General features: G+C 69.0%; 56 protein-coding genes, 1 tRNA gene and 1 riboswitch (2 of these 58 cut by a window edge). Of the genes, 25 read left to right on the top strand and 32 right to left on the bottom strand.

The window, feature by feature from the left end; translation table 11 throughout:
* Window positions 1–85: the end of a M48 family metallopeptidase gene (locus AC07U4_RS08930; RefSeq protein ID WP_495195182.1), read on the top strand. It extends 590 nt beyond the left edge of the window; 85 of the gene's 675 nt are visible here — the last part of the coding sequence; its start codon lies off the left edge, out of view; the stop codon is at window positions 83–85.
* Here AC07U4_RS08930 and AC07U4_RS08925 read toward each other — a convergent pair.
* The 5 genes from AC07U4_RS08925 to AC07U4_RS08905 all read right to left on the bottom strand — a co-directional run bounded on the left by AC07U4_RS08925 (window position 61) and on the right by AC07U4_RS08905 (window position 5,793).
* Complete coding sequence (locus AC07U4_RS08925; protein ID WP_081974462.1) at window positions 61–2,211, bottom strand: transglycosylase domain-containing protein; 2,151 nt, start codon at window positions 2,209–2,211, stop codon at window positions 61–63. The two genes, AC07U4_RS08930 and AC07U4_RS08925, sit on opposite strands and share 25 nt — an antisense overlap.
* Window positions 2,212–2,541: 330 nt before the next feature.
* Window positions 2,542–2,943: a peptide-methionine (R)-S-oxide reductase MsrB gene (gene msrB / locus AC07U4_RS08920; protein ID WP_038664705.1), complete on the bottom strand. Its 402-nt coding sequence runs from the start codon at window positions 2,941–2,943 to the stop codon at window positions 2,542–2,544.
* A 38-nt stretch (window positions 2,944–2,981) separates the two neighbouring features.
* Complete coding sequence (locus AC07U4_RS08915) at window positions 2,982–4,064, bottom strand: NAD(P)/FAD-dependent oxidoreductase (RefSeq protein WP_495195181.1); 1,083 nt, start codon at window positions 4,062–4,064, stop codon at window positions 2,982–2,984.
* Window positions 4,043–4,732, bottom strand: a complete 690-nt coding sequence (locus AC07U4_RS08910; RefSeq protein WP_495195180.1) for a methyltransferase domain-containing protein — start codon at window positions 4,730–4,732, stop codon at window positions 4,043–4,045. Before AC07U4_RS08910 ends, AC07U4_RS08915 begins: the two co-directional genes overlap by 22 nt.
* Window positions 4,729–5,793 carry a type III polyketide synthase gene (locus AC07U4_RS08905; RefSeq protein WP_495195179.1) on the bottom strand — a complete coding sequence of 355 codons (1,065 nt, stop codon included), beginning with the start codon at window positions 5,791–5,793 and terminating at the stop codon, window positions 4,729–4,731. The genes AC07U4_RS08910 and AC07U4_RS08905 overlap by 4 nt, the downstream gene beginning before the upstream one ends.
* A 208-nt stretch (window positions 5,794–6,001) precedes the next feature.
* On the opposite strand from AC07U4_RS08905, the gene AC07U4_RS08900 reads away from it, so the two are divergent.
* Entirely contained in the window at window positions 6,002–6,475 is a 474-nt protein-coding gene (locus tag AC07U4_RS08900) for a helix-turn-helix domain-containing protein (RefSeq protein ID WP_038664716.1), read from the top strand.
* Window positions 6,476–6,533: 58 nt separating this feature from the next.
* Here AC07U4_RS08900 and AC07U4_RS08895 read toward each other — a convergent pair whose 3' ends face one another.
* The 3 genes from AC07U4_RS08895 to AC07U4_RS08885 form a co-directional block, all read right to left on the bottom strand.
* Window positions 6,534–6,815: a hypothetical protein gene (locus tag AC07U4_RS08895; protein ID WP_495195178.1), complete on the bottom strand. Its 282-nt coding sequence runs from the start codon at window positions 6,813–6,815 to the stop codon at window positions 6,534–6,536.
* A gap of 320 nt (window positions 6,816–7,135) precedes the next feature.
* Entirely contained in the window at window positions 7,136–7,972 is an 837-nt protein-coding gene (locus tag AC07U4_RS08890) for a DUF3800 domain-containing protein (RefSeq protein ID WP_495195177.1), read from the bottom strand.
* Window positions 7,973–8,226: 254 nt separating this feature from the next.
* A tRNA-Leu gene (locus tag AC07U4_RS08885) sits at window positions 8,227–8,313 on the bottom strand.
* Window positions 8,314–8,443: 130 nt separating this feature from the next.
* On the opposite strand from AC07U4_RS08885, the gene AC07U4_RS08880 reads away from it, so the two are divergent.
* Entirely contained in the window at window positions 8,444–9,808 is a 1,365-nt protein-coding gene (locus AC07U4_RS08880; RefSeq protein WP_495195176.1) for an MATE family efflux transporter, read from the top strand.
* Here the strand turns inward: AC07U4_RS08880 and AC07U4_RS08875 are convergent.
* Window positions 9,780–10,535, bottom strand: coding sequence for an MJ0042-type zinc finger domain-containing protein (locus AC07U4_RS08875; RefSeq protein ID WP_495195175.1), 756 nt, complete (start codon window positions 10,533–10,535; stop codon window positions 9,780–9,782). The two genes, AC07U4_RS08880 and AC07U4_RS08875, sit on opposite strands and share 29 nt — an antisense overlap.
* 171 nt (window positions 10,536–10,706) lie before the next feature.
* On the opposite strand from AC07U4_RS08875, the gene ftsE reads away from it, so the two are divergent.
* The 6 genes from ftsE to AC07U4_RS08845 all read left to right on the top strand — a co-directional run bounded on the left by ftsE (window position 10,707) and on the right by AC07U4_RS08845 (window position 15,424).
* A complete protein-coding gene (gene ftsE, locus AC07U4_RS08870; protein WP_495195174.1) occupies window positions 10,707–11,417 on the top strand; it encodes a cell division ATP-binding protein FtsE in 711 nt (236 codons plus the stop codon).
* A 199-nt stretch (window positions 11,418–11,616) separates the two neighbouring features.
* Window positions 11,617–12,486 (top strand): cell division protein FtsX, encoded by an 870-nt coding sequence (locus AC07U4_RS08865; RefSeq protein ID WP_495195173.1) that lies wholly within the window; start codon window positions 11,617–11,619, stop codon window positions 12,484–12,486.
* Window positions 12,483–13,019, top strand: coding sequence for a YdcF family protein (locus tag AC07U4_RS08860; RefSeq protein WP_038664730.1), 537 nt, complete (start codon window positions 12,483–12,485; stop codon window positions 13,017–13,019). The genes AC07U4_RS08865 and AC07U4_RS08860 overlap by 4 nt, the downstream gene beginning before the upstream one ends.
* The gene (locus AC07U4_RS08855) at window positions 13,016–13,729 is read left to right on the top strand and encodes a lysophospholipid acyltransferase family protein (RefSeq protein WP_495195172.1); all 714 of its coding nucleotides are present in this window, start codon (window positions 13,016–13,018) and stop codon (window positions 13,727–13,729) included. The genes AC07U4_RS08860 and AC07U4_RS08855 overlap by 4 nt, the downstream gene beginning before the upstream one ends.
* Before the next feature lie 28 nt (window positions 13,730–13,757).
* Window positions 13,758–14,966, top strand: coding sequence for an LL-diaminopimelate aminotransferase (locus AC07U4_RS08850; RefSeq protein WP_495195171.1), 1,209 nt, complete (start codon window positions 13,758–13,760; stop codon window positions 14,964–14,966).
* Window positions 14,966–15,424, top strand: a complete 459-nt coding sequence (locus AC07U4_RS08845) for an acyl-CoA thioesterase (protein WP_495195170.1) — start codon at window positions 14,966–14,968, stop codon at window positions 15,422–15,424. Before AC07U4_RS08850 ends, AC07U4_RS08845 begins: the two co-directional genes overlap by 1 nt.
* Before the next feature lie 149 nt (window positions 15,425–15,573).
* Here the strand turns inward: AC07U4_RS08845 and AC07U4_RS08840 are convergent, their stop codons facing one another.
* Both AC07U4_RS08840 and crtY read right to left on the bottom strand, forming a co-directional pair.
* A complete protein-coding gene (locus tag AC07U4_RS08840) occupies window positions 15,574–17,049 on the bottom strand; it encodes a phytoene desaturase (RefSeq protein ID WP_137898205.1) in 1,476 nt (491 codons plus the stop codon).
* A 25-nt stretch (window positions 17,050–17,074) separates the two neighbouring features.
* Complete coding sequence (gene crtY / locus AC07U4_RS08835; RefSeq protein ID WP_495195169.1) at window positions 17,075–18,241, bottom strand: lycopene beta-cyclase CrtY; 1,167 nt, start codon at window positions 18,239–18,241, stop codon at window positions 17,075–17,077.
* Between the two features lie 74 nt (window positions 18,242–18,315).
* Between crtY and AC07U4_RS08830 the strand changes: the two genes are divergently transcribed.
* The 4 genes from AC07U4_RS08830 (at window position 18,316) to AC07U4_RS08815 (ending at window position 21,231) form a co-directional block, all read left to right on the top strand.
* Window positions 18,316–18,822: a GNAT family N-acetyltransferase gene (locus tag AC07U4_RS08830; RefSeq protein ID WP_495195168.1), complete on the top strand. Its 507-nt coding sequence runs from the start codon at window positions 18,316–18,318 to the stop codon at window positions 18,820–18,822.
* A 293-nt stretch (window positions 18,823–19,115) separates the two neighbouring features.
* Window positions 19,116–19,940 (top strand): sterol desaturase family protein, encoded by an 825-nt coding sequence (locus AC07U4_RS08825; protein ID WP_038664743.1) that lies wholly within the window; start codon window positions 19,116–19,118, stop codon window positions 19,938–19,940.
* On the top strand, window positions 19,909–20,295 hold the full coding sequence (locus AC07U4_RS08820) for a DUF2141 domain-containing protein (protein ID WP_495195840.1): 387 nt from the start codon (window positions 19,909–19,911) through the stop codon (window positions 20,293–20,295). The genes AC07U4_RS08825 and AC07U4_RS08820 overlap by 32 nt, the downstream gene beginning before the upstream one ends.
* Window positions 20,296–20,382: 87 nt before the next feature.
* Entirely contained in the window at window positions 20,383–21,231 is an 849-nt protein-coding gene (locus AC07U4_RS08815; RefSeq protein ID WP_137898222.1) for a MipA/OmpV family protein, read from the top strand.
* 45 nt (window positions 21,232–21,276) lie between these two features.
* Here AC07U4_RS08815 and AC07U4_RS08810 read toward each other — a convergent pair whose 3' ends face one another.
* Window positions 21,277–22,002, bottom strand: a complete 726-nt coding sequence (locus AC07U4_RS08810) for an anti-sigma factor (RefSeq protein WP_495195167.1) — start codon at window positions 22,000–22,002, stop codon at window positions 21,277–21,279.
* The gene (locus tag AC07U4_RS08805) at window positions 21,992–22,567 is read right to left on the bottom strand and encodes a sigma-70 family RNA polymerase sigma factor (RefSeq protein WP_495195839.1); all 576 of its coding nucleotides are present in this window, start codon (window positions 22,565–22,567) and stop codon (window positions 21,992–21,994) included. The genes AC07U4_RS08810 and AC07U4_RS08805 overlap by 11 nt, the downstream gene beginning before the upstream one ends.
* A 213-nt stretch (window positions 22,568–22,780) precedes the next feature.
* On the opposite strand from AC07U4_RS08805, the gene AC07U4_RS08800 reads away from it, so the two are divergent.
* The 6 genes from AC07U4_RS08800 (at window position 22,781) to AC07U4_RS08775 (ending at window position 29,991) form a co-directional block, all read left to right on the top strand.
* Window positions 22,781–23,809, top strand: a complete 1,029-nt coding sequence (locus tag AC07U4_RS08800) for a ferritin-like domain-containing protein (protein WP_137898200.1) — start codon at window positions 22,781–22,783, stop codon at window positions 23,807–23,809.
* Between the two features lie 14 nt (window positions 23,810–23,823).
* Window positions 23,824–24,873 (top strand): ferritin-like domain-containing protein, encoded by a 1,050-nt coding sequence (locus AC07U4_RS08795; protein ID WP_038664750.1) that lies wholly within the window; start codon window positions 23,824–23,826, stop codon window positions 24,871–24,873.
* A 225-nt stretch (window positions 24,874–25,098) separates the two neighbouring features.
* Window positions 25,099–26,190 (top strand): ferritin-like domain-containing protein, encoded by a 1,092-nt coding sequence (locus tag AC07U4_RS08790; RefSeq protein WP_495195166.1) that lies wholly within the window; start codon window positions 25,099–25,101, stop codon window positions 26,188–26,190.
* Window positions 26,191–26,230: 40 nt separating this feature from the next.
* Window positions 26,231–27,235, top strand: a complete 1,005-nt coding sequence (locus tag AC07U4_RS08785; RefSeq protein WP_137898198.1) for a ferritin-like domain-containing protein — start codon at window positions 26,231–26,233, stop codon at window positions 27,233–27,235.
* Between the two features lie 304 nt (window positions 27,236–27,539).
* A riboswitch (TPP riboswitch) is annotated at window positions 27,540–27,649 on the top strand.
* A gap of 38 nt (window positions 27,650–27,687) precedes the next feature.
* Window positions 27,688–29,535 (top strand): phosphomethylpyrimidine synthase ThiC, encoded by a 1,848-nt coding sequence (gene thiC, locus AC07U4_RS08780; protein ID WP_495195165.1) that lies wholly within the window; start codon window positions 27,688–27,690, stop codon window positions 29,533–29,535.
* Between the two features lie 105 nt (window positions 29,536–29,640).
* Complete coding sequence (locus tag AC07U4_RS08775; protein ID WP_495195164.1) at window positions 29,641–29,991, top strand: hypothetical protein; 351 nt, start codon at window positions 29,641–29,643, stop codon at window positions 29,989–29,991.
* A gap of 3 nt (window positions 29,992–29,994) precedes the next feature.
* Here the strand turns inward: AC07U4_RS08775 and AC07U4_RS08770 are convergent, their stop codons facing one another.
* The 6 genes from AC07U4_RS08770 to AC07U4_RS08745 form a co-directional block, all read right to left on the bottom strand.
* Complete coding sequence (locus AC07U4_RS08770; RefSeq protein WP_137898196.1) at window positions 29,995–30,276, bottom strand: DUF427 domain-containing protein; 282 nt, start codon at window positions 30,274–30,276, stop codon at window positions 29,995–29,997.
* 88 nt (window positions 30,277–30,364) lie between these two features.
* Window positions 30,365–30,625: a Txe/YoeB family addiction module toxin gene (locus AC07U4_RS08765; RefSeq protein ID WP_495195163.1), complete on the bottom strand. Its 261-nt coding sequence runs from the start codon at window positions 30,623–30,625 to the stop codon at window positions 30,365–30,367.
* Window positions 30,626–30,627: 2 nt separating this feature from the next.
* A complete protein-coding gene (locus AC07U4_RS08760; protein ID WP_137898194.1) occupies window positions 30,628–30,882 on the bottom strand; it encodes a type II toxin-antitoxin system Phd/YefM family antitoxin in 255 nt (84 codons plus the stop codon).
* Between the two features lie 58 nt (window positions 30,883–30,940).
* Window positions 30,941–31,621, bottom strand: a complete 681-nt coding sequence (gene ung / locus AC07U4_RS08755; protein WP_495195162.1) for a uracil-DNA glycosylase — start codon at window positions 31,619–31,621, stop codon at window positions 30,941–30,943.
* 1 nt (window position 31,622) lies between these two features.
* Entirely contained in the window at window positions 31,623–31,937 is a 315-nt protein-coding gene (locus AC07U4_RS08750; protein WP_495195161.1) for an alkylphosphonate utilization protein, read from the bottom strand.
* Window positions 31,938–31,985: 48 nt separating this feature from the next.
* Window positions 31,986–33,422, bottom strand: coding sequence for a S41 family peptidase (locus AC07U4_RS08745; protein WP_495195838.1), 1,437 nt, complete (start codon window positions 33,420–33,422; stop codon window positions 31,986–31,988).
* Window positions 33,423–33,621: 199 nt separating this feature from the next.
* Here AC07U4_RS08745 and AC07U4_RS08740 point away from each other — a divergent pair, with 199 nt between their 5' ends.
* The gene (locus tag AC07U4_RS08740; RefSeq protein ID WP_038664778.1) at window positions 33,622–34,137 is read left to right on the top strand and encodes a YciE/YciF ferroxidase family protein; all 516 of its coding nucleotides are present in this window, start codon (window positions 33,622–33,624) and stop codon (window positions 34,135–34,137) included.
* A gap of 270 nt (window positions 34,138–34,407) precedes the next feature.
* On the opposite strand, the gene pepN is transcribed toward AC07U4_RS08740, so the two are convergent.
* Complete coding sequence (gene pepN, locus AC07U4_RS08735) at window positions 34,408–37,017, bottom strand: aminopeptidase N (RefSeq protein WP_495195160.1); 2,610 nt, start codon at window positions 37,015–37,017, stop codon at window positions 34,408–34,410.
* Window positions 37,018–37,132: 115 nt separating this feature from the next.
* On the opposite strand from pepN, the gene AC07U4_RS08730 reads away from it, so the two are divergent.
* Both AC07U4_RS08730 and AC07U4_RS08725 read left to right on the top strand, forming a co-directional pair.
* Window positions 37,133–38,803 (top strand): M28 family peptidase, encoded by a 1,671-nt coding sequence (locus AC07U4_RS08730; RefSeq protein WP_495195159.1) that lies wholly within the window; start codon window positions 37,133–37,135, stop codon window positions 38,801–38,803.
* 74 nt (window positions 38,804–38,877) lie between these two features.
* A complete protein-coding gene (locus AC07U4_RS08725) occupies window positions 38,878–39,696 on the top strand; it encodes a Rossmann-fold NAD(P)-binding domain-containing protein (protein WP_495195158.1) in 819 nt (272 codons plus the stop codon).
* Here AC07U4_RS08725 and AC07U4_RS08720 read toward each other — a convergent pair.
* The 5 genes from AC07U4_RS08720 to AC07U4_RS08700 form a co-directional block, all read right to left on the bottom strand.
* The gene (locus AC07U4_RS08720; protein WP_137898188.1) at window positions 39,606–40,523 is read right to left on the bottom strand and encodes a DMT family transporter; all 918 of its coding nucleotides are present in this window, start codon (window positions 40,521–40,523) and stop codon (window positions 39,606–39,608) included. The genes AC07U4_RS08725 and AC07U4_RS08720 overlap by 91 nt on opposite strands.
* On the bottom strand, window positions 40,520–41,521 hold the full coding sequence (locus tag AC07U4_RS08715) for a threonine aldolase family protein (RefSeq protein WP_495195157.1): 1,002 nt from the start codon (window positions 41,519–41,521) through the stop codon (window positions 40,520–40,522). The genes AC07U4_RS08720 and AC07U4_RS08715 overlap by 4 nt, the downstream gene beginning before the upstream one ends.
* 243 nt (window positions 41,522–41,764) lie before the next feature.
* Entirely contained in the window at window positions 41,765–42,055 is a 291-nt protein-coding gene (locus AC07U4_RS08710; protein ID WP_495195156.1) for a hypothetical protein, read from the bottom strand.
* A gap of 59 nt (window positions 42,056–42,114) precedes the next feature.
* Window positions 42,115–42,777: a cell wall hydrolase gene (locus AC07U4_RS08705; protein WP_156143849.1), complete on the bottom strand. Its 663-nt coding sequence runs from the start codon at window positions 42,775–42,777 to the stop codon at window positions 42,115–42,117.
* Between the two features lie 1,329 nt (window positions 42,778–44,106).
* Window positions 44,107–46,260 carry a transglycosylase domain-containing protein gene (locus tag AC07U4_RS08700; protein WP_495195155.1) on the bottom strand — a complete coding sequence of 718 codons (2,154 nt, stop codon included), beginning with the start codon at window positions 46,258–46,260 and terminating at the stop codon, window positions 44,107–44,109.
* Between the two features lie 112 nt (window positions 46,261–46,372).
* Between AC07U4_RS08700 and AC07U4_RS08695 the strand changes: the two genes are divergently transcribed.
* Window positions 46,373–46,954: an NADPH-dependent FMN reductase gene (locus AC07U4_RS08695; RefSeq protein WP_495195154.1), complete on the top strand. Its 582-nt coding sequence runs from the start codon at window positions 46,373–46,375 to the stop codon at window positions 46,952–46,954.
* A 200-nt stretch (window positions 46,955–47,154) separates the two neighbouring features.
* Here AC07U4_RS08695 and AC07U4_RS08690 read toward each other — a convergent pair whose 3' ends face one another.
* Window positions 47,155–48,423: a dicarboxylate/amino acid:cation symporter gene (locus AC07U4_RS08690; RefSeq protein WP_495195153.1), complete on the bottom strand. Its 1,269-nt coding sequence runs from the start codon at window positions 48,421–48,423 to the stop codon at window positions 47,155–47,157.
* A 319-nt stretch (window positions 48,424–48,742) separates the two neighbouring features.
* Here AC07U4_RS08690 and AC07U4_RS08685 point away from each other — a divergent pair, with 319 nt between their 5' ends.
* Entirely contained in the window at window positions 48,743–49,816 is a 1,074-nt protein-coding gene (locus AC07U4_RS08685; RefSeq protein ID WP_495195152.1) for a PLP-dependent cysteine synthase family protein, read from the top strand.
* Here the strand turns inward: AC07U4_RS08685 and AC07U4_RS08680 are convergent.
* The 6 genes from AC07U4_RS08680 to AC07U4_RS08655 all read right to left on the bottom strand — a co-directional run bounded on the left by AC07U4_RS08680 (window position 49,732) and on the right by AC07U4_RS08655 (window position 53,820).
* Complete coding sequence (locus AC07U4_RS08680; protein WP_038664805.1) at window positions 49,732–50,376, bottom strand: hypothetical protein; 645 nt, start codon at window positions 50,374–50,376, stop codon at window positions 49,732–49,734. The genes AC07U4_RS08685 and AC07U4_RS08680 overlap by 85 nt on opposite strands.
* A complete protein-coding gene (locus AC07U4_RS08675; RefSeq protein ID WP_038664807.1) occupies window positions 50,373–50,615 on the bottom strand; it encodes a hypothetical protein in 243 nt (80 codons plus the stop codon). Before AC07U4_RS08675 ends, AC07U4_RS08680 begins: the two co-directional genes overlap by 4 nt.
* Window positions 50,616–50,838: 223 nt before the next feature.
* A complete protein-coding gene (locus AC07U4_RS08670) occupies window positions 50,839–51,720 on the bottom strand; it encodes a hypothetical protein (protein WP_495195151.1) in 882 nt (293 codons plus the stop codon).
* A gap of 24 nt (window positions 51,721–51,744) precedes the next feature.
* The gene (locus AC07U4_RS08665) at window positions 51,745–51,909 is read right to left on the bottom strand and encodes a hypothetical protein (protein ID WP_495195150.1); all 165 of its coding nucleotides are present in this window, start codon (window positions 51,907–51,909) and stop codon (window positions 51,745–51,747) included.
* Window positions 51,906–53,435 carry a helix-turn-helix transcriptional regulator gene (locus AC07U4_RS08660; protein ID WP_495195149.1) on the bottom strand — a complete coding sequence of 510 codons (1,530 nt, stop codon included), beginning with the start codon at window positions 53,433–53,435 and terminating at the stop codon, window positions 51,906–51,908. Before AC07U4_RS08660 ends, AC07U4_RS08665 begins: the two co-directional genes overlap by 4 nt.
* A 16-nt stretch (window positions 53,436–53,451) precedes the next feature.
* Window positions 53,452–53,820, bottom strand: coding sequence for a CsbD family protein (locus AC07U4_RS08655; RefSeq protein WP_038667564.1), 369 nt, complete (start codon window positions 53,818–53,820; stop codon window positions 53,452–53,454).
* Between the two features lie 377 nt (window positions 53,821–54,197).
* Between AC07U4_RS08655 and AC07U4_RS08650 the strand changes: the two genes are divergently transcribed.
* Window positions 54,198–54,570, top strand: the beginning of a protein-coding gene (locus tag AC07U4_RS08650) for a TonB-dependent receptor (protein ID WP_495195148.1). It continues 2,081 nt past the right edge of the window; the window shows 373 of its 2,454 coding nt (coding positions 1–373); it begins with the start codon at window positions 54,198–54,200; its stop codon lies beyond the right edge, outside the window.

Below are 54,570 nucleotides of genomic sequence, written 5' to 3'. Positions count from 1 at the left end.
CCTGTACGGCGAGGACCCGACCCCGGCACGCGCCTGGCTGCGCGACCATGGCGCGGCGCTTCACTGGGTCGGGCGGTCGTCCTGAAGCGGGCGGGGCGGCTGGCGGTTCGCTGGGGCCCCGTCACGGCGATCGTCGCGTAGCGGCTGGCGCACCGGTGCGGCGGGGTCGCGGCGGTCGTCGCGCGGCTGCGGCGCATCGCGGCCGGTGACGCGGTCGATGAGATCGTCGAGCTGCTGCGGCGCGCTGTCCTGCGGGCGGATGGCCTGCTCGTCCTGCTGCTGCTCGTCGCGCGGCGCCTGCGCGACCGGGTTGCCGTCCTCGTCGACCATCGCCCCGCCATTGTCGGGCTGGCCGAAATAGGTCTCCTCGTCGGGTTCGAGCTGCCATTCGGGCAACGTCACCTGCGTCTCGAACTGCTCGATCGGCCGATTGGCGGTGGCCGGCTTCATGAAGGCGGCGAAGGCGCGCGCCGGCGCGGTGCCGCCGTGCAGGCCGGCGATCGGCCGCGCATCGTCGCGGCCCATCCAGACGCCGGTGGTGAGCCCACTGGAGAAGCCGAGGAACCAGCCGTCCTTGAGCGAGGTGGTCGTGCCGGTCTTGCCCGCGACCGGGCGACCGATCTGCGCGGCGCGGCCGGTGCCGGTGTTGACCGCGGTCTGCAACAGGTCGGTCATCTCCGCCGCGACATAGGGCGCGACCAGCACGTGGCTGCGGTCGACCTCGTGCGTGTAGATCGTCTGGCCGTTGGCGGTGACGCGGGTGATGCCATAAGGCGTCACCGCGACGCCCTTGGCGGCGACGCTGGCGAAGGCGCGGGTCATGTCGATCAGCCGCACGTCGGAGGTGCCGAGCACCATCGCCGGATGCGTGTTGATCGGCGTGGTGATGCCGAAGCGGCGCGCCATGTCGGCGATCGTGGTGAAGCCGACCTCCTGACCCAGTTTCGCCGCGACGGTGTTGAGCGAGAAGGCGAAGGCGGTGCGCAACGTCACCGGCCCGGAGTTGCGGCGCGAATCGTTGCGCGGGCTCCAGCCGTTGATCGTGACGGGTTCGTCGACGATCGAGTCCTCGGGCTTGTGACCCGCTTCCAGCGCGGCGAGATAGACGAACAATTTGAACGCCGATCCCGGCTGGCGCTGCGCCTGCGTCGCGCGATTGTAGATCGACGAGACGTAATCCTTGCCGCCGACCATCGCCTTCACCGCGCCGTCGCGGTCGAGGCTGACCAAGGCACCCTGCGCACCGTCGGGCGCGTTGGCGCGGACCGCGGCATCGGCATCGCGCTGCATGCCGAGATCCAGCGTCGTCCACACGTCGAGCGGCGCCTGCGTCTCGTCGATCAGCGTGTCGAGCTGCGGCAGCGCCCAGTCGGTGAAATAGCGCGCGCTGTTCTGCCGGGGTTCGGGGGCGAGGCGCAGCGCCTGCGGATCGGCTTCGCTCGCCTGTTCGCGGGTGATCGAGCCGTGACGGACCATCGCGTCGAGCACGACGCCGGCGCGGCCGACCGCGGCCTGCGCATCGGCGGTCGGCGAATAATTGGATGGTGCCTTGACCAGCCCGGCGATCACCGCCGCCTCGGCGAGGTTGAGCGTGTTGGCGCCATGGCCGAAGAATTTGCGCGACGCGGCGTCGATGCCATAGGCGCCGCCGCCGTAATAGACCTTGTTGAGGTACAGTTCGAGCACCTGGTCCTTGCTGAACTTGCGTTCGAGCGCGAGCGCCAGGATCCACTCACGGAACTTGCGGCCGAACTTCTTCTGGTTGTTGAGGAAGACGTTGCGCGCAAGCTGCTGGGTGATGGTCGAGCCGCCCTGGATCCAGCGCCCGCGCTCGTAGCGGATCAGCACCGACCGTGCGATGCCGAGCGGATCGACGCCGGGGTGGCTGTAGAAGCGGCGATCCTCGACCGCGACGGTCGCCTCGCGCATCACCCGCGGGATGCTGTCGTAGGACAGCCATTCGCCGTAGCTCGGCCCCATCGAGACGATGACGCTGCCGTCGGCGGCATGGACGCGGATCATCTGGCCGTTGGGCGAGGATTTCAGCTCCTCGAAGCTCGGCAATTGCGAGCGCGCGACATAGACTGCGATGGCGAGCGCGCCGAACGCCAGCACGACGAGCGCCACCGCGATCTGCGCGGACAGGACGAGCCGCCGGCGCCATGGCGAGCGGCGGGCAGGAGCGGAGCGGGGGGTGCGCGCACGGGCCATGAAGACTTGCGCGATTACCGGATGACCGCGGTGCCGACAAGCGGGCGGGGCGATGTTTCGCGCCGGTATGGGGGCGCGGGGAGGGGGGACGCGGCGGGAGCCAAGTGCGGCAAATCCTCCCGCTGGCGGGCGGAACCATCGTCTTTGTATTCGACCGTGTCCCAGACCCACCCCGTCACCCCGGCCTTGCGCCGGGGTCCCGCTTCTTCAGACGGCGGGAAGAAGCGGGATGCCGGATCAGGTCCGGCATGACGGGACAGATTAATGCCGTTGCACCAGCCCAACCAGCCAGATGCAATTGCCCTCCCGCTGGCGGGGGAGGATCTAAACTTACGCCGCCTTGCGGGCGCGGAATTCGAGCGCGATCGAATTCATGCAATAGCGCAGGCCGGTCGGCGGCGGGCCGTCGGGGAAGACGTGGCCCAGATGGCTGTCGCAGCGGGCGCAGCGCGTCTCGGTGCGGGTCATGCCGTGGCTGGTGTCGCTATGGTCGGCGACGCGATCGGGCGTGATCGGCTGGGTGAAGCTCGGCCAGCCCGAGCCGCTGTCGTATTTGTCGGCACTGTCGAACAGGTCGAGATGGCAGGCGGCGCAATGATACAGGCCGTCCGCCTTGTTGTCGGTCAGCGCGCCCGCATAGGCGCGTTCGGTGCCCGCTTCGCGCAGCACGTGATATTGCGCCGGGGTCAGGCGCTTGCGCCATTCGGCTTCCGAAAGATTCAGGTGATCCATGGCGTTAATCTCGTGACGGAGGGGAGCAGCGTCAACCATCATTGGGTCATTCTGGTCGCAAGCGCCACGACCTGAATCAACCCCGGCGGCAGCCAGCGCAGCGCGCCGGCCGACCAGCGACCCTCGGCGAGGCGGCGGACCAGCCCGGCGACCGCCATCGGCCGTGCCAGCCGGGCCGCGAAATCGCGCTGCCACGCGGCGGCGGCGTCGGGTCCGCCGCGCAGATAGGCCTCGGCGGCTGCGACGCCGCTGGCGAGCGCGATGCCCATGCCCTCGCCGGCGAGGCTGGGGATGACGCCGGCCTGATCGCCGAGCCGGAACAGGCCGGCGCTGCCGCCCTGCTGCCGCCAGCCATAAGGGACGTTGGCGATCGCATCGACCGGCGCGCCTGGCGGAAGTCGCGCCAGACGTTCGCCGAGCCGCGGCAACTCGCGGCCGAGCTGGTCGAGCAGATCGGCGGGGCTGCCCGCCGCCTGGAGGCGCGAACGGTGGACCGCCATGCAGACGTTGGCGCTGCCATCCTCCTGCAGGGCGATGCCGGCATAGCCGCGATCGAACAGATGCAGCTCGATCCGGCCGGCGAGCGCGCGCGCCATCTCCGGATCGGCGGCGAGGCGGACGCGGAGGCCCAGCGTCGGATCGCGGCCGCGCGCCGCGGCGGGCCGCGCCAGCCCGCGCACGTCATGCTTGCCGCTGGCGAGGAACAGCGCTCCGGCGGCGATGTCCGGCCCCTCGGCGAGTTGCGCGGTGAGGCCGTCGATGCTGCGGACGGTGACGCCGGTCTCGATCTCCGTGCCGGCGGTACGCGCCGCGTCGCGCAGCACGGTATCGAGCCGTCGCCGCGACACGCCGAGCGCCGGACGCGGCAGCGCCGCCTCGCGATCGCGCCCGCCGGCGACGATCGTCACGCGGGTCAGCCGGTCGCGGTTGAGCGTATCGGGATCGACGCCGAGCGCCGCGATCCGGTCGATCGTCCGCCAGCTGACGAAGCCGCCGCACAAGGCATCCGCCGCCGCCTGCCGCTCGACCAGCAGCGCGCGGGTGCCGCCACGGGCGAGACGGATCGCCGCCGCCGCGCCCGCCGGCCCGCCGCCGACGATCAGCGCCGCCGTTCGACGCATAACCGGAAGGGAAAGGCGCGGAACACGCGCGCGTCGGCGATACCCGCCACGGCGAGCAGCGGTGGCCATTCGTCCGGCCGGTACGACCGCGCGATCGACAGCCGGCCGTCGTGGCGCACGATCGGATGCCAGCGGGCGAGCGTCGCGAGCAACGGGAAGCCGGCATGCGCGAAGCGATGGCGGTGGAGGTCGTTGACCAGCCAGCCGCGCGCCGCCTCGGCCTCCATGAAGCGCAGGAAGGCGACGAGCTGCGCCTGCGTCATATGATGCGCGACGAGGCTGGAGATCACCACGTCCCAGCCTTTGCCGGCACAGTCCGCGTAATCGCCGGTCCGCCACGCGATCGGCAGCCCGGCGGGCGTGTGGGCGCGCGCCGCCGCCTCGCTGCGCGGATTGAGATCGACGCCGACCAGCTCGGCGGCGATGCCGCGTTTGTCCGCCCAGCGCGCGATGCGACGCAGCATGTCGCCGTCGCCGAAGCCGACATCGAGCACTTTCAGCGTCTTGGCGCCGGCGCAGACGCGATCGAGAAAGGCGAGCGTCGGCCGCGCCGCCAGCGTCACCGTATTGACCCGCGCGAGATCGGCGACGACCGCGGCATAGACCGGCGCGGGCAGGTCGTCGGCGTCCATCAGCTCCTCGGCCTGCGCGCGGACGGCGAGGCTCATGGCGCCGCTCGCAGCGCCAGCCCCTCGGCAGCGAGCCCGGGCCCGAAGGCGAGCGCGACGCCCTCGCGCTGCGTCGGCGGCGCGGCGAGCAGCCGGGCGAGGACGAACATCAGCGTCGCCGACGACATATTGCCGTAATCGGCGAGCACGCCGCGCGACGCTGCCAGCGCGGTCGCGGGGAGGGCAAGCGCGGTCTGAACCGCGTCGAGGATCGAGCGGCCGCCGGCATGGACCGCCCAGAACAGGCCGGCGGGCGCCGCGTCGCCGGTCACCGTCGCGACGAAATCGGCATCGCCGAGCGCATCGCCGATCCGTCCCGGCACCGCGCCGTCGAGGTGCATCGCAAAACCGGTATCGGTGATCGTCCAGCGGATCAGCTCCGCACTGTCGCCGAGCGTCGCCGCGAACGGCTGCCCGAGCTCGATCCCGGTCGGTTCGGCGCTGACGATCCCCGCCGCGGCGCCGTCGCCGAACTGCAGCATCGCGAGCAGCGGCTCGATCGCATGTTCCTCCTGCAAATGCAGCGACGACAGCTCGACCGTCACCACCAGCACACGCGCCGCCGGTTCGGAGCGGACGATATGACGCGCTGTGCGCAGCGCGACGACCGCCGCATAGCAGCCCATGAAGCCGATCAGCAGCCGCTCGACCGACGGCGCCAGGCCGAGCCGGCGGGCGATGATCTGGTCGATCCCCGGCGCGACGAAGCCGGTGCAGCTTGCCACGACGAGATGGGTGATGCCGGCCGGCGCGGCAGCGTCGTCGCCGGTCAGCGCGGCGATCGCGGCGAGCGCCAGCGCCGGTGCCTCCGCGGCATAGAGCGCCATCCGGGCCGCGGTACCGGGCGACGCGGCACCGTAGAAGCCGCCGGCGTCGACGGCGCTGCCGCCGTTCGCGCCGGGCAGCACCGACCAGCGATGCGCGATGCCGGCGCGCGCCGCCATCCGCGCGAACAGCGGCCGCGCGCGTGGCTCGACCCGTGCGCCGGCCCAGTCGATGAAGGCATGGTGGACGTCATGGGGCGGGACGGCGGTGCCGACGGCATTCAGATAAGCGGCCACCGAATTCCTTTACACCCGCGTCCGACGATCGGGACAGCAGCAACGCATGATGGAACGACAAGGATGCAGCAAGGCGGCGTGCGTCGATCGCGTCGCCGCATCGTTCGGGTCGATCCCCCGATATTAGCCATGTCCCCTAAATAGTTGTGTTTTTTCTGTGTCTGAATGGTAGGCAGACGATCGACAAACGACGCTTGGGGAATGCGACGTGCCACATGAGTCCATCGCCGGACTGGTCAAAGACCTGACGACGCAACTCTCCGCGATCGCGGTGGAGTTCGGGACGCGTGCCGATCGTCTCGCCGGGGCGGCGGGCGGCACCGGCGAGGCGCAGGCCGTCGTCACGCCGCTCAACGGGCGCGAACTCGCCAAGCAATTGCTGGCGCAGCGCCAGGCGCGGTTCGACCATTTCCCCGCCGAACTGTTCCACGAACCCGCCTGGGACATGCTGCTCGCGCTGTTCGTCGCGCATGAGGAGCGCCGGACGATGAACGTCAAGACATTGGTCGGCAGCGCGCACGCGCCGGTGACCACCTCGCAGCGCTGGATCGACCATCTCCACAAGCTCAAGCTGATCGACCGGGTGATCGACCCGGTCGACCGGCGGCGGATGGAAATCTCGCTGAGCGACGCCGGCTATGCCGCGATCACCGCCTATCTGCGGCGGATGGGCGCGGCGTAAGGGTTGAGTGCGCCTTTGCTGACGAGGTGCTTTACCATCTGGTAGCGACCTTCGCGCCTCATTCCCGTTGCGCTGCTTTTTCGGCGTCATCGCGAATGTCCAGGTGAAAGTCATCGGGTATATCGCGTACGTCCTGCTGGAACTGTTCCGGATATTCTGACGCTATGTCCCGGAACGCCTTTGACAGTTCCGACAGGAATGAAGGATCGATTTCATGCAGATCGTGCGAGATATGTTCGAATATCTCGACTATACGATCTTCCAGATCGGGGTGGTCGCCTAACGGATCGATATTTAAAATAACATTTGCGATAAGACGCGCGATTTGATGTGAAATCATGGCTCTACGATCCTGATCTTGATGTCATCGTCGTGTGACCGGCGTCTGAGTCTAAGATAAATCACTATTTAAAAACAAGATTGTCGCCGATACAGTGGCTGATTAGCCGGTCGGGCCCTATCCTTTTATTCGAAATCAATAATTCATCATGGCAGCGTGGTTTGTGACCACGATTTTCGCCCTTCCAAAGGCGGAAGAAACGCGGCCAACCGATTCTAGTTAACCAAGTTGAGTCATTGCCGCGAGTCAAGAGGTATCCTATATATAGGTAGCCGGGAGTGCGTCACCTTGCACGTTGAGGCTACGGCTTCACCCGGCGTCTAATCCAAGATCAGGCCTTGCCATCCCTGCTTGGGAAAGCGCGCGATCCCGTATCCGTCGATCCGCCCGTTTGCCGCAGACCGAAAAGACGGTCGTAACCGGTCGAACCACGTCCGATCATTATGGGCTTGGGCCCGCCAGATCGCGCCCGCCACCATGTCGACGAGTTGAACGCCGATACTCATGTGTGAGGGCGAAAAGAATAAGCCCTCTATAAAGTTCGCATATTTAGATGTGTATTGGCCGCTGTCTTGCACTAGCCGCTCGTGGCGTTGCCGCATGCTGTCATCGTCCCCTTTGCCGCGGTGGTCTGCAACGATAAGGCCGTAAGTATCGCGTCCGCTAGTCCGAGTAACATCCTGCAAAAAATACTGAAACCGCTCGGTAACGGGCTTGTAAGTCATGAAATACAAGTCGTCTTGGCTATTGCAATTGCCAAGGCCATAAGCCGTTTTGCTCTCTGATGAGCAGGCTATAATCCTGCATGACCTGGTATCGGTGATGATGCCGAAAACCTTATCTCGAAAAGAATTCTTGTCGTCGATGCTCCATTCGAGCATCGGGTTGTCAGCATCTTTGTTGTTTGGCGCGAAAAACCTCCACTTGACCTCGCCGCGGTACTTGCTGGCACGCTTCAAGCCTGTCAGCTTATCCCGCATGCCGGGCCAGCGATCCTCGGGTATAACCAAGCCCGCTATAACGAAGTAGCCGTGTTGCTTCGTGTCAGGTTTTGGCGGTGTACCGCTCTCGTCGATGAAGAGGAGATGCATCTCTAATTGAACCGCGGGATGATGCAGGCGGGTTTTCCACCAATCAACGTTGGGGATGAAAGCCACGCGTCGCAGGAAGATGATTCGGGCATATCAGGGATATTAACAGCTTTTCGGAGCCATGCGCAAAAGCCGTCGACCTTTGGGGTGCGATACCGCGCCACTGGCGGGTAGGTCGCCAAGCGAGACTTACGCGCAGCCTGAACGAACGCCACTTATACAAAAAAGCGGTACACGGACATGGCAACCGCCAACAAATATGGGAGCATGTCTCGTCTGCGCTGGAAAATCCAGCCTATCACACCTTAAAGGTGGGAGAGTGGTGCGGCCGAGAAGACTCGAACTTCCACGGGCTTTCGCCCACAACGACCTCAACGTTGCGCGTCTACCAATTCCGCCACGGCCGCACGTGAAGAACGCCGGGCTGAGCCGGCATCTGGCAGGCGCAGGCCCCTAGCAAAGGCTTTCCCGCTCCGCAACGTCCCTTTTTCATATCCCGCGCTTTTCGCTGTCATCCAGACGCGGTAGCCCCCCGCCATGGCCAGCCCGATCCCCCTCACGACCCGTGCCGAGACGCGGCTGCTGCTCGCGCTCGCCTGGCCGGTGGTGCTGACCAGTCTCAACTGGACCTTGCTCCAGGTCACCGACGTGATGGTCGTCGGCCTCGTCTCGACCGAGGAGGTGGCGGCGCTCGGCGCGAGCCGCGCGCTCGGCTTCGTCGGCATCGTCACCGGCCTGTCGTGGCTGTCTGGGGTGCTGGTGATGGCGTCGCGCGCCGACGGCGCCGGCGACCTGCCGCGGACCGGCGCGGTGCTGCGCGAGGGGCTGCTGCTCGGCCTGTTGCTCGGGCTGGCGATCGGCGTGCTGTTCCTCGTCGCCGCCGAGCCGCTGCTCGCGCTGATCGGCGTCGCCGCCGACCGGATCGACGAGAGCGCACGCGTCGTCCGCGCCTTCGCCATCGCCTATCCGTTCCAGCTGGTGAACGTCGCCGCCGCCTTCTTCCTCGAAGGCGTCAGCCGGCCGCGCCGCGTCACCGTCGTCAACCTCGCGATATTGCCGGTCAACGCGCTGCTCGCCTGGGCGCTGTCGGCGGGGCATCTCGGCCTGCCGGCGCTGGGCGCCGTCGGGGCGGCGCTGGCGACGACGATCGCCTCGCTGCTCGGCGCGATCGGCATGGTGGCGAGCGTGCTCACCCTGCCGCGGGCGCGGGAGCGCGGCGTGCTGCGCTTCGACGCCGCGGCCTGGCGCGCGGTGCCGCGCGGCGCCTGGGCGCTGGCGACGTTCGGCACGGTGCCCGCGATCGCCTCGGGCCTCGAACTGGCCGGCTTCTCGATCCTGATCGCGCTGTCGACGCAATTGGGCGACGCCGCCGCGCATGCCTTCCAGATCGTGTTCGCGATGCACAACGTGACCTTCGCGGTCGCGCTGGGGCTCGGCTCGGCGGCGGGGGTGCGCGCCGGCAATGCGGTCGGCGAGGGGGCGCCGGTGGCGGCGGTCCGGCGGACGCTGATCGCGGTCGGGCTGTCGGTGCTCGCGCTCGGCCTCGGCGCGACGCTGCTCGCCGGTGGGGCGCCGGCGCTGGTCGCGCTGTTCCCCGCCACCATGGAGGTGCATCGGATCGCCGCGGCGATGCTGCCGCTCTGGGCGCCGTTCATCGTCTTCGACGGCATCCAGGTCGTGCTGGTCTATGCGCTGCGCAGCCTCGGCGATCAGGTCGTTGCCGGGGTCAACAGCATCCTCGCCTATTTCGTCGTCACCGGCGGCATCGGCTGGTGGCTGGTCCACCACGACGGCGGCGCGGCGTCGCTGGTCTGGGCGTCCGGGATCGGCATGCTCGCCGCCGCGCTGCTGCACGGCGGCCGGTTCGCATTGGTCAGTTCGCGGCTTCGCCGGCGAAGCTGAGTTCGAGCCGCTTCGAATTCGCCGGCACGTCGAGCTTGGCCGAGTTGAAGTCGATCGTGCCGCCGGGATTGAGCGTGCGCTGCTGCGGCGTGATCGTCCAGCTGTAGACGATGCGGCCCTGCGCATCGCGCAGTTCGGCGCGGATGTCGGGGACGCGCTGGCGCTCGCTCGACGGATTGCTGACCTGGCCGCTCACCGCGAACAGCTCCGAGCCATTCTCCAGCCCGCGCCGTTCGATCGGATTGTCCTTGAGCCGCAGCGGCGATTCCTGCGCGCCGATCGGCAGGCCGATGCGCGCGAGCAGTCCCGGCGCGCCGAGGAAGACGATTGCGGCGACGCCGGCGATCATCAGCAGCCCGGCGAGCACCGCGATCACCGTCCAGCGCTTCGACGTATTGCGGCGCGGGCGGAACGGCGGGCGCGGCGCAAAGGCATCGTAATCGGGCGCGGGCAGCACCGATTCGGGTGCCGCCGCGGGCCGGACCGGGGGAATCGCCGCGGGTTCGAGGAAGGCGGGGCGCTCGGGCTCGACCGCCGCGACCGGCTGCGCCGGGTCGAACACAGGTGCGGGGTCGACGGCCGGCGGTGGCGGCGCCGGCTCGGGCGGCGGCGGATCCTGGAACCAGCTATGCCGGCAATTGGCGCAGCGCACGGTGCGCCCCTCGGCCCCGATCGCGCTGTCGGGCACCAGATAGCGGGTGCTGCATTCGGGGCATTCGAGGATCATGCGCAACGCTTTACGGTCGGGGGCCGGAACGATGACCGGACTGCGTATGATTCTAAGCACGTGAGCCGCCTGCGTGGCAAGCTTGAAGCCGCGGCGCGCGCATGCGAAGGCTGCGGCGACGGCCGGCGGACGGCCCGGGATACCTCAGACGGAGCGGTTGCGGCCAGGCGCATGGCAAATATCGTGCAGTTCGAAAATGTTGGGCTGCGCTATGGCGCCGGGCAGGAAACCCTGTCCGACATCAGCTTCACGCTCGGCAGCGGCGCCTTCTATGTCCTCACCGGCGCCAGCGGCGCGGGCAAGACCTCGCTGCTCAAATTGCTCTATCTCGCGCAGCGGCCGAGCCGCGGTGTCATCCGCCTGTTCGGCGAGGATGCGGTGACGATGCCGCGCAGCCGACTGCCCGGATTCCGCCGCCGGATCGGCGTGGTGTTCCAGGATTTCCGCCTCGTCCCGCATCTGTCGGCGTGGGACAATATCGCGCTGCCGCTGCGCGTCGCCGGCGTGCCCGAGGAGGATATCGAACAGCCGGTGCGCGAGATGCTCGGCTGGGTCGGTCTCGGCGACCGGCTGCACGCACGCCCCGCGACGCTGTCGGGCGGCGAGCAGCAGCGCGTCGCCATCGCCCGCGCGGTGATCGGCCGGCCCGAGGTGCTGGTCGCCGACGAGCCGACCGGTAACGTCGACCCCGAAATGGCCGACCGGCTGATCCATCTGTTCGAATCGCTCAACACGCTCGGCACGACCGTGGTCGTCGCGACGCACGACTATCAGTTGCTCAGCCGCGTGCCCGGCGCGCAGATGATGCGGCTCGACAAGGGCCGGCTGCTCGATCCGACCGGCATGCTGCGCTACCCGCCGCCGCCCTGGGGGCAGGGATGAGCGGCGTGGCTGATGGGCGGGCGCTAGCCACCCCCACCCCGTCACCCCGGACGTGTTCCGGGGTCCACCGGGCGGCAGGCGCGCGGGTGCGCCTCCAGCCGGCCTCCCCGCCGCGGAGTGGACCCCGGAACAAGTCCGGGGTGACGTATCCTTCCGGGTATCGCTGCACATCCTATCGAGCCACCCAAGAGTGCCCGGTATGAGCGGGGCGGACCGGCGGGTACTCGACGAGGCGGGCGGCTTGCGTGCGATGACCTGGGTGATGGCGATCATGCTGTTCCTCACGCTGCTCGCCGCCGCGCTGGGGCTCGGCACGCGCCAGTCCGCGCAGGCGCTCGAACGCCAGCTCGCCGGCCGGCTCACCGTGCAGGTGGTCGAGGGCAGTCCGGCGACGCGCGATGCGCTTGCCCGGGATACGCTCGCCGCGCTGCGCGCGCTGCCGCAGGTGCGCCGCGCGACGCTGGTCGATCGCGCCGAGCTGACCCGCACGCTCGCGCCGTGGCTCGGCGATGTCGGGGACGATGCCGATTTGCCGGTGCCGGCGATGATCGACGTCGATCTCGCCCCCGCCGCCGCGCCCGGGCCGGTGATCGCCGCGGCCAGGCGGATCAGCGCCGCCAGCCGCGTCGACCGTCACCAGCGCTGGATGTCGCCGGTCGGCGGCTTTCTCGACACGTTGACCTGGCTCGCCTTCGCGCTGGTGCTGCTGATGCTCGGCGCGACCGGCGCGGTGGTGGTGCTCGCCGCGCGCGCCGGCCTGGAGACGCATCGCGCGACGATCGAGGTGATGCATATGCTCGGCTCGACCGACGTGCAGGTCGCGCGGCTGTTCCAGCGGCGGATCGCGCTTGATGCGGCGCTCGGCGGCGTCGCCGGCGGCGCGGCGGCGCTCGCCGTGCTGCTGTTCCTCGGCACGCGGCTGGCGGCGCTGGGATCGGAGCTGCTCGGCGGCATCACGCTCGATGCGGGCGACTGGGCGCTGCTCGTGATGCTGCCGATCGGCTTCGTCGTGCTGGCGACGCTGGCGGCGCGGGTTACCGTCGTCGCCGCGCTGAGGCGGTCGCTGTGATCGTCCGGCTGTTCGGTCTGGCGGCGCTCGCCTGGTGCCTGGGTTTCGCGGCGTTCATGCTGATGCTGCCCGAGCCGCTCGCCCCCAATACCACCGATGCGATCGTCGTGCCGACCGGCGGGGCGGGACGGATCGATCGCGGCATCGCGCTGCTCCGCGCGCGGCAGGCGCGGCGGATGCTCGTCACCGGCGTCGCGCCGGGGGTGCGGCCGATCGACCTGGCGCGCGAATACAAGGTGCCGGTGACGCTGTTTTCCTGCTGCATCGATCTCGGCGCCGATGCGGTCGACACCCGCTCGAACGCCGAGGAGACCGCCGCCTGGGTCAAGACGCACGGCTATCGCACCGTCCGCCTCGTCACCTCCGACTGGCACGTGCCGCGCGCGCGGATGGAGCTGGCCGCGGCGATGGGGCCGGGGGTGCAGGTGCTCGGCGACGGCGTGCCGAGCACGCCGCGGCTCGGCACCTTGGTCAACGAATACAACAAATTGATCCTGCGGCGCGTCGCGCTGTGGCTGGGGGTAGGGGCATGAACCGGTTGCGTACGATCCTGTTCACGGCGTTCTTCTTCGCGTTGTCGATCCCGATCGTCGTAACCGTGCCGGTGTCGGCGCTGTTCGGCCGGCGCGCGGTGATCCGCCACGCGCACGTCTGGGCGCAGATGCACCGCTTGCTCTACCGGTACATCATGGGCGTCCGCGTCCGCGTCGAGGGACAGCGGCCCGAGGGCACCTATTTCTTCGCCGCCAAGCATCAGGCGATGTTCGAGACGCTGGAGCTGCAATTGCTGCTCGGCGGCCCGGCGATGGTCATCAAGCGCGAGCTCAGCCGTATTCCCTTCTGGGGCTGGGCGGCGATGCGCTATGGCGGGATCATCGCCGATCGCGAAGCCTCGGCCGGCGCGCTGCGCTCGATGATGCGCGCCGCCAAGGCGCTCAAGGCGGAGGGGCGCTCGATCCTGATCTATCCGGAGGGCACGCGCGTCGTTCCCGGCGACCAGCCGCCGCTGCAATCGGGCTTTGCCGGCCTCTATCGCACGCTCGGCCTGCCGGTGGTGCCGATCGCGCTCGATAGCGGTCTGGCCTGGCCCAAGCACGGCCCCAATCGCCCCGGCGTGGTGACGATCCGGATCGGCGAGCCGATCCCGCCCGGCCTGCCGCGCGACGCGATCGAGGCGCGCGTCCATGCCGCGATCAACGCGCTCGAGGAATATCGAGTGGTGCAAGCGCCGCCCGCGGCGTAGGGTGGCCGGGTCAACTACAAGGTGACCCATGTCCGACGATTTCTACCGCATCAAGCGTTTGCCGCCCTATGTCATCGCCGAAGTCAACGGCATGCGGGCCGCGGCGCGCGCGGCGGGCGAGGACATCATCGATCTCGGCATGGGCAATCCCGATCTGCCGCCGCCCGCGCACGTCCTCGACAAATTGATCGAGGTGACGCGCAAGCCCGATGCGCACGGCTATTCGCAGTCGAAGGGCATTCCCGGCCTGCGCCGCGCCCAGGCCAATTATTACGGCCGCCGCTTCGGCGTCGACCTCGATCCCGAGACCGAGGTGGTGGTGACGATGGGGTCGAAGGAGGGGCTGGCCAGCCTCGCCACCGCGATCACCGCACCGGGCGACGTCGTGCTCGCGCCCAATCCCTCCTATCCGATCCACACCTTCGGCTTCATCATCGCCGGCGCGACGATCCGCGCGGTGCCGACCACCCCAGACGAGGCCTATTTCGAAAGCCTCGAGCGCGCGATGGCGTTCACCGTGCCACGACCGTCGGTGCTGGTGGTGAACTATCCGTCGAACCCCACCGCCGAGGCGGTCGATCTCGCCTTCTACGAGCGGCTGGTGGCGTGGGCGAAGGAGAATCAGGTCTGGATCATCTCCGACCTCGCCTATTCGGAACTCTATTACGACGGCAATCCGACGCCCTCGATCCTGCAGGTCAAGGGCGCGAAGGACGTCGCGGTCGAATTCACCTCATTGTCCAAGACCTATAGCATGGCGGGCTGGCGGATCGGCTTCGCGGTCGGCAACGCCAAATTGATCGCGGCGATGACGCGGGTGAAGTCGTATCTCGATTACGGCGCCTTCACGCCGATCCAGGCGGCGGCCTGCGCCGCGCTCAACGGTCCGCAGGACATCGTCGAGAAGAACCGCCAGCTCTATCACAAGCGCCGCGACGTGCTGGTCGAGAGCTTCGGCCGGGCGGGGTGGGACATTCCCGCGCCGCACGCGTCGATGTTCGCCTGGGCGCCGCTGCCGCCGGCGGTCGCGCATCTCGGCAGCCTCGAATTTTCCAAGCAATTGCTCACCCATGCGCAGGTCGCGGTGGCGCCGGGCGTCGGCTATGGCGAGAATGGCGAGGGCTTCGTCCGCATCGCGTTGGTCGAGAACGAGCAACGGCTGCGGCAGGCGGCGCGCAACGTGAAGCGCTATCTGCAATCGATGGGCGTCAACACGCCGAGCCGGACCGCGGGCTGATGCTGCTGCGCGATGCCGCCGATGGCGCGGCGACCGGCGGCGCACGCGAGGGCTTCGCCTTCGCGACGCGCTTCCGCGTCCGCTATGCCGAGATCGACGGGCAGAAGGTCGTCTTCAACTCGCGCTACCTCGAATATGCCGATGTCGCCGCGACCGAATTCTGGGCATGGACCGGGATCGGCGTGGCGCTGGGGCCGGTGTGGGAGCAACTCGAATTCCACGTGCGGAAGGCGGAGGTCGACTATCTCCGCCCGTTCGTCTGGGGCGATACGGTCGCCGCGCACGTCCGCATCGCGCGGGTCGGCGGTACCAGCATGACGATGGCGATGGATCTGGCGCACGGCACCACCGGAGACCTGCACGCGACGGTGTCGCTGGTGATGGTCAACGTGCATCTGCCGACGGGGCGGCCCGCCGCGATTCCAGAGGCGGTGCGGGCGTTTCTGGAGGCGCTATAAAGAACCGCATTCCTCCCCGGAACGGGGAGGGGGACCGCGACGCGTAGCGGCGTGGTGGAGGGGGGCTTCCTCATGGGATCGCGCTCGTGGAAGCCCCCCTCCACCAGCTTCGCTGGTCCCCCTCCCCGTGCCGGGGAGGAATGGCCGCCCTATCGCGCCGCCATCATCAGCGCCGCCGTCGCCTTGGCGCTGCCGACCACGCCGGGGATCCCCGCACCGGGATGCGTGCCCGCCCCGACGAAATACAGATTGGGGATATGGTCGTCGCGGTTGTGGACGCGGAAATAGGCGCTCTGCGTCAGCACCGGTTCCAGGCTGAACGCGCTGCCGAGATGCGCCTTCAGATCGGTGGCGAAATCGTTGGGCGCATAACTGAACTTGGTGACGATCCGCTCGTGGATGTCGGGAATCAGCCGCCGCCCGACTTCGTCGAGGATGCGCTTTTCGAGGATCGGGCCGACCTCGTTCCAGTCGACCGGGAATTTGCCCATGTGCGGGACCGGCGCCAGCGCGTAGAAGGTCGAATGCCCCTCCGGCGCGAGGCTCGGATCGGTAACGGTGGGATGATGCAGGTACAGCGAGAAATCCTGCGCCAGCACGCCGTGATCGTAGATGTCGGCGAGCAGCTCCTTATAGCGCGGCCCGAACAGGATCATGTGGTGCGGGATGCCCGGCCACGTGCCCTTGATGCCGAAATGCACGACGAACAGCGACGGCGAATAGCTCTTGCGCTCCAGCCGCGCCTTGGTGCGCTGCGCACTGCGCGATCCGCTGAGCAGGTCGCGATAGGTGTGCATGATGTCGCTGTTCGCCGCGACCGCATCGGCCTGCGCCTCCCAGCCGCTCGCGCAGCGGACGCCGGTGGCGCGGTCGCCCAGCGTCTCGATCGAGGCGACGGGATCGCCCAGCCGCAGCGTGCCGCCGATCCGCTGGAAATGCGCGACCAGCCCGGCGATCAGCCGGTTGGTCCCGCCCCGCGCGAACCAGACGCCGCCGTCGCGCTCCAATTTGTGGATGAGCGCATAGATCGCGCTGGTCGTCATCGGATTGCCGCCGACCAGCAGGGTGTGGAAGCTCAGCGCCTCGCGCAGCTTCTCGTTCTGCACGTATTTCGACACGATCGAATAGACCGAGCGCCACGCCTGGTATTTTGCCAGCGCCGGCGCCGCCTTGATCATCGAGGCGAAATCGAGGAACGCGACATGGCCGAGCTTCTCATAGCCTTCGCGATAGACGCCCTCGGCATATTCGAGGAATTTGTGGTAGCCGGCGATGTCGGCGGGGTTGAGCTTGCCGATCTCGCGCTGGAGCAGCGCCTCGTCGTTGGTATAGTCGAAATTGGTGCCGTCGACCCAGTTGAGCCGGTAGAAGGGCGTCACCGGCTCCAGCGTCACGTCCTCGGCCATGTCGCGGCCGGTGAGCGCCCACAATTCCTGCAGGCAGGCGGGATCGGTGATGACGGTGGGACCGGCGTCGAAGGTGAAGCCGTCGCGCTCCCAATAATAGGCACGGCCGCCCGGTTTGTCGCGCGACTCGACGATGGTCGTCGCTATTCCCGCCGATTGCAGGCGGATCGCGAGCGCCAGCCCGCCGAATCCCGCTCCGATGACGATCGCCGACTTCATGTTCGTTTCCATTCCTCTGTGCGGGTTACCGCCATGCCGTCGTTCGCAGGACCCTGATCGCGCTGCCCACCGGCACCGGTGGTTTGCCCGTCAGAATCCGTATCTTGTCCTTGAGACTGGATCGTCCCGCATAGAAACGGGTGATCAGCGTCGGGTCGAGACGGTAGAAGCGCTCGATGATGCGCCAACGTTCCGCCGGATCGCCGGCGCGGAACATCATTGCGCTCAGCATACGATAGAAGGCGCCCTGCTTCCACGCCGCGCGGGCGTAATCGTGGGTGAAGGCGGCGAGCGCCTTGCCCGAGAAATCGGTCCGCTCGGCCAGCCGCACCGCGAGCCGGACCGCGTCGGGCAGCGAATAGCCGGTGGTCGGCTGGAACAGCCCGGCGCGCATCCCCGCCTTGGCGACGTTGGCGCCGCTCGACCGCCAATAGGCCTCGAAATCGCCCCCCAGGGTGATCGGCAGCACGCCGGCCTCGGTACGCAACACGCTGTCGACCTGCCAGCCGCGGCCCGCGGCGTAGGCGGCGATGCGCAGCCCCAGCGCGGCGCGGTCGACGTGCGGCGTGTCGCTGTAATAGGTGTCCTCGACGAACATGCGGTCGGCGGCGAAGGGCAGGCAGTAGACGAAGCGATAGCCGTCGATCTGCTCGACCGTCGCGTCCATCACCCGCGGCCCGGTGGTGTTATGCGGCGCGTGGAGCAGCAGTTCCTGCCCGACGAACTTCTGCCAGCCGAGTTCGAGCACCGACAGGTCGCCGGGGCCGCGGCAGTCGATCACCCCGCCGGCTTCGATCCGGTCGCCGTCGGCGAGCACCACCGCGGTCGCCGAGGCGGCGAGCACCTTGCGCCCGAGCATCACCGCCGGCGCCGGCAGCGTCGCGCGGATCACCGCATGCAATCGCTCGCTGGTCACCGAATGATAGGTCGCGTCGATCTGCCGCGCGAGGTGCGGGAAGGCGACGTCATAGCCCTGCCAGTCGTGCACGGTCAGCGGCGCGACCAGCCAGCGGTCCTGCGGCGCGATGTCGCTGCCGAAGAACGACCAGACGTGGTCGCCGCCGAGGTGGGGCGCCGCCTCGATGATCCGTACGTCGAGGCCGGGATGCCGCGCGTGCAGCGCCAGCGCGATCAGGCCGCCGGCGAGGCCGCCGCCGACGATCGCCACGTCGCAAGGGATGGTCGAACCCATGTCTGCGCCTACCGCAAAGCGCGGGGCGGGAGAACCGGCTTTTACGCCGCCGCGCGCCGCGCTAGCCTGCCGGCATGACGCCGCCCGTGCTCACCACCGATCGCCTGATCCTCACCGTCCATCGCCCCGCCGATCTCGACGCGCTCGCCGCGATGTGGGCGCATCCCGCGGTGTTCGAACGGATCGGCGGCGTCGCGCGCAGCCGCGAGGAGGTGTGGATCCGGCTGCTGCGGTCGATCGGCCAGTGGCAGGCGTTCGATTACGGCAGCTGGGTGGTGCGCGACCGCGCCGGCGGCCTGGTCGGCGAGGTCGGCCTGATCGAGGCCCGCCGCTCGATCGATCCGCCGCTGGCGCTGCCCGAAATGGGTTGGGCCTTGGCCCCGGCGGCGCACGGCCGCGGCTACGCCGGCGAGGCGCTCGCGGCGGTGTTCGCCTGGACGCAGGCGCTGGGCATCGCGCGGACGACCTGCATCATCGATCCAGACAACGCGCCGTCGCTGCGGCTGGCGGCGCGGCTGGGGTATGGGCTGGTGCGCGACGCGGACTACAAGGGCCGGACGATACACGTGTTCGAACGCTGACACCTCGCCCTCATCGACGTTCATGCTGGCCCGCTCCCGCCAAGCTCACTCCGTCACCCCGGACGCGTTCCGGGGTCCACTCAGCGGCGAGGAGAATGGCTGGAGGCGATGCCATCCGCGCGCGGCCCGGTGTACCTCGGAACGAGTCCGGGGTGACGAATCGGAGAAGGCAAACCTGGCGTATCTCACCGCGACGGACCACGCTCGTCGCATCCTCGCCGCGCCGTCGGCATCAGGCCGGCCGGTCGCATCCGCCATATCCCCGCCCCCGGAAATCCGCTACGTCCCGTAGCATGCTGCTCGCCGTCACCCTGTCCGCGCTGGCGATGACGATGATCGTCGGCGTGCGCTATCTCCTCGTCTCCGGCGCGTTCGCCGCGGCGACGCGGTTGCGTCATCCCGGCCTGTATCGCGGGCTCGATGCGCAGATGCGGCGCGAGATCGCATGGAGCCTCGCCTCCGCCGCCATCTACGGCATCCCCGCCGGGGTGCTCGCCTGGGGCTGGCAGGCGCATGGCTGGACGCGCGTCTATCGCGACGTCCACGCCTATCCCTTGTGGTATTGGCCGGTCTCGATCCTGCTCTACCTCGTCCTCCACGACACCTGGTTCTACTGGACGCATCGCTGGATGCACCGGCCGGCGGTGTTCAAGGCGGCGCATGCCGTCCATCACGCCAGCCGCCCGCCGACCGCCTGGGCGGCGATGGCCTTCCACCCGATCGAGGCGCTGACCGGCGCTGTGGCAATTCCGTTACTGGTGCTGGCAATTCCGATCCATGTCGCCGCTCTGGGCTTCGTGCTGGCGACTATGACGGTTATGGGCGTAACCAATCACATGGGTTGGGAGGTTTTCCCGCGGTTCATGTGGCGGGGGCCATTGGGCGGCTGGCTGATCACCGCCAGCCATCATCAGCGGCACCATGAGCAATATGGATGTAACTATGGGCTCTACTTCCGGTTCTGGGACCGCCTTTGCGGCACCGATCGCGGCGTCGGCGATTTCGCGCGCAGCCACGCGCGTGCCAAGGCGCAGGCGCAGCAACCGGCCGGTGGCGCTCGCCGCCTTGCTGCCGGCGGCGGCGCTGGTGCTCGGCGCGGCGCCGATCGCGCGGCTTGACGTCGCCGTCAGCCAGATGCGCTCCGCCAAGGGGCTGCTGCGCGTCTGCCTGACCGCCGATCCCGACAATTTCCCCGCCTGCGTCGACGATGCCGATGCGATCACCCGCTCGGTACCGGCCAATGCGCATAGCCTGCGCTTCGAGGGGCTGCCGCACGGCCAATATGCCGTCGCGGTGATCCACGACGAGAACAGCAACGCCAAGCTCGACACCTTCGCCGGCATTCCGCGCGAAGGCTTCGGCTTTTCGCGCAACCCGCCGATCCGCTTCGGCGCACCGCGCTTCGCCGCGGCACGCTTCGCGGTGACCAGTGATGCAAATCAGCAACAGATTCGGATGCATTACATCCTCTGATCGGTCGGCAATGGATAGCAACCGGCGTCCGCCGCGTTACGGCGTCGTAACAGGTTTGGAGCCGTAGCTTTGTCCGCCAAGATCTTGATGCCGCTCGCGCTCGCCGCCGCTGCCGTGTTCGTCACCCCGGCCGCCGCGCAGGAGGCGTCGGCGCCCGTGCAGCCCACCGAATTCGACTTCAATCGCGATACGATCACCGTCGGCGCCGCCGGCGTCTATCTCAGCGATTACGAAGGCTCGAACGACTATCGCTTCACCGCCGCACCGGGCGCGGTCGGCTCGATCAAGGGCTATGGCTTCGTCCTCGCCGGCAACCGGATCAGCGTCGACCTGATCCGCGACAAGCCCGGCCCCGTCTGGGACCTGCAGGCCGGTCCGATCGGCGTCGTCAATTTCAACCGCAGCAGCCTCAAGAGCATCGACGATCCGCGCGTCCGCGCGCTCGGCAAGGTCGATACCGCGATCGAGCTCGGCGGCTATGTCGGCATCGGCAAGACCGGGGTGATCACCAGCCCGTACGATCAATTGTCGGCGACGGTCAGCTATCGCCACGACGTCGCCAATGCCCATGACAGCGGCATCTGGCAGCCGAGCGTCAATTACATCACTCCGCTGAGCGAGAAGATGGCGGTGGCGATCTTCGCCTCGGCCGAGCGTGCCGGCCGCGGTTATGCGACGACCTATTTCTCGGTCTCGCCAACGCAGACGCTGGCGAGCGGCCTGCCGACCTACAATGCGCGCGCTGGCTGGAAGAATTACTCGCTCGGCGGTCTCTACACCTATTCGCTGACCGGCAATCTGCTCAAGGGCTTCAAGATCGTCGCCGGCGGCACCTACGTCCGGATGCTCAACGGCTTCGCCGACAGCCCGCTGGTCCGCATCGCCGGCTCGCGCAACCAATGGCTCGGCGCGGTCGGGCTCGCCTATACGTTCTGAGCCAAAATGCCTCCATCCGTCGTGCCGGCATGACGGATGGAGGACTTACCCGCTGAGCTTGCCCGTCGCGACCACCGGTCCGGTCGGCAGCCCGGTCGGCGAGCCGCCCGCCGGCTCGATCGAGATCGCCAGCACCGTCTCCGCCGCGAGCGCCGGCCGCACCGCCGCCGGCACGATCACCCGCGCCGGCCCCGCCGGGATCACGCCCAGCGAACGCGGCGCATCGGCGCCGTGGATCGCCCACAATTGCGCCGAATGCCCCGCCGGTACGTCGACACCGCCGGCGATCCGTACCGTCGCGCTTGCCGGATCGTAGGCGGCGGCGATCGGCGCGCCCTTGCCGGTCGGCACGATCGCGGCGAGCAAGGGCGCCGGCGCGACGACCGGCACGCGCACCGGGATGCGGATCGGTGCGGGCGCCGGCCGCAGCATCAGCAGCGTTGTCACCGCCAGCAACAGGCAGGCGGCGATGCTCGCCGCCACCGCCAGCCCACGCCAGCGCGCGACGCCCCCCGCATTGTCGTTCGCCGCCGCCGGTACGCCGCGCTGCGCATCGAGCGACGCTTCGACCCGCGCCGCCACCGCGTCGGGCGCGGCCACCGCCGGCCAATCGGCGAACAGCGCGCCCAGCCAGTTGCGCCAGCGCTCCACCTCGGCGGCGAAGCCCGGCTCGCTCGCCAGCCGGCGCAACGCCGCCGCGCGCTCGCTACCGTCGAGCAGCCCCAGCGCCAGTTCGGCGGCGGTCATGTCGGGGAGGTCGTCACTCGCCATCGAGGCACCCCCGCAGGGCGAGCAGCCCGCGCCGTACCCAGCTCTTCATCGTGCCGAGCGGCACCGCCTGCGCCGCCGCCAGCTCGGCATAGGTCAGCCCGCCGAAGAAGGCGCTGCGGATCGCGCCGCGCTGGCGCACCTCGATCGTCTCCAGGCAGTCGTGCAATCGCGCGCGCTGCTCGTCGGCGATCAGCGCCTCGTCCTGCGCCGCCGCCGGATCGGGAATCGCGTCGGCCGCCTCGACCGGCGCGGTGCGCGCCCGGCCGTGGCGCCGGCGCCAGTCGATTGCCCGGTTGCGCGCGATCGTCGCCAGCCACGAGATCGGGCTCGCCCGTCCCGGCTGATAGGCCCCCGCGCGGTGCCAGATGGTGAGATATACGTCGTGCAGCACGTCCTCGGCGCCTTGCCTGTCTTCGCAGATACGCAGGCATATGCCGAAAAGCTTCGCCGAGGTCAGACGGTAGACGGTGCGGAAGGCGTCGCGGTCCTCCTCGCCGGTGCGGATCAGCGCCTCGACCAGGATCGTACGGGCCGCCTGGGGGCTGGAGGGGGCGGCGGGAGGCACGGCCAAGGGCTAACCGTACGCAAGCCTCCCGGCAATATCCTGCGGCCAACATTCCGACCATGTCGGATCATTTTGCAAAACCGACATTTTGTTTCGGCCCCCGCGCATCTTTCCACGACCCGGCAACGTAGCTCGCCACAGGTCTACCGGTCGCCCGTCGATAGCATGCGGCGATGACGGAAGACCGCATGAAGGTGAGGGAGGTTGCTGACGATGACCCAGACGGACCAGATCATCGAGGCGTTCGACGCCCGGGCGCGGCGACGCGAGGAACGGCGCGGATTCTTCAAGAACGCGATGGGCATGGCGGCGGTGACCGCAGCCGGCGCGGCGGCGATGTCGATCGCCGGCGAGGCGGCGGCGCAGACCGCGGTGACCGAGGTCGACGTGCTCAACTTCGCGCTCAACCTCGAATATCTCGAAGCGCAATTCTACAGCTATGCCGCCTTCGGCACCGGCCTGCCCGCCAACCTGCTGACCGGCGGCGTCGGCACGCAGGGCACGGTGGTGACCGGCACCGGCACCGGCTCGGCCCGCCAGGTGCAGTTCAGCGACCGCGGCATCGCCGCTTATGCGCGTGAGATCGCCGCGGACGAAGTGGCGCACGTCACCTTCCTGCGCGCCGCGATCCGCGGCACCGGCACCAGCGACGCGCTGATCGCCGCCCAGCCGCAGATCGACATCTCGGGTGCCGCCGGCGGTGCCTTCGCCGCGGCTGCCGCCAGCACCACCCCGGCGCTGACCGGCTTCGACCCCTATGCAAACGACGACAGCTTCCTGCAGGCGGCCTTCATCTTCGAGGATGTCGGCGTCACCGCCTACAAGGGCGCGGCGGGCGCGCTGTTCAACAACAAGACCTATCTCGAGGCGGCCGCCGGCATCCTCGCGGTGGAGGCCTATCATGCCGCGATCGTGCGCACCGCGCTCTATGCGCGCGGCGTCGCGACCCCGACGATCACCACCGCGCAGAACAACGTCGCCGCGACCACGGCGATCTCCAACCTGCGCGATTCGGTCGACGGCGGCACCGATCTCGACCAGGGCATCGCCGCGACGACGACCAATGCGGGCACGACCTCGAACATCGTGCCGCTCGATCCCAACGGCCTCGCGTTCAGCCGGACGCCGGCGCAGGTGCTCAACATCGTCTATCTCAATCCCCGATCGGTGACCGCGGGCGGGTTCTTCCCGAACGGCATCAACAACGGGAACAGCGGGCTGCGCAGCAGCGCCGCGAACTGAGCAGGGGTGGATATATGACCAAGGAACTCTCCGTCCTCGCCATCGTCGAGGCAACCGCCGCGCGCCGCAAGGCCCGCCGCGCGTTCATGAAGACCGCCGCGACCGGCGTCGCCGCGGTCGGCGGCCTGTCGCTGCTCGCCGCCTGCGGTGACGACGACGACAATATGTCGGTGCCGTTTCCGACGCCGACGCCGACTGCGACCTCGGTCAGCACCGACGTCGCGGTGCTCAACTTCGCGCTCAACCTCGAATATCTCGAGGCGCAATTCTACAGTTATGCCGCGTTCGGCACCGGCCTGTCGGCGTCGCTGCTCACCGGTACGGGCACGCAGGGGTCGGTCATCACCGGCTCGGGCGACGGCTTCCCGCGCGCGGTCAATTTCACCTCCGACCCGCTGATCGGTCAATATGCGCGCGAGATCGCGCAGGATGAGATCGCCCACGTCACCTTCCTGCGCGCCGCGCTCGGCAGTGCCGCGGTCGCCCAGCCGGCGATCGACATCTCGGGAACCGCGACCGGTGCGTTCACCGCGGCGGCGCGCGCCGCCGGCGTCGTCGCCTCGAACGGCCTGTTCGATCCCTATGCCAGCCCGACCAACTTCCTGCTCGGCGCCTATATCTTCGAGGATATCGGCGTCACCGCCTATAAGGGCGCCTCGCCGGTCATCTCGTCGATGTATCTCGAAGCGGCGGCGGGCATCCTCGCGGCGGAGGCCTATCATGCCGGCCTCGTCCGCACGATCCTCTACACCCGCGGCGTCACCAACGCCGACCTGATCACCGCGACCACCAAGATCTCGGACGCGCGCGATCTGCTCGACGGCACTACCGGCGGCACCAATGGCGACGACGACCAGGGCATCGCCGGCACCAACATCGGCGCGGCCAATGCCGTGTCGAACATCGTGCCGACCGACAGCAACGGCATCGCCTACAGCCGCAGCGTCCAGCAGGTGCACAACATCGCCTATCTCAACGCGACCGGCGCCAACCGCACCCGCGGCGGCTTCTTCCCGGCGGGCACCAACAATCCCAATCCGGCCTTCACCGTCGGCCTCGGCTGAGCCCGACGTTCCAAGAGTTGGCCGGCGTTCCCTTCCACGCCGGCCGGCACAGGGTCCTCCCTCGATTTCGCGTCGGGGGAGGATTTTTTATGCGCGGTCACGCCCTTCCGTCGCGCTGCCGCCGATTTCCGCCGCGTCCGGGCTTGACGCCTCCCGCCGGATGCGGAACGGCAAGGCCATCCTGGGCCGCCGCAAGACCGCCCGCGCGTGGGGAGAACCCGAGTAATGACCGCCCGAACCGATACCGACAGCGCCCTCGCAGCGGCGCTCGACGCCCGCGTCCAGCGCCGCACCGAACGCCGCGACTTCTTCCGCACCGCGATGGGCGCGATGGCGGTCACCGCCGCGGGCGCGTCGGCGCTGGGCCTCGCCGGCGCCGCCGAGGCGCAGACGACGACCTATTCCGATCAGGACATCCTCAATTTCGCGCTCAACCTCGAATATCTCGAGGCGCAATTCTACGCCTTCGCCACCGGCGGCGCCGGCCTCGCCGCCAATCTGCTCACCGGCACGGGCACGCCGGGCACGGCGAACGTCAGCGGCGGCGCCGCGGTGACATTCAGCGACCCGGTCCTTGCCCGCTATGCGCGCGAGATCGCCGCCGACGAGGTCGCGCACGTCACCTATCTGCGCACCGCGCTGGGCAGCAGCGCGATCGCGCAGCCGGCGCTCGACCTGTCGGTCGGCCCGAACAGCGCCTTCTCCGCCGCCGCGGTCGCCGCCAAGCTGATCGCCGCGGGCCAGACCTTCAACCAATATGGCAGCGAGGAGAATTTCCTGCTCGGCGCCTATCTGTTCGAGGACGTCGGCGTCACCGCCTACAAGGGCGCCGCGCCGCTGCTCACCAAGACCTATATCGAGGCCGCCGCCGGTATCCTCGCGGTCGAGGCCTATCATGCCGCGACGATCCGCGGCGAGCTGTTCCGTCGCGGCTCGGTCGCCGGCTCGGCACTGATCACCAGCGCCAGCGCGATCTCCGACGCGCGCGACAGCCTCGACGGCGGCACCGACATCGACCAGGGCATCACGCCGGGTCTCACCGCCGCGCCGGGCCAGACCGTGCCGACGCCGACGCCCACCGCGACCGCCACCGCGACGCCGACGCCGACCCCCACGCCGACCCCGACCGCGACGCCCACCCCGGTGCCGACCTTCCCGGTGTCCAACATCGTGCCGGCCGACGCCAACAGCATCGTCTACAGCCGCACCCCCAATCAGGTGCTCAACATCGTCTATCTCAACGCCGCGGCGGCGAGCGCGGGCGGCTTCTTCCCCGCCGGCCTCAACGGCACCATCAAGGCGGCAACCGCCTCCTGATCCCGCCGTCCGTTTTCAAAGCTTCCAGGGGATAGACCCGATGACCGACCTTCCGACCGACACGATCCTCGACGCGATCGCCGACCGCCGCGCCGAACGCCGCAACTTCCTGCGCTACGCCGGCGGCGCCGCCGCCTCGGCGGGGGCCCTGTCGCTGCTCGCCGCCTGCGGTGGCGACGGCGACAGCAGCAGCAGCCCCAGCCCGACGCCGACCGCGACGACGCCGACCGTCGGCACCGATGCCGACGTGCTCAACTTCGCGCTCAACCTCGAATATCTCGAGGCGAGCTTCTACAGCTGGGCGGCCTTCGGCCAGGGCCTGTCGACCGGCATCATGAGCGGCGTCGGCACGCTCGGCACCGTCACCGGCGGCGCACAGGTGAACTTCCAGGACCCGATCGTCGCGCAATATGCGCGCGAGATCGCCAATGACGAGATCGCCCACGTCACCTTCCTGCGCACCATCCTCGGCAGCTTCGCGGTGGCGATGCCGGCGATCAACATCGGCGGCGACGCCACCGGCGCCTTCACCGCCGCGGCGCGCGCCGCCGGCGTGGTCGGCGCGAGCGATGTCTTCAATCCCTATGCCAGCGACATCAACTTCCTGCTCGGCGCCTATCTGTTCGAGGACGTCGGCGTCTCGGCCTACAAGGGCGCCTCGCCGCTGATCGTCAACAAGGTGTTCATCGAGGCTGCCGCCGGCATTCTCGCCACCGAAGGCTATCACGCCGGGCTGATCCGCTCGGTGCTCTACCGCAAGGGCGTCGATCCCGCCGAGACGCTCGCCGGCGCCTCGTCGATCCTTACCAACGCGCGGCTGATCTCCGACGCGCGCGACAGCCTCGACGGCAGCAGCGAGATCGACCAGGGCATCGGCGACACCACCACCGCCAACGTCGTGCCGACCGACACCAACGGCGTCGCCTACAGCCGCTCGACCGGCCAGGTGCTCAATATCGTCTATCTCAACAAGACCGCGGTCGGCTCGGGCGGCTTCTTCCCCAACGGCATCAACGGCAACATCCGCACCTCCGCCGCCAGCTGACGCTCCGACGCCCTCCCTCCCCTTTGGCGGGAGGGCTATCGCCTATGGCTGTGGGAACGAGATTCGAGCCGCGTCCACAATCTCTTCGTCACCCCGGACTCGTTCCGGGGTCCACCGGTCCGCAGGAGAATCGTGCCTGTTCAAGCCGTTCTCCTCGCCGCGGAGTGGACCCCGGAACCAGTCCGGGGTGACGGAGGTGCGCTTGGAAAGCGATGGACCCACTCGAATGTTCATATGACATAGCCCCCTGTCGCGGCGGGAGGATTTGCCTTGGCGCCTGCCGCCGAACCGCGTACACCATCGTCATTATCCCCGGGGGAGCGCTGATGCAGCGCTTGAGAGGAAGGCCGCAGCCTTCGACCCGCTGAACCTGATCCGGTTGATACCGGCGGAGGGAGGGAGCGGTTTCATCCGAAAATCCGCGTCCGCTCTCCGTTCATGGAGAGAGACTCATGGCCGACATTCCCGCACGTACCGAGATTGGCGTCACCACCGGCCCGATCCGCGGCTCGAAGAAGATCCATGTCGGCCCGCTGGGCGTGGCGATGCGCGAGATCCATCTCGATCCGTCCTCGGGCGAGCCGCCGCTGCGCGTCTACGACACCTCCGGCCCCTATACCGATCCGGCCGCGCGTATCGATATCATGGCCGGCCTGCCGCAGCTGCGTCGCGCGTGGATCGAGAGCCGCGGCGACGTCGAAAGCTACGATGGCCGCGAACTGCGTCCCGAAGACAATGGCCAGCTCGGCCCCGACCGCTCCGGCGGCGTCCCGCAATTCCCCAACGCCGTCCGTCGCCCGTTGCGCGCGCGCGCCGGCGCCAACGTCAGCCAGATGCATTATGCCCGCCGCGGCATCGTCACTCCGGAAATGGAATATGTCGCCACCCGCGAGAATCTCGGTCGCGCGATGCTGCGCGACCATGTCCGCGACGGCGAGAGCTTCGGCGCGTCGATCCCCGATTACGTCACCCCCGAATTCGTCCGCGACGAGGTCGCGCGCGGCCGCGCGATCATCCCGTCGAACATCAACCATCCCGAATCCGAGCCGATGGCGATCGGCCGCAACTTCCTGGTCAAGATCAACGCCAACATCGGCAATTCCGCCGTCGCGAGCAACGTCGCGGCGGAGGTCGACAAGCTCGTCTGGTCGATCCGCTGGGGTGCCGACACGGTGATGGACCTGTCGACCGGCCGCAACATCCACGACACGCGCGAATGGATTCTGCGCAACAGCCCCGTGCCGATCGGCACCGTGCCGATCTATCAGGCGCTCGAAAAGGTCGGCGGCATCGCCGAGGAGCTGACCTGGGAGATCTTCCGCGACACGCTGATCGAACAGGCCGAACAGGGCGTCGACTATTTCACCATCCACGCCGGCGTCCGCCTGCCCTACATTCCGATGACGGCGAAGCGCGTCACCGGCATCGTCAGCCGCGGCGGCAGCATCATGGCGAAATGGTGCCTCGCGCATCACAAGGAATCGTTCCTCTACGAACGGTTCGACGAGATCACCGAGATCATGAGGGCCTATGACATCGCCTATTCGCTGGGCGACGGCCTGCGCCCCGGCTCGATCGCCGACGCCAATGACGAGGCGCAGTTCAGCGAGCTCTACACGCTCGGCGAGCTGACCCATCGCGCCTGGGCGCAGGACGTGCAGGTGATGATCGAAGGTCCGGGCCATGTCCCGATGCACAAGATCCAGGAGAATATGACCAAGCAGCTCCAGGTCTGCGGCGAGGCGCCTTTCTATACGCTCGGGCCGCTCACTACGGATATCGCGCCGGGCTACGACCATATCACCAGCGGTATCGGCGCGGCGATGATCGGCTGGTTCGGCTGCGCGATGCTCTGCTACGTCACCCCCAAGGAGCATCTCGGCCTGCCCGACCGCGACGACGTCAAGGTCGGCGTCGTCACCTACAAGCTCGCCGCGCACGCCGCCGATCTCGCCAAGGGCCACCCCGCCGCGAAGCTGCGCGACGACGCGCTGAGCCGCGCCCGCTTCGACTTCCGCTGGCGCGACCAGTTCAACCTGTCGCTCGACCCCGATACCGCCGAGTCGTTCCACGACCAGACCTTGCCTGCCGAGGGCGCCAAGACGGCGCATTTCTGTTCGATGTGCGGCCCGAAATTCTGCTCGATGAAGATCACGCAGGAGGTTAGGGAATTCGCCGCCAAGCAGAACGCGCCGGTCGCCACTTTCGTCGCCGCCGAAGAGGCCGAGGCGGGCATGGCCGACATGAGCGAGCGGTTCCGCGAGAAGGGCGGGGAGGTGTATCTGCCGGCGGCGGAGTGATTGGTGCCGAGTCGCTGATGGAAACCCGACGCTCGTCAGCGACTTGGCCGTCGCGCCTTGTCTGCCGCCGCCGACCGCCTACCCTAGGCGACCGGGTGGCTCCAGATGATTGTACCGATCGTCCTCACGCAGGCTCCGAATGACGCCATCGACCTTGCCGCGGTCACCTCGCGCGCCAAGGCGCGTGCGCTGGCCATGCGCGGCAAGCTCGTGCAGACCTGGCTCTTCCCGCGCGATTTCGGCGGCCCAGCCGATCGCGCCAACGAGCTGTTCGTCCCGCCCGAGGCCGCGCGCCGCATCGAGGCGCTGATCGCCCGGCTGCTTACCCAGCGCGGCGATACGCCCCCGCGGACGATGACCGTCCACCCCGCCTATCGCGGCGACAGCATCGTCCCGACCAGCATCACCTATACCATCCATCCGGGCACCGACCGCGTGACGATCCCGGTCTGGTAGGCGTCAGCACACCTCGACGCCCTTCCAGAAGGCGATCCGGTCGGTGATCTCCTTGGCGGCATCCTTGGGCTCGGGATAATACCAGGCGGCATCGCGGTTCTCGGCCCCGTCGACGCGCAGCGTATGGTAATGCGCGGTGCCTTTCCACGGACAAACGCTCGTCGTCGCGCTATCGACCAGCACCGCCGGATCGACCGCCGCGCGCGGGAAATAGGCATTGCCCTCGACCGTGACGATGTCGTCGCTCGCCGCGATCCGTACGCCGTTCCAATATGCTTCCGCCATGCCGTGTCTCCTTGCCGGACCAACCGACCGGCGGGGGAAAGGATGCGGCCGGCATCGGCCGGTGATGCGCGCGCTGCATGGGGCTGGCTCAATAATGATAGCGGCATTGCGCCACCTGCACCGTCTGCTCCGCCCCGCTGCCGGCGACGCGATACACCAGCCGATGTTCATGGCTGATCCGCCGCGACCACCAGCCCGACAGATTGCCCCCGAGCGGCTCGGGCTTGCCCGTCCCCTTGAACGGATGGCGCCGGCATTCCTCGATCAGCGCGTTGATCTTGTCGAACAGCTTGGCGTCGTGTTCCTGCATGTCGAGATACTCGGCCCACGATCGGGACGAGAATTGCACGTTCACGGCTTGATTAGCTCATGGACTTCGCCACCGCCGGCGTCGAACTCAGCGATGCTCGCCAGCAACCGCTCCGCATTCTTCGGCGAGCGCAGCAGGTAGAGGGTTTCCTCGATCGACGCCCATTCGCTCGCCGAAACCAGCACCGCGCCTTCGCCGCGCTGGCGCGTGATGGCGAGCGGCGCGCGATCGGCGACGACCTTGTCGATCATCGACTTCAGATTCTCACGCGCTTCGGAATAGCTGACGGCCTGCATGGCGCGAAGATGGACAACGCTCTGTCCAATGTCAACGCCGGGGACGTCGAGCTGCCCGTCAGGCGTCCGGCAGCGCCCAGTCGATCGGCGCTGCGCCGTGCGCGACCAGAAACGCATTGGCCTGGCTGAACGGGCGGCTGCCGAACCAGCCCTTGTACGCCGACAAGGGCGACGGGTGCGGCGCCGCCAGCACCAGATGGTCGGGCCGGGTCACGAAGCCGGCCATTTGCTGGGCATGCGCGCCCCATAGCAGGAAGACGACCGGATCGGGTTTGCAGGCGACCGCGCGGATCACCGCATCGGTGAATCGCTCCCAGCCGCGGTTGCGGTGCGATCCGGCGCGGCCGCTCTCGACGCTCATCACCGTGTTGAGCAACAGCACGCCCTGCCGCGCCCACGCCTCGAGAAAGCCGTGGCGCGCCGGCGCGATGCCGAGGTCGGCGTGCAATTCCTTGTAGATGTTGACGAGGCTCGGCGGCGGCCGCACCCCCGGCCGTACCGAGAAGCTCAGCCCATGCGCCTGCCCCGGCCCATGATACGGATCCTGGCCGAGGATGACGACGCGCACCCGGTCGAGCGGCGTCAGTTCGAGTGCGCGGAACCGGTCCGCCGCCGGCGGGAAGATCGCCTTGCCCGCCGCCGCCTCGGCGGCGAGGAAGGCGTCGAGCGCCGCCAGGCTGGGGCAGGCGAGCGCCTCGGCGAGCGGCGCTGCCCAGCTCGGATCGATCCGCGGCGTCATCCTAGCGTTTGCGGACGAATTCGGCGCGCAGGACCAGCCCCTTGATCCCGTCGAACTTGCAGTCGATCTCCTGCGCGTCGCCGGTCAGCCGGATGCTCTTGATCAGCGTGCCGCGCTCCAGCGTCTGGCCCGCGCCCTTGACGGTGAGGTCCTTGATCAGCGTCACCTGATCGCCGTCGGCGAGCAGATTGCCCACCGAATCGCGCACCTCGACCGCGCCCTCGGCCGGCGCCCCCGCCGCCGCCGCGGCGTCCGCCGCGCTGATCCATTCGCCGCTCGCCTCGTCGTACACGAAGCTGTCGTCGTCGTTCTGCATCGCAAACCCCCTTGTCCAGGCCGACGCCCTTACAGCCTGGCGGGCGGGTTAGAACAGCCCCGGCACCTCGCGCCGTGCGGTCGAGATGCGCCCGCTGGTCGGCATCAGCGCCTCGCGCTCGATCGGCACCGACAGCGCCCGCGCCTCCGCCCCCGCCGCCGCGGTCAGCCTGGTGCAGCTCTTGCCCTGCAGGAAATCGAGCGCGGAGCGCGTCGACGCCTCGCGCGGATCGCCCATCGGATAGGCGATGTCGTCCGCGGCGCGGCAGCTCGCCTCGACCGTATCGGCGAGGCCGTTGTAATAGGCGCCCTGCCGCGCCGAATTCTGCAACGCGAAGGCGATCACGCGCAGCCGGTCGTCGCACGCCGCCTTGTCGAGCGGGATCTGGCCGACCGGCTTGCCATAGGTGTTGGTGCCGATCAGCCCGGCATTGGCGTGGAGATACGGGATATAGGCGTTGATGACATATTCGCTCGCCGAGGCGGTGCCGCGCGTGCCGATGAACGCGATACGGGTCGCCGCGACCGACTCCGTCTGCGGCGCGAAATAGGTCGTCTCGTTGTTCGACGCCTTCTCGGGGCGGAAGCTGGTATAGCTCATCACGTCGCCGGTCGAGCGGTTGGCGCCGAGCAGGTTGGTGAGCAATACGGCGGTCGAGAGCAGCCCGCCGCCATTGTAGCGCATATCGACGATGATGTTGGTGACCCCCGCGCTCTTGAACCGCGCGAAGGCGGTGCGCAGCGCGGCATCGGCGGTGGTGATGAAGGTGCGCAGATTGACATAGCCGTAGCGCTGGCCGCCGTCGGTGATGATCTGCGCGCCATAGCGGCTCGACACCGGATCGAGCGTGAAGTCGCTCTTGGCCACCGCGACGGTGCGCGTGCCGCTGCCGTCCTTGACCTGGAAATAGCGCGTCGTCCCCGCCGTATCGGGGCCGAGCGCGGTGTTGAGCGCGGCGCCGGTGCCGTCGCTCTGGTACAGGCTGGCGACCGTCTGCAGGTTGCTCGCGCTGGTGCCGATCGCGAGGATCTCGGCACCGCGGTCGACGCCCGCGGCGAGACCCGGCGCGCCCTCGAACGCCTCGGTGACGTAGAGATGCCCGTCGGCGGTCAGCCCGAAGCGCCAGCCGAAGCCCGCGGTCGATCCGGAGGAATAATACGCATTCTCCTCCTTGATCGAGGTGAGATAGGTGAAGTGGCGGTCCTTGTTCTGCGCCCGGGCGGTCGCGGTCAGCGCATCCAGATAGGTGTCGACGCTGGCATAAGGCGTCGGGTCGAGGCTGGCGGGCAAGGTGTCGTAGAACAGATACCATTCGCGCATCTGCGCCGCGACCCAGTCCTGCCGGTCGCGTAGCGAGCAGCCGGCGACCGCGGTCGGGGTGGGCGTCGGCGCGGGCGTGCCGGTCGTCGGGGCGTTGCCAGTGCCGTTGCCGGCGGTCAGGGACGACCCGCCGCCGCCGCCGCAGCCGGCCAGCATCGCGGTCATCGCCAGCAGTGTCACCGAACGCCGTATCGTCACCGATTGTCTCCCCACCCGATCCGCGCAAGTCTAGGCCCGCGCCGGAGCGCCGGCAATCGCGATCGCAGCCACAAGCGGATTGATCCGGATCAGTGCCGGCCGACGCAACCGTGCCGCCGTCCGGCTCGTTGCACCCCCCGACACCACAATATGACGGAGAACGACCATGGGCCTGTTCAGCAAGGACATCGCGACCTTCGAGGATCTCTACGTCCACCAGCTCGAGGACATCTATTACGCCGAGCAGCAGATCACCAAGGCGCTGCCCAAGATGATCGAGAAGGCGACCGACGTGCAATTGCGCCAGGGCTTCGAACAGCATCTGCGCGAGACCGAGGGGCAGATCGAGCGTCTGCGCCGCGTCTTCGAGATCGAGGGCCGCCAGCCCAAGGGCGCGACCTGCCCGGCGATCGACGGCATCATCAAGGAAGCCAATGAGGTCGCCGGCGAGGTGAGCGACAAGGCGGTGCTCGACGCCGCGCTGACCGCCGCGGCGCAAGCGGTCGAACATTATGAGATCAGCCGCTACGGCACGCTGGTCACCTGGGCGAAGCAACTCGGCCGCACCGAGAGCGCCGCGCTGTACCAGCAGACGCTCGACGAGGAAAAGGCGACCGACGAGAAGCTCACGCAACTGGCGACGAGCAAGCTCAACGCGCGGGCCGAAGCGGTCGAGGCGTAAGACAGGACACCCGACCACCGTCCCCCGGAGGTGGTCGGGACCCGCGTGAACCACCAGTGCTCCTGCGAACGCAGGAGCCCAGGGTTCCGAACGCCGGCAATTGTTGTTCTGCTTGGCCCTGGGTTCCTGCGTGCGCAGGAACACTTATAGGATCGCGCGGCAGAGCCAACGTTCCCGAAGGTTTCGACTCATTCCGCCGGCTAGCGCGCAGCGGAATGGCCCGAAACCCGCCCGCACCCCGCGCTGCAGAGCGACGCGGGACTGGCCGATTTACCCCAGGCTCTTCGACGCCTGTTCGAACACGTCCTTTGACAGGCCCGGCGTCGCGACGATCCGCTCCAGCGCGCCGCGCATCAGCGCCGCGCGATCCGAATCGAAACGCCGCCACCGTGCCAGCGGCGGCAGCAGCTTCGCCGCGGTTTGCGGATTGAGCTTGTCGAGCGCGATGAGCTGGTCGGCGAGGAAGCGATAGCCCGAACCGTCCGCCGCGTTGAACGCCCGCTGGTTCGCCCCGAACGCACCGACCAGCGCGCGGGCGCGATTGGGATTGGCGAGGGTGAAATCGGGATGCTGTGCGAGGTCGGCGACCAGCCGCCCGGTGTCGTCGCGCGACGACAGCGCCTGCGTCTGGAACCATTTGTCGATCACCAGCGAGTTGCCAGCATAGCGATGGTAGAAGATGTCGAGCGCCGCCTCGCGCTCGTCCGAATAGCCGTTGGCGAGCGTGCCGAGCGCACCCTGCCGGTCGGTCATATTGTCGGCGCGCTCGAACTGGCGGAAGGCGATCGTCGCGGCATCGTCGGCGCCGCTCGCCGCGATATAGCCGAGCGCGACGCTGCGCAGCCGGCGATGGCCCTTCGCCGCCGGGCTGTAGACATAGGGGCCGTCCGGCGCGCGCTCATAGGCGTCGCGCCACCGGTCGGCGAGGCGCAGCCCGAGCGCGCGGCGCAGCCCTTCGCGCGCGCGGAAGATCGCCTCGGGATCGACCATCGCGAGCTGGTCGCCGATGAACCCCTCCGACGGCAGCAGCACCGCCTCCGCGACGAACGCCGGATCGAGCGTGCGGTCGTCGAGCGTGTTGGCGACCGCGGTGATCACCGCGTCATTGTCGGGCCGCCCCTCGATCGTCGTCGCCACCAAAGTGTCGAGCATCAATTGCTGCATCGCCTCGTAGCGCGCGAAGGGATCGTCGTCGTGCGCGCTGAGGAAGGCGAGATCGGCCGCCGACCGGTCGCTCTCGATGATCACCGGTGCCGAGAAGCCGCGGTTGACCGACAGCACCGGCCGTTCGGTGATGCCGTCGAACACGATCGTGCTCGCCGCCTCGTCGAGCAGCACCAGTTGCTCGTCGCCGAGCGCGCGGCCGGTCTCCGCCCCGAACACGCGAATGCGCAGCGGCAGCACCATCGGCTGCTTGTCGGGCTGGCCCGGCGTCGCCGGCACGTGCTGCGCGAGGCGCAAGGTCGCGCGGCCGTCGCCCGCCTGATGCGACAGGCTGGCGGCGACGCGCGGCGTGCCCGCCTGGCTGTACCACAAGCGGAACTGGGTCAGATCCTTGCCGCTCGCCTCCTCCATGCAGGCGACGAAATCCTCGCAGGTCGCGGCGGTGCCGTCGAAGCGGGTGAAATAGAGGTCGGTGGCGGCGCGGAACGCCTGCGGGCCGAGGATCGTCGCCATCATGCGGATCAGCTCGGCGCCCTTGTTGTAGATCGTCGCCGTATAGAAATTGCCGATCTCGATATAGCTTTCGGGGCGCACCGGATGCGCGAGCGGGCCGGCATCCTCGGGGAATTGCGCGGCGCGCAGGCCGCGCACGTCCTCGATCCGCTTGACCGCCGCCGAGCCCTGATCCGCGGAGAAGCCCTGGTCGCGATAGACGGTGAAGCCTTCCTTGAGGCTGAGCTGGAACCAGTCGCGGCAGGTGATGCGATTGCCCGACCAATTGTGGAAATATTCGTGCGCCACCACCGCCGCGATCGCGTCGTAATCGTAATCGGTGGCGGTGTCGGGATCGGCGAGGATGTAGCGGCTGTTGAAGATGTTCAGCCCCTTGTTTTCCATCGCGCCGAAGTTGAAATCGTCGACCGCGACGATGTTGAACACGTCGAGGTCATATTCGCGGCCGTAGACGCGCTCGTCCCACGCCATCGCCAGCTCGAGCGCGTGGAGCGCATGCCGCGTCTTCTCCACGTCGCCGGCGCGCACCCAGATGCCGAGGTCGACGCTGCGGCCCGATTGCGTGGTGAACTGGCCGCGATTGACCGCGAGGTCGCCGGCGACCAGCGCGAACAGATAGGAGGGCTTGGGGAAGGGGTCGTTCCATTCCGCCCAATGCCGGCCGTCGTCGAGCGTCCCCGCCGCGACCGGATCGCCATTGGCGAGCAGCACCGGATAGCGCGCCGCATCGGCGACCATCCGTACCGCATAGCGGCTCAGCACGTCGGGCCGGTCGGGGAAATAGGTGATGCGGCGGAAGCCCTCCGCCTCGCATTGCGTGCACAGGATGCCGCCGCTGGCATAGAGGCCCATCAGCTGCGTGTTGCGCTCGGGTGCGATCTCCACCTCGGTCTCGATCGTATGCGCGTCGCCGGCGAGCGGGACGACGAGCTGCTCGCCCTCGATCCGCCAATCGTCGGTAGCGACGCCGTCGACGCGCACCGCGAGCGGGCGCTGGCCGGCGCCGTCGAGCCGCAGCGGATCGCCGCTGGCGTCGTTGCGCGTCACCGACAGCGTCGCGGTGACCCGCGTCGCGGCGGGATCGAGGTCGAACACCAGCCGCGTCTCCGGCACCAGCCAGGCGGGCGGGCGATAATCGTGGCGGCTGATCGCACCGGTCGCGGCGGGAGCGGGCTGGGCGATGGCGTTGAGGGCGTCGAGCATCCACCCTTTATAAGAACGCCGACGCCCGCTGCCAGTTATTCCTCCGGCCGGGATCAGCCTTGTGCTGGACCGAGGCGCTGATACGCTGTCCCGTCACCCACGTCAGGACCCCTGCATGATCCGTACTCTTGGCGCGCTCGCCGCGCTGACCCTCGCCGCGTCCGCACCGGCGCAGACCTCTACGCCCGCCACGCAGGCCAACACGGCCGCCGCGCAGGCCAATGCGCTGCTCAACCGAGCGCTGCCCGCCGATCAGGCGGCGATGAAGGCGCACGTCCTGTTCCTCGCCTCGGATGCGATGAAGGGACGCGAGGCGGGCAGCCCCGAATTCGATATCGCCGCGCAATATGTCGCGGCGCAATTCTATGCCGCCGGCCTGCGCCCCGCCGGCGATGCGGGCAGCTATTTGCAGACGGTGCCGCTCGTCGTCTACAAGGCGGCGGACGAGGGGGCGATGGCGTGGACCGCATCCGGCGGCAAAGCGCAGCCTTTGATCTTCGGCACGGACTATATCCCCGCCGCCAATCCGGCGCGTGCCGAGACGCAGGTGACTGCGCCCGTCGTCTTCGCCGGTCGCGGCATCGTCGCGCCGCAATATGGCGTCGACGATTATGCCGGCATCGATGCGCGCGGCCGGATCGTCGCGATCTTCGCCGGCGCGCCGGGCACGTTCGCGGGCGAGGAACGCGCCTATTTCGCCTCCGCCGCGACCAAAGCGCAGATCGCCGCGGCGCATGGCGCGATCGGCATCGTCATGCTCGAATCGCCGCGCCCCGCCGCGCGCCAGCGGCCGTTCTCGGCGAGCGGCTACGCCAATCCACGCACCACCTGGGCGACGCCGGCGGGCACCGGCACCAGCCCCGCACCGACCACGCCGGTGCTCGGCACGCTGAGCCAGGCCGGCGCGACGAAGCTCTTCGGCAGCGTTGCGTGGAGCGAAATCGCCGCGCAGGCCAAAGCGGACAAACCCGCTTATACGCCGCTGTCGCTGTCCGGCACGCTGTCGGCGACGACGCGCACCGCCTTCACCCCGGGCGCGAGCAGCAACGTCATCGGCGTCGTGCCCGGCGCCGATCCGGTGCTCGCGAAGGAATTGGTGATCCTCTCCGCGCATCTCGACCATATCGGCGTCAACGCGGGCGGGGAGGGCGACCGGATCAACAACGGTGCGCTCGACAATGCGATCGGCATCGCCAGCCTGATCGAGGAGGCGAAGCGCTTCACCGCCAGCGGCAAGCCGCCGCGCCGCACCGTGATGTTCCTCGCGGTGACCGGCGAGGAGAAGGGGCTGATCGGGTCGAGCTATTTCGTCGATCACCCGACCGTGCCGCTCGCCGACATCGTCGCCGACGTCAATCTCGACATGCCGGTGCTGCTCTACCGGTTCGAGGACATGATCGCCTTCGGCGCGCAGCGCTCGACGCTCGGCCCGATCGTGGCGCGTGCGGTGGGCGCGGTCGGCGTCGGCCTGTCGCCCGATCCGATGCCCGAACAGGGCTTCTTCACCCGCTCGGACCATTTCAACTTCGTCCGCAAGGGCATCCCCTCGGTCTTCCTGTGGCCGGGGATCAAGGGCGCAGGCAAGGCGCCGTTCGAGGATTTCCTCGCCAACCGCTACCACCGCCCCGGCGACGACCTGGTCCAGCCGATCCTGTGGGACCAGGGCGTGCGCTTCGTTGCGACCAATTACGCGATCGCCCGCGAGATCGCCGACGGCGACGCGCGGCCGGTCTGGAACAAGGGCGATTATTTCGGCACGACCTACAAGGGGCCGATGGCGCGTTAGGGTCCGAACCCGCCGAAGGACGGCTTTCGGCAAACGGGGCTTCGCCAAGCCCGGCCCGAACGATAGGATAGGCCATGCTCCTGATCTTCGGCCTCGGTTACACCGCCGCGCGCATCGCCGCCGCCTGGCCCGGCGCGACGCTGGGCACGACGCGCGACGGCCGCGACGGCAGTCTGCGCTTCGCCGACGCGGCGGCGGTGCGGCCGGCGATCGCCGCGGCGACGCACATCCTGTCCTCGGTGCCGCCGGAGGGCGAGGACGACCCGGTGCTCGCCCGCTATGGCGACGCGCTCGACGGCCGCCGGCTCTTCTATCTCTCCTCGACCGGCGTCTACGGCGACGCCGCCGGCGCCTGGGTCGACGAGAGCGCGCCGACCGGCTCCGGCCGCCGCGCCGCCCGCGCCGCCGCCGACGCCGCATGGCTGGCCCGCGGCGCGCGCGTCTTCCGCCTGCCCGGCATCTACGGTCCCGGCCGCTCGCCGCTCGATCGCGTCGCCGCGGGCAAGGCGCATCGCATCGGCCTGCCCGATCAGCTGTTCAGCCGCGTCCATGTCGACGATATCGTCGGCGGCGTGCTCGCCGCGCGCGACGCCCCCGCCGGCGCGTACAATCTCGCCGACGACCGGCCCTGTTCGCAGGACGAGGTCGTCGCCTTCGCCGCGCATCTGCTCGGCCTGCCGCCGCCGCCAGTGGTGGCGCTGGAGACGCTGAGCCCGATGGCGCGCGGCTTCTATGCCGAGAACCGCCGCGTCGCCAACGGCAAGGCGAAGCGCATCCTCGGCTGGTGTCCCGCCTATCGCGATTACCGGTTCGGCCTGCGCGCCCTCAAGGCGATGACCAGCCCGACCCCGGTCAGCGCCGCCCCCGCCGCGGCGAGCGGCGACCAGCGATAGCCCTCGAACAGCGTCGACAGCAGCATCGCGATCACCGGCACGATGACGCTCGAATAGGCCGCCTTGGCCGGCCCGATCACGCGCAGCACCCGGTAATAGAGCGGGAAGGCGACCGCCGAGCCGAACAGCCCGAGATAGACGATCCCCGCCCAGTAGGCGGCGCGCGTCTCGATCACCGGCGGCCCGGTCAGCCACCAGGCGACCAGCCCGTCGACGCCTGCGCCGATCAGCATCGACACCGCCAGCGTCGCCATCATCGGATAGCGTTTCGCGGTCGGGGTCGCCTGCAGCACGTTCGCCATCGACGCGGCGAGGATCGCCACCCCGGTGAAACCGATCCCGGCCAGCGTCGCCGCGGTCCCCGCCGGGCCGCTGCGCGCCTCGTGCAGGAACAGCAAGGCGATCCCCGCCATCGCCACCGCCGATCCGGCGATCAGCTGCCCGCCCATCCGCTGGCCGAGCAGGAGGCGCGCGAACAGCGCATTGGGCACCAGCAGGATCGCGAACACCACCGCGACGAGGCCGGAGGTGATGTGATGCTCGGCGCGATAGACGAAGTTGAAGTTGAGGCAGAATTGCAGCACGCCGACCGCCGCCGCGAACGCCCAGCCGCGGCCGTCGAGCGCGAACCGCTCGCCCTTGACCCGGGCGACGATCGTCATCGCGATGCCCGCGACGAGGAAGCGATAGGTCACCGACCAGCTCGGCGGCACCACGCCCAGTTGGTCGCGGATCACCAGCCAGGTCGATCCCCAGATCAGCGTCACCAGTGCGAAGGGGACGAGGATCGCCGCCCGCGTCGACCGGGGTGCGGCGGCCTCGCTCACAGGTCCCCGATCGCCGCCGCGAGCCACGCCACCTGATCGGCCGGGCTGTCCCACGCCGTCACCAGCCGGATCTCGCCCGCCGCCCAGTCATAGAAATCGAACCCCTGCGCACGCAATGCCGCCGCCTCTGCGGGCGTCGCCTGCAGGAAGACCTCGTTCGCCTCGACCGGATGGACCAGCCGCGCCCCCGCCGCCGCCGCCAGCTCCGCCGCGCGCGCATTGGCGGCGCGGGCGTTGTCGAGCCACAGATCGTCCTCGAGCATCGCCAGCACCTGCGCGGCGAGATACCGGCCCTTGGAGAACAGCAGCCCGGCGCGTTTGCGCCGGTACAGCGTCGCCCCGGCGAGCGCGGGCTTGAAGAAGACGAGCAATTCGGCGCTCATCGCGCCGTTCTTGACGAAGCCGAAGCTCAGCGCGTCGACCCCCGCCTGCCACGTCACCGCCGCGGGCGAACACCCCAGCGTCGCCACCGCATTGGCGAAGCGTGCGCCGTCCATATGCAGCCCCAGCCCGCGCGTCCGCGCCAGCGCCCCGATCGCGGCGACCTCGTCGGGCGTGTAGACGCGGCCATATTCGGTCGCATTGGTGATCGAGATCGCATGCGGCTGGACGCGATGCACGTCGTTGGCGATCGCGTCGATCACCGTGGCGATCGTGCCGGGGGTCAGCTTCGCGCCCTCGCCGTCGGCGAGATAGAGTTTGGCGCCATGGGTGTAGAATTCCGGCGCACCGCCCTCGTCGTTCTGGATATGCGCGTCGCGATGGCACACCACTGCACCGTGCGGCGGGCACAAGGCGGCGAGCGCGAGACAGTTCGCCGCGGTCCCGGTCGGCACCCACAAGGCGGTCACCTCGGTGCCGAACAGATCGGACAGCCGCCCGTCGAGCGCCTGCGACCGCGCGTCGCCGTCATAAGCGGTGTCGAGCGTATTGGCCTGCATCAGCGCGGCCATCACCTTGGGATGCACCGGCGCGGCATTGTCTGAAAAGAAGCGCATGCCGAAAACCTTGCGGCGCGCGGCAGGCACCGTCAACCGGCGTTGGCGGGCGAATGGCCGCCGCTCCGACCGACACGTCGAAGGAACCCCACCCGTGCTCCTGCGAACGCAGGAGCCCAGGAGTCCGGAACGCTATAGCCCGTTGTCCTGCCTGGCCCTGGGCTCCTGCTTTCGCAGGAGCACGGGTGGGATCGCGGACGTCTCGACGAAGGCCGAGGCGACGGGAGGGCCGGCCCCCCCAAATCACCCCAGCCGCTCGGTCAGCACGATCTCGCCCTCGACCTCGATATCCTCGTCGCCGTCGAGATCGGCATCCTCGGGCATGTCGAATTCCGCGCTCCAGTCGTACACCTTCGCCGCGCCGCCCTCGATCCACACGCGCACCGCGCCGTTGGTGATCTCGCCGCCCATCGCGCCGACGAAATCGGTGACCAGCGCATCGGCGGCGCTTTCGTGATCGGTCACGCCGGGGATGCTCGCCGCCTCGACCTCTTCGTCCAACTCGATGATCTGCGCCCAGAATCGTTTTGCCATCGTCTGCTTCCTTGCTGCGGGGGGCGGTCTTGCCAGATCGGCGGGCGAAAGGCTCGCCCCTAATGCCGCACGTAGAACAGGTGCGAGCGCACCCGCCCGACCTTGACCAGCGTATCGCGCCAATAGGGCACCATCCAGTCGGTATGGTAATGCGTCGCCCGCCCGACCGCGGCGAAGACATAGCCGCCGAGCGCCCGCCGTGCCGCCCGCCGTGCCGCGCCCCAGCCGAGATGCACCGGCCGCCGGGCGAACGATCCGTCGCAGGTGAACGAGAATTGGCAGCCCGTCGTCCGGTCCGATCCCTGATAGACGACGCCGCAGATCGTCTTGGGAAAACCCGGCGCGCGCACCCGGTTGAGGATCACCTGGATCACCGCCTGCTGCCCGCGGCGGTCGTCGCCGGCTTCGTAGAGCGCGGCGGTGGCGAGGCATTCCGCCGCCTGCTCGCGCGCCGCCGGGCCGCCCTGGAAGCGATAGGGCAGCGCGCGCAGCCGCCGCTTCGTCTCGATCGGCACCGCGGCGTTCGACGCGCGCGCCTCGTCCATCGTCAACGGTCTGGCGACCTGCGCCGCCGGCGGCAGCGCGAACCGCCACGGCCCGACCGACCCCGCCACCACGATCACCACCGCGACGACGCCGAGCAGCAGCAACCACCGCTCGGAAGCGAGATCATGCGCCTTGCGCCGCCCGCGCGGCCGGGAAGAGGTGCGTCGCTGCGCCATGACGCGACCGTCTAGCCGAGGCGGCGGCCGATACCAGCCCGCCTGCGGTCTGGAACCGCGTCGCACGCACCATAGTCCGGCGACATCGCGGGGGCGCTGGCTGGATCGGACGGCTTGCCGAGAGGGCGAAGAAGATTTGTTCGCGCAAAGGCGCAGAGGCGCAGAGGCGCAGAGGCGCAGAGGCGCAGAGGCGCAGAGGCGCAGAGGCGTAGAGGCGCAGAGGGGTTCCCGCCTCGACCCCAGTGCTCCCGCGCAGGCGGGAGCCCAGGAGTCCTGAACGCGATCGGACGTTGCTCTGCTTGACCCTGGGTTCCCGCGTTCGCGGGAACACTGGAGATTGCTCCAGCGCCGCACAAATCCGAAAAAGAGGAACGGGATCACGCGAAGACGCGAAGACGCCAAGGTGCTGCGCCCACCGCGGTCGCGGCCCTTTCCCTCAGGCGATTGCGAAGACAGGACCACGCCGCCCCACGCGATACATCTCCGCGCCTCCGCGCCTCTGCGCGAACAATCGTCCGCGCCGCATCAACGCCCCTCCAGATGGCAGGGTCACCGCCTGAAGCGGCGGCAGCGAGGTTCGATCGGCTTCCCCCTCCGATCCGTCACCCCGGACTGGTTCCGGGGTCCACCGTGCCGCAAGCGAACGGTGTCGATTCGACCCCTTCTCCCCGCCGCAGAGTGGACCCCGGAACGAGTCCGGGGTGACGGCGGAAGCTTGGTGGGCGCCGGGCGAACGCAACCGCGCCTTGGCGACCGGCCCGCACCCCGGCGCGACCATTCCATATCGCGACGATCCTACGCTCGACCCCAGTGCTCCCACGCAGGCGGGAGCCCAGGAGTCCCGAACGCGATCGGACGTTGCTCTGCTTGACCCTGGGTTCCCGCATTCGCGGGAACACTGGAGATTGCTCCAGCGCCCGCAGAAATCCCAAGAAGAAGAACGGGGATCACGCGAAGACGCGAAGACGCGAAGGTGTTGCGCTCGCCGCGATCGCGGCCCTTTCCTTCAGGCATTGCGAAGACAGGACCACGCCGCCCCACGCGATACACCTCCGCGTCTCCGCGCCTCTGCGCGAACCAATTATCTATGCCGATCCTCGCAAGGGCACACGCCGGCGCTGACGGGAACGACATCCGGCATCGCGACGATGCGCGTAAAAGGGAGAAATCACGCCAAGGCGCGAAGGTCCGCACGAGGCGGCCTGATCCTGTCATCGCAACCGCATGATGGACAGGCCCAATATCGCGGCAAGCGCAACACCTTCGCGTCTTCGCGCGAACATATCCCTCATCGCTACGCGTCCAGAGGAGGCCGGATACCGATCCGCCCTATTCCTCATCCCCCTCGTCGCCACCCCTTCGATCGCGCGGTGGCGGCGCGTCCGGCGGAACCGGCGCGCGGTCGCGGCCCGGCGCGATGCTGATGCTGCCGTCGCGGCCCATCTTCATCTGCATGCCGAAACCGTCGATCGTCCCCTCGGGCGCCGCGATATCGCCCATCGGATCGTCGAGCGCCTCCTCGGGGCCGACGACCGCCTCGGGGTCCATCGCATTCTCCTCGATCACCACCGGTGCGACGACCGGTGCGATGTTGAGCGCGGAGACCATGAACTGGCGCCACAATTGCGCGGGGATGCCGCCGCCGTGCAGCCCGGCATTGGGCGAACTGTCGTCGTTGCCGACCCACACGCCGACCACCAGGTCGCCGGCGAAGCCGATGAACCACGCATCGCGGCTGTTCTGCGACGTCCCCGTCTTGCCGTAGGCGGGCAGCGTCAGCACCGCGGCGCGCCCCGTCCCGCGCAGCGACGAACCGAGCAGGTCGAGCATATGGTCGCGGATCCCGTCGGGCATCGTGCGCGGCCCGCCGGTCAGCGACTGATACCAGCTCTTGCTCGCGCCGCTGTCCTCCAGCCCGCGCGGATGGACCGGATATTTGCCGTTGGCGACCGCCGCATAGGCCGCGGTCAGTTCGAGCAGCGACACTTCCGCCGTGCCGAGCCCGATCGTCGCCTCGTTGGGGATCGGCGTCGAGATGCCGAGGTCGCGCGCCGCCTTGATGACGTTGCGCACGCCGACCTCCTGCGTCAGCCGCGCCGCGACGACGTTGCTCGACCGGGCGAAGGCGCGGCGCAAGGTGATCGGCCCGAGATAGCGGTTGTCGTCGTTCTTCGGCTTCCAGCCGGCGATCTCGACGCGGCTGTCGTCGGCCATCGTGTCCGGCGTCATGCCGGCGCGCATCGCGGCGAGATAGACGAACAATTTGAACGTCGAGCCGGGCTGGCGGCGCGCCTGGGTGGCGCGGTTGAAGGGGCTCTTGGCGTAATCCTTGCCGCCGACCATCGCGACGACGCGGCCGTCGCGCCGCATCGCCACGATCGCGACCTGCGCCTGCCGCAGCCCCGCCTGCCGCACGACGCGCTCGGCGGTATTCTGGAGCCGGCGGTCGAGCGTGGTCTTCACCGTCGCCTCGGTCTTGATCTCGCCGGCCTGGTCGCGCGCGTCGGGCAGCACCCAGTCGGCGAAATAGGTGCCGCTCGGCAATTGCGTCGGGCGGCTCGCCAGCACGCGCTGCGGCTCGACCTCGGCAGCCTCGGCCCTGGTGATGAACCCCGCCTCGGCCATCGCGCGCACCACCAGCATCTCGCGCTTGCGCGCGCCCTCCAGATTGCTGGTCGGCGCCAGCCGCGACGGCGCCTTGACCAGCCCGGCGAGCATCGCCGCCTGGCCGACGTTCATCTTCTCGGGCTCGCGGCCGAAATAATGTTTCGAGGCGGCGCGCAGGCCATAGACGTTGTCGCCGAAATAGACGTTCGACAGATAGCGCGACAGGATCTCGTCCTTGCTCAGCCATGCCTCGAGCCAGAAGGAGATCATCACCTCGCGGATCTTGCGTGCGGCGGTACGGTCCGAATCGAGGAAGGCGTTCTTGGCGAGCTGCTGCGTGATCGTGCTGCCGCCCTCGCGCACCCCGCCCGAGCCGACATTGTGGACGAAGGCGCGCAGGATGCCGCGCGGGTCGATCCCCCAATGCGAGCGGAAGCGGCGATCCTCGATTGCCAGGAACGCATTGGTGACGTGCGCGGGCAGCTTGGCCGCGTCGACCGGCGCGCCGATGATCGCGCCGCGCCGCGCGATCGGCGTGCCGTCGTCGGCGGTCAGCGTGATCGACGGCGGCGTCGGCGGCTTGAGCGAGCGGCTCAGCGGTGCGGTGACCGCGAGCCAGCCGATCGCGATCACCAGCAGGATGATCCCCACGCCGATGCCGCGCACGATCCAGCGGCCGATGTTGCGCGGGCTGCGCGGCGACGGCGGCAGGTCGCCGCCGGCCGGATCGTCGCGGTCGATGAAGTCGTCGAAGCGGCCGCCCAGGCGGTGGTCGCGCGGCGTCTCGTCGTCCAGCTCGTAACGCCGGCCGATTGTATTGCGGCGGTTGGTATCGACGGGTTCGTGACGCATCGGCTCGTCCCAGCGGTCAGCCATAAGGTGTATTACAATCCTAAAACAGCTGAGGCAAGGGCACGCGTCTATGCGTGAGGTTAGCGAAGTTTACCTTGGCTGGCGCCGTCCGTCGAGCCGCGCTATCGCAGGCGTCATGGCAGTCGATCCCGCTTCTCCCCCTCTCGTCGTCGGCATCGGCGGCACCATCGGCGGCATCTCGTCGACCGAGCGCGCGCTGCGCATCGCGCTCGACGCCGCCGAGCGCGAGGGCTTCCGCACGCGGATGTTCGGCGGCGCCGACATGGCCCGCCTGCCGCTCTACGACCCGCGCGCGACCAGCCGCACCGCCGACGAGGAGGCGTTCGTCGACGCGGTGCGCCAGGCCTCGGCGGTGATCATCGCCAGCCCCGGCTATCACGGCAGCATCTCGGGCGTGGTCAAGAACGCGCTCGACCTGCTCGAGGAGACGGCGAAAGACGCGCGCCCCTATCTCGCCGACATGCCGGTCGGGCTGATCGCCACGGCCTACGGCTGGCAGGCGACGGGCTCGACGATCGCGGCGCTGCGCTCGATCGTCCACGCGCTGCGCGGCTGGCCGACCCCCTTCGCCGCGGCGATCAACACGCAGATCACCAAGTTCGATGCCGAGGGCGGGGCGAGCGACCCCGCGGTGGTCGAGCAGCTCGGCCTCATCGGCCGGCAGGTGGCGCGGTTCGCCCCGCTCGCGACGGTCTGATCCCGGACGCCATCACCGGGCACGTTGGACAAGTTGGACACCTTAATGGAAACGATCCAGGTCTATCGTTTCGATTCCTGTACCATTGAGAAAGAGCCGCTCCGTCCGGCGATGCGCTAACGAATACGCCGCCAGTAGGACAGGGCGGCGCGTTTCCGGCGTCCGGGCAAGGCTTTGCGCCGGTGTCGCGCCATCAGGGGTCAGGCCGGGACCAGTTCGCCCGTGGCCGATTCGGCCAGCAGCCCCTGCCGTTTGGCGACGATCGCCGGGATCAGCGCCTGCCCCGCGACGTTGACTGCGGTACGGCCCATGTCGAGGATCGGGTCGATCGCGAGCAAGAGCCCGGCGCCCTCCAGTGGCAGGCCGAGCGTCGACAAGGTCAGCGTCAGCATCACCAACGCGCCGGTCAGCCCCGCGGTCGCCGCCGAGCCGAGTACCGAAACGAGCACGATCAGCAGATAGTCCGCGCCGTGCAGCGGGATATTGTAATATTGCGCGACGAACAGCGCCGCGACCGCGGGATAGATGGCGGCGCAACCGTCCATCTTGGTCGTCGCCGCGAACGGCACCGCGAAGGCGGCATAGCTGCGCGACACGCCGAGCCGCTCGACCACCTGTTCGGTGACGGGCAGCGTCGCGATCGACGAGCGCGAGACGAAGCCCAATTGGATCGCCGGCCAGGCGGTGGCGAAGAAGCGCTTCGGGCTCATGCCGTTGGCGAGCAGCAGCAACGGATAGACGACGAACAGCACGAGGCCGAGGCCGATATAGATGGCGATCGCGAAGGTGCCGAGCGCCGACAGCGACTGCCAGCCGTAGCGGACGATCGCGCTGCCGAGCAAAGCGCCGGTGCCGATCGGGGTGAGGCGGACGACCCAGCGCAGGATGCGGCGGAAGATCGCCAGCGCCGAGGCGTTGAAGGCGAGGAACGGCGCGCCCGCCTCGCCGGTGCGCACCGCGGCGACGCCGATCGCGATCGCGACGACGATGAGCTGGAGCACGTTGAACGACAGGCCGGTCTTCGCGCCGCCATCGGCGAGCCTGGTCGAGGCTTCGAGGCCGAGGATATTGGCCGGCACCAGCCCGCGCAGGAAGTCGAGCCACGAGCCCGCGGTATCGGGTCGCACCGCGGCGGCGGCGCTGACCCCGGCATGCGCGCCGGGTTGCAGCAAGGTGCCGAGCGTCAGGCCGATCGACACCGCGATCAGCGCCGAGAGTCCGAACCAGAGGAAGGTGCCGGTGACCAGCCGCGCGGCATTGTTGAGGTCGCGCAGCGCGGCGATCGACGCGACGATCGCGGTGAAGACGAGCGGCACGACCAGCGCTTTCAGCAACTGGACGAAGATGTCGCCGACGATCTTCAGCCCCTCGGCCAGACCGGGCAGCGCATAGCTGCGCGCGACGAAGCCGAGCGCGAGCCCGATCGCCATGCCAATGAAGACCTGCACGCCGAAGGGCGGGCGGGTCACTGCGCGAAGGTCCTGATCATCGCGGCGATGTAGGGGGTGAAGGGTGCCGGTGCGACGATAGAAATGGTGGAGGCGGGTAAAGGTGGGGTGCGGTTTTGACTGCCTCATGGCTCCCGCCCCATCCTCCCCCTCCGTCACGCCTTCGGCGCGCCACCTCCCCCTTGCGGGGGAGGAATAGGCAAGTCCTCCCCCGCCAGGGGGAGGTGGCAGCGCGTCAGCGCTGACGGAGGGGGAGGACGGGGTGGGAGCTTCACGATTACGCGCGCCACCGAGTTGCCACCCTGTCCGTTTCCGCCTCACCCGTATAAAGCCCCCGCGCATGACTTATGGAACGGAGATCGACCGGCGCTGGCTGACCGAGGCGGTGCGGCGGATCGAGGCGGATTACAACCGCTCGGCGGATACTCATCTGATCCGCCTCGAACTGCCGCGCTTTCCCGGCATCACGCTGTATCTCAAGGACGAGAGCTCGCACCCGACGGGCAGCCTCAAGCATCGGCTGGCGCGCTCGCTGTTCCTCTACGCTTTGTGCAACGCGTGGATCGGGCCGCGCACCACGGTGATCGAGGCGTCGTCGGGGTCGACCGCGGTATCGGAAGCCTATTTCGCGCGGATGCTCGGGCTGCGCTTCATCGCGGTGGTGCCGGCGCAGACCGCGGTGCCCAAGCTCGACGCGATCCGCTTCTACGGCGGCGAGATCCATGCGGTCGACGACCCGCGCACCGTCTATGCCGCCGCGCAGCGGCTCGCGGCGGAAACCGGCGGCCATTATATGGACCAGTTCACCTATGCCGAGCGCGCGACCGACTGGCGCGGCAACAACAATATCGCGGAGAGCATCTTCGCGCAGATGGCGGAGGAGGAATATCCGGTGCCGCGCTGGGTGGTGTGCGGTGCCGGCACCGGCGGCACCTCGGCCACTATCGGCCGCTTCATCCGCTATCAGCGCCATGCGACCCGATTGTGCGTCGCCGATCCCGTCCATTCGGTGTTCCACCGCCATTTCGCCGATCCGGACGTCGTCGCGCTGCCCGATGGCTGCGCGTCGCGCGTCGAGGGGATCGGTCGGCCACGGCTCGAGCCGAGCTTCATCCCCTCGGTGATCGACCGGATGATCGCGGTCGAGGATGCCGCCAGCCTCGGCGCGATGCGTGCGCTGTCGGAAACGCTCGGGCGATCGGTCGGCGGCTCGACCGGGACCAATCTCCACGCCTGTGCGCAGCTCGTCGCCGAGATGGCCGCGGCGGGCGAGCAGGGCAGCATCGTCACCTTACTCTGCGACGGCGGCGACCGTTACGCCTGTACCTATTACGACGACGCCTGGTGCGCGACGCACGGCGTCGCCTGGAACGACGCGGCGGCGGCGATGCGCGGCTTCCTCGGCGCGGGCTGACGACGCGGCGGCAGCACCGGCGGCGCGAGCATCAGCCGATGCCCGAGCCGGTCGTAGAAGCGGCAGACGTCGATGATCTCGGTACGACCGGGCGCGAGCCGCGTCCCCAGCGGGTAACGGCGCAGTTCGTCGCCCACGTCGGCGCGCCAGCCGGCGGTCATCATGCTGCCGCCGGCGACGTCGGGGCGGCGCACGACGCCGTTGCAGTGGATCAGGCAGGCGCTGGAACGGCCGAGCGCGAGCAGCCGCGCCCGGTCGGCACCGGAAGCCAGCGGATGGACGCCATAGTCGCGCAGTTTGTTGGCGGTATTGCGCTGTTCCTCGCGCACAACATGGCCCGCCGACGCACCGAGTTCATCGAGCAGGCCGTGGAGGAACCGGTCGAGCTCGCGCAGGCAATTGGCGACGAAGCGCGCGCGGGTGCGCGCATGCGGACCCTGCGGCCAGCCGTCGGCGATCACCGGACGCTCGGCGAGCGCGGCGAGGAAGGTCGCGCCGCGGGTCAAGGTGTCGTGCGCCGCCGCTGCCCCCCGCAACGGCGTGACGCGAGTGTGGATCACGCCTCGCTGTGGACCGGATCGGACTCGGCATCCTCGGATGCGGCGAGCGTGCTGGCGGCGCGGGTGGCGGCGGCGCGCTGGTCGCGCATCGCCTCGGTCCGCTCGGCGCGCGCGGCCATCGCTTCCCACGAGCGCGCGGCGCGCTCGCAGCGGTCGCGGACGTTGTCCAGATTGGCCTCGGACGCGTTGCTGCGCTCCTGATCGGCCTGCTTGCGGAAGAATGTGGCGTCGCTGGACATCGGGCACCTCGTCAGCGGTAGGAAGAGAGGCAGGGAAGGGCGAACGGCGCGGTCGGCACCGGCGCGTCACGTCGATATGCGACTATACGGACACCATAGATGGGCGCGAACCGCGCGATAAGCAAGTGACGCCGCCGTCGCGGTCCGATCGGACCGCGACGGCGATGCGTCTTCCCCATTAGGGGGAGCGGCAGGTCGAAGAACGCCGACCTGCCGCAGACACTCAGCGCAGGCGGCGGCGGGTGGCCGCCGTCGCGCCGAACCCGGCCGCACCGGCGCCGACCAGCAGCGCGAGCACGATGATGAACGAGGTACCGGCAGCGGCACCGGCGGCGGTGTCGGTCGCCGACTTGGCGGTCGCCACGGCCTTGTCCTTGGTCTTGACGAAGTCCGCCTTGGCGCGGGTCACCTGGGCCTGTGCCTCGGGACGGCTGATCTTGCGCTGCGCGGCGACGATGTCGACGACGCGGGCTTCGGCCTGTGCGCCGTCGGTGCCGCCACGGGCCATCGCCGGCAGCTGCTTGGCGATTTCCTTCTGCGCCTGTTCCGGCGTCATCTGCGCCGGATCGGCCGGGGCGGCGGACAGATAGGCGGCGGCCTCCTGACGCACGTCGCCCTCGTCGACGCCGGCGACCTCCGCGGCGCGCGGTGCCACCGCACCGACGCTCGAACCGGCGGCGCCGGCGACCGCACCGACGGTGCGGAACGCGCCGCCGATGATCCCGCCGACCGCCGAGGTCAACAGGTACAGCGTCAGGATCAGCGTCACGCCCCACACCACCATGCCGTGGACGAGCGCATCGAAGCGATCGGTCGCGCCACCGACGCGTGCCGCGGCATAGCCGCCTGCACCGAGCGCGACGATCGTGGTGATCAGCCAATAGATGCCGGCACCGATGCCGAAGCCGGCGGCGCCGGGCGTCGTCCCCTCGACCGGATCGACCATCGTCAGCCCGATCCCGGTGCCGAGGATGCCGAGCACCAGCTGGATCGCCACCGCGATCACCACACCGGCGAAGATCGCGCCCCAGGACAGCCGCTTCGGCCCACGCAGGATCGCATTCTCTTCTGCCGGCGTCATGCCGGTCGTCGTTATCGTCGCCATAGTCACTCCTGTTGTCGTCTGTCGTTATCGGTCGTCGGATGGGCGGCCGGCCCGGCCGGTCGCGTCCGCTTTCCGTTCTGCGCGCCCCTTGCGCACCTCGGCGTCGTCGCCGAGCAACTTGCCGATCGTCTCCCGCGCGGCGCCCTTGGCCGCGCGCGTCGCCGGATCGGCAGGTATCTTCTTGGTCATGCGGCACCTCGCTGCGCCGTGCCGCGCGCGATCGACCGCAGCGCGATCGCGCCGTCGTCGAAACCGCGCGCGCGCGCCCAGGCGGCCGCCGCCGTGCGGCGGTTGACGCCGATCTTGGCGTAGATCCGCGCGACATGGTTGCGCACCGTGTTGCCCGAGACGTCGAGCGCCCGCGCGATGCTCTTGTCGTCGAGCCCGCGGCAGATCAGCGCCAGCACCTCGCGCTCGCGTGCGGTGAGCGCATCGAGCCCGGGGCCGTCGACATCGGGCTGCGGCGCACGCAGCCGCGCCAGCTTGTCCATGATCGAGCGGCTGAACCAGCTCGTGTCCTTCATCACCGCCTCGATCGCTTCGACCAGTTCGAGTTCGGTCGCCTTGCGCTGGGTGATGTCCTGGAACGCCCATAGCAGGCAGCTGGCGTTGCCGATGGTGATCGTCTCGGTCGAGACGACGCAGTCGATCGCACCGCCGTCGCGCACCGCGATGCGCGCCTCGTGGCTGCGCAGGTCGCCGCCGTCCGCGATCGCCGCCTCGACGTCGCCGCGCACCGTATCGTCCGCCCACAGGCCGAGGTCGGCGAGCGAGCGGCCGACGATCGCGTCGGCGGCATAGCCGGTCAGCGCGGTGAAGCTGGCGTTGACCTCGCACAGCACACGGCCGTCGCGCGCGCCGATCGCCATCGGCACCGGCGCCAGCTGGAAGGTGCGGGTGAATCGCTCCTCGCTGTGGCGCAGCGCCGATTCCGCCTGCCGCCGCGGTTCGAGGTCGGCGAAGGTGAACAGCATGCAGGGTCGTTCGTCGAGATCGATCGGCTGGCCCGCGACGATGACCAATTTGGTGCCGCCGTCGGGCAGCGCCAGCTCGGCCTCCATCTGCGGGATCGTCCGTCCCTCGGCGAGCCGCTGCTTGGCGAGGTCGCGCTGGTCGGCGCCGTGCAGCACGTCGATGTCGTAGACGGTCTTGCCCAGCACCGCGTCGCGATCCTGCCCGGTCATCTCCAGAAAGCCCTGGTTGACCTTGACGAAGCGCAGGTCGGCGAGGCGGCAGACCACCGCCGGCGCCGGATTGGCGTTGAACGACTGTTCGAACCGGTCCTCCGCCTCGTAACGCGCGGTGACGTCCTGGACGATCAGCACGACGCAGGTCGGCACGTCCTCGTCGGCATCGTTGAGCACCAGGCTGCGCACCTGATGCACCCAGCGCGGGTCCTCCTCGCCGGCGACGGTCACCTCGACCACCACTTCCGAGAAGGAATCGCCGGCCGCCACCCGCTCGATCGGATAATCGTCCGCCGCGAGCCGGTGGTTATTGCGATAGCGCAGCTGGAAGCGCGCGCGATAATCGTCGACCGTCGCGCCGAGCTGATCGAGCCGTTCGACGCCGTGCATCGCCAGAGCGGCATCGTTCGCCCAGAGCAGGCTCTGGTCGGGATCGATCAGGATCACGCCTTCGTCGAGACCGGCGATGATCTGGCGCAGGTGGCGCAGATCATTGGTCTCGCGCAGGCTCGTGGGCGACGTGGACATCGACGCGCGCCGGCGATCAGTCGCGCTGGCCGTGGATCAGCCAGGCGAGCGCATAGCCCCCCGCGGCCGCGGCGATGGCGGCCAACAGCACCGGCTGCTCGTCCAGGCCGCGCGCGACGACCCGCTTGCCGTGGCGCGCGGCCTCGGCGGCACGATCGGCGGCGTCGGTGACCGCCTCGCGGCCCTTGGCGGCGAGATGCGGCGTGGCATCGATCGCGTCCTCGGCGACCGACTGGGCGCGGCCGTAGAGGTTCTCCGCCGCACCGGCGACCTGATCGACGATCCCGTCGACCTGCCAGTCGCGGCTGTCGACCGCGTCGCCGACGGCCGTCTCGACCTTGCCGCCGACGTAGCGGGCGCCCCCATGCCATTCGTGCGTGTTCATCTCGGTCTCCATGAAGAGCAATGCCCGACCCGCGCGGAAGGCGGACGGCCGACCACGATCCGCTGCCCAGGGGCATCGAACCGGCCGAACGGATCAGGCGAGTTGGGGAAGTCTCGCGAACGGTCGCGGGTGTCCGACCGTTCTGGACATACAAACCTACGTTAGACCAGTTGGTTCCTGGTAGCTTTGTGGGGGGTCGCTGATCGTCTTATACCCCCGATCGGGCCGCATCCGGGCGGCCAACCGACGCCGGCGCGGGTGGCGCCATCCGGCAGATATTTCGCATCGCAACATAAATGCGGTCGATCTGTCATGCATCCGAAACGAACACATCGCACCGGGCAGCCATGTTTCGTTACGAAACGGGGGGCTCCGTCATGTCATTCACCACTTCCGCCATTGCGGCGCGGCTGCTCGCCGCGACCGCCGTCTGCTCCACCTTGATCGCGACGCCGGCGTTCGCCGCGGACGATCCCAAGAGCGTCGTTACCGCCGAAAAGACCCCGGAGGACGCGCCCGACCAGCTCACCGATATCGTCGTCACCGCCGAGAAGCGGCCGCAGAGCGCGCAGAAGACGCCGATCTCGATCAGCGTGCTGAGCGGCGACGATCTCGCCAACCGCCATGTCGTGTCGCTCGCCGATCTCGGCGACGGGTCGATCCCGTCGCTCAAGGTCGCGCCGTTCTATTCTCGGAACTCGGCGCTGATCGTCAACATCCGCGGCGTCGGCGTGCTCAGCGACAGCAACC

It is taken from the genome of Sphingomonas sp. GW821-FHT02B09 (assembly GCF_059421875.1).
This window is presented reverse-complemented; position numbering and strand designations above follow the sequence as displayed.

Coding starts and splice junctions, on each gene's coding strand:
- pepN (WP_495195160.1), bottom strand. CDS start 37,017: ATGCTCGACGCCCTCAACGCCATCGCCCAGCCCGCTCCCGCCGCGACC.
- AC07U4_RS08730 (WP_495195159.1), top strand. CDS start 37,133: ATGATCCGTACTCTTGGCGCGCTCGCCGCGCTGACCCTCGCCGCGTCC.
- AC07U4_RS08725 (WP_495195158.1), top strand. CDS start 38,878: ATGCTCCTGATCTTCGGCCTCGGTTACACCGCCGCGCGCATCGCCGCC.
- AC07U4_RS08705 (WP_156143849.1), bottom strand. CDS start 42,777: ATGGCGCAGCGACGCACCTCTTCCCGGCCGCGCGGGCGGCGCAAGGCG.
- AC07U4_RS08670 (WP_495195151.1), bottom strand. CDS start 51,720: ATGGCGACGATAACGACGACCGGCATGACGCCGGCAGAAGAGAATGCG.
- AC07U4_RS08715 (WP_495195157.1), bottom strand. CDS start 41,521: ATGCGCTTCTTTTCAGACAATGCCGCGCCGGTGCATCCCAAGGTGATG.
- AC07U4_RS08775 (WP_495195164.1), top strand. CDS start 29,641: ATGATTGTACCGATCGTCCTCACGCAGGCTCCGAATGACGCCATCGAC.
- AC07U4_RS08915 (WP_495195181.1), bottom strand. CDS start 4,064: ATGCGTCGAACGGCGGCGCTGATCGTCGGCGGCGGGCCGGCGGGCGCG.
- AC07U4_RS08845 (WP_495195170.1), top strand. CDS start 14,966: ATGCTGCTGCGCGATGCCGCCGATGGCGCGGCGACCGGCGGCGCACGC.
- AC07U4_RS08810 (WP_495195167.1), bottom strand. CDS start 22,002: ATGGCGAGTGACGACCTCCCCGACATGACCGCCGCCGAACTGGCGCTG.
- AC07U4_RS08880 (WP_495195176.1), top strand. CDS start 8,444: ATGGCCAGCCCGATCCCCCTCACGACCCGTGCCGAGACGCGGCTGCTG.
- AC07U4_RS08660 (WP_495195149.1), bottom strand. CDS start 53,435: ATGTCCACGTCGCCCACGAGCCTGCGCGAGACCAATGATCTGCGCCAC.
- AC07U4_RS08865 (WP_495195173.1), top strand. CDS start 11,617: ATGAGCGGGGCGGACCGGCGGGTACTCGACGAGGCGGGCGGCTTGCGT.
- AC07U4_RS08745 (WP_495195838.1), bottom strand. CDS start 33,422: ATGACCGCGATGCTGGCCGGCTGCGGCGGCGGCGGCGGGTCGTCCCTG.
- AC07U4_RS08910 (WP_495195180.1), bottom strand. CDS start 4,732: ATGAGCCTCGCCGTCCGCGCGCAGGCCGAGGAGCTGATGGACGCCGAC.
- AC07U4_RS08790 (WP_495195166.1), top strand. CDS start 25,099: ATGACCGCCCGAACCGATACCGACAGCGCCCTCGCAGCGGCGCTCGAC.
- AC07U4_RS08785 (WP_137898198.1), top strand. CDS start 26,231: ATGACCGACCTTCCGACCGACACGATCCTCGACGCGATCGCCGACCGC.
- AC07U4_RS08800 (WP_137898200.1), top strand. CDS start 22,781: ATGACCCAGACGGACCAGATCATCGAGGCGTTCGACGCCCGGGCGCGG.
- AC07U4_RS08850 (WP_495195171.1), top strand. CDS start 13,758: ATGTCCGACGATTTCTACCGCATCAAGCGTTTGCCGCCCTATGTCATC.
- AC07U4_RS08825 (WP_038664743.1), top strand. CDS start 19,116: ATGCTGCTCGCCGTCACCCTGTCCGCGCTGGCGATGACGATGATCGTC.
- AC07U4_RS08700 (WP_495195155.1), bottom strand. CDS start 46,260: ATGGCTGACCGCTGGGACGAGCCGATGCGTCACGAACCCGTCGATACC.
- AC07U4_RS08770 (WP_137898196.1), bottom strand. CDS start 30,276: ATGGCGGAAGCATATTGGAACGGCGTACGGATCGCGGCGAGCGACGAC.
- AC07U4_RS08760 (WP_137898194.1), bottom strand. CDS start 30,882: ATGCAGGCCGTCAGCTATTCCGAAGCGCGTGAGAATCTGAAGTCGATG.
- AC07U4_RS08840 (WP_137898205.1), bottom strand. CDS start 17,049: ATGAAGTCGGCGATCGTCATCGGAGCGGGATTCGGCGGGCTGGCGCTC.
- AC07U4_RS08875 (WP_495195175.1), bottom strand. CDS start 10,535: ATGATCCTCGAATGCCCCGAATGCAGCACCCGCTATCTGGTGCCCGAC.
- AC07U4_RS08795 (WP_038664750.1), top strand. CDS start 23,824: ATGACCAAGGAACTCTCCGTCCTCGCCATCGTCGAGGCAACCGCCGCG.
- AC07U4_RS08740 (WP_038664778.1), top strand. CDS start 33,622: ATGGGCCTGTTCAGCAAGGACATCGCGACCTTCGAGGATCTCTACGTC.
- AC07U4_RS08655 (WP_038667564.1), bottom strand. CDS start 53,820: ATGAACACGCACGAATGGCATGGGGGCGCCCGCTACGTCGGCGGCAAG.
- AC07U4_RS08750 (WP_495195161.1), bottom strand. CDS start 31,937: ATGCAGAACGACGACGACAGCTTCGTGTACGACGAGGCGAGCGGCGAA.
- crtY (WP_495195169.1), bottom strand. CDS start 18,241: ATGGGTTCGACCATCCCTTGCGACGTGGCGATCGTCGGCGGCGGCCTC.
- AC07U4_RS08685 (WP_495195152.1), top strand. CDS start 48,743: ATGACTTATGGAACGGAGATCGACCGGCGCTGGCTGACCGAGGCGGTG.
- AC07U4_RS08815 (WP_137898222.1), top strand. CDS start 20,383: ATGCCGCTCGCGCTCGCCGCCGCTGCCGTGTTCGTCACCCCGGCCGCC.
- thiC (WP_495195165.1), top strand. CDS start 27,688: ATGGCCGACATTCCCGCACGTACCGAGATTGGCGTCACCACCGGCCCG.
- msrB (WP_038664705.1), bottom strand. CDS start 2,943: ATGGATCACCTGAATCTTTCGGAAGCCGAATGGCGCAAGCGCCTGACC.
- AC07U4_RS08695 (WP_495195154.1), top strand. CDS start 46,373: ATGGCAGTCGATCCCGCTTCTCCCCCTCTCGTCGTCGGCATCGGCGGC.
- AC07U4_RS08925 (WP_081974462.1), bottom strand. CDS start 2,211: ATGGCCCGTGCGCGCACCCCCCGCTCCGCTCCTGCCCGCCGCTCGCCA.
- AC07U4_RS08855 (WP_495195172.1), top strand. CDS start 13,016: ATGAACCGGTTGCGTACGATCCTGTTCACGGCGTTCTTCTTCGCGTTG.
- AC07U4_RS08710 (WP_495195156.1), bottom strand. CDS start 42,055: ATGGCAAAACGATTCTGGGCGCAGATCATCGAGTTGGACGAAGAGGTC.
- ftsE (WP_495195174.1), top strand. CDS start 10,707: ATGGCAAATATCGTGCAGTTCGAAAATGTTGGGCTGCGCTATGGCGCC.
- AC07U4_RS08675 (WP_038664807.1), bottom strand. CDS start 50,615: ATGTCCAGCGACGCCACATTCTTCCGCAAGCAGGCCGATCAGGAGCGC.
- AC07U4_RS08830 (WP_495195168.1), top strand. CDS start 18,316: ATGACGCCGCCCGTGCTCACCACCGATCGCCTGATCCTCACCGTCCAT.
- AC07U4_RS08895 (WP_495195178.1), bottom strand. CDS start 6,815: ATGATTTCACATCAAATCGCGCGTCTTATCGCAAATGTTATTTTAAAT.
- AC07U4_RS08665 (WP_495195150.1), bottom strand. CDS start 51,909: ATGACCAAGAAGATACCTGCCGATCCGGCGACGCGCGCGGCCAAGGGC.
- ung (WP_495195162.1), bottom strand. CDS start 31,621: ATGACGCCGCGGATCGATCCGAGCTGGGCAGCGCCGCTCGCCGAGGCG.